Here is a 56867-nt window from a genome sequence, read left to right as displayed (position 1 = left end):
TTGGAGTGAGCAAATGAAAGTACCCACATGCCAGCAAACGTAATACTGATCGTTAAAATAACAAGCCCGACAGGTCCTTTTTGGTCAAACCATTTTCCGGCTACCGGACGTGATAATGAAGCAAGAATCGCATTGCACAGATAGAATAAGAAGATTTGATCAATCCCGCGTTCCTCGCCAAATATAACGATGAAGGTAACAATCGTTCCATATCCGAGGTTGATCAGCAATGTCAGCATCGCTGGGAACCAGCCTGACTTTTCAACAAGCGAACCAAGATAAGAGAATTTTAAATCTTCCTTGTTCGTGTTCAGAACCTGTTCAGGTGTTTGATAATGAACGGTTCCGAGCAGCACAAGGGCAATGACACCAAGTGCACCAGAAATGTAAATCAGATTTTCAAATGACGTTACTTGAAATAAGAATATCCCAAGGCTCGGCGCAATGATCATCCCGATCGTGATGGATAGGCCGTAATATCCCATCCCTTCTCCAAGCCTGGAGTTCGGAATCACATCTACCGCTGCCGTGCCGTTGACAGTCGTAGACCATCCCCAGGCTAATCCATGCAGCAGCCGGACAGCCAGGAAAATGATCACCACCTGTGACAGTGGATATAGGAATGTAATGAGCAACAGCATGACAGCTCCGATCAAAACGAGCGGCCTTCTGTGTTTATATTCAAGCATGAATCCAATGAACGGCCTGCTCAGCACGGCCCCAATTGAAAATAAGGCGGTAACCAGACCGATTTCCGTTCCATTCGCACCAATCGATTTTATATAAGGCGGCAATGTCGGTATGAGCATCTGGAAGGACATGAATACAAACAGGTTTCCGACCATCAGCTTTATGAATGAAGAGGTCCATAATGGCTCTTTTGTTTGTGACAAATTGTTTCTCCCCTTTACCTATTTCTGTGAACGGAGGCAGGCTAATTATTGAAATGCTTCTCCATTAAAAAAACAAAAAATCTTCCGCACGAGAAGATTTTTCATGTATTTCGCATTTCTAAATAGTAGCACATTCCACTACAATAATGAAGGGGGAAATTTGTTTTACAAAAGCTAAATTTTATTGTTCCTGTACTAACACAAAGTTTATCCGTAATCCTGTTGCCCTAAATGGTCTATTCGTCCAAACCTGATCAGAAAGAGCTTTTACTGAAGATATTTTGGATTGTCCTTGCTATGCGATTCATTCAATTCTTGAAAAATATCCGCCTTTGCAGGTTCCTGGTTGGCTTCCATCTTCATAACCATTGCTGGAAGGTAATCATTCAGGATTTTCCTGAACTCACCAACTGTCAATGGCTTCGCATCATCCGTGAGTTCATATCCAAGTTGGCCGTTCGGTTCAATCGTTGCGAATTTCACATCTTTCATTTTGGCAATCCCTTTATTCCTCAATCTCATCTCCAGCTGGTCGACCGTGAGTCGCATTTTTTTCATCATTTTCGTATTTAACTGGCCATTCTGGATAATGATCTTCGATTTTCCGGTGATGAATTTTTCAAAAGAATTAAACTTAAGCTCCAAATATTCAATAATGATAATAGCCGCAACAAAAATAGCTGCCCCCGCGATTGCCTTCCACATGCTTTTCTCTACTATAGGCTGGACGATGATGGTCCCAAGCGAGATCATCACTACTGTTTGTGCCAGTGTCATTTGCGAGATCGACTTCCTGCCCGCAACTCTTAACAATAAAATGCCTGAAAGGATCAAAAAAGTCGTTTTCCAAATAAAAGTGAAATCCATAAGCGCCTCCTAAATAATGTCTCCCCTTAATTTTCTCCATAGAAGGTTATATTATGAGGCGAAAAAGGCACTCCAAGGGAATGCCGTCAGGATCATTATTAAAATGCTTGTTTCACCGGTTTTTCAATGACAATATTTGTTCTTGATACATTCACTGGATTGGCAATCGTATCATCTACAGGGCAGGTTTTAGCAATGAAATCTGCAAGCGCGCTGATGTTTTCTTCTGGGGATGGTGATTTTATAAAGTAGGTATAGCGAATATCCGAATAACCGCGGCGTACATCGGATTTATTCATGAAACCATCAGTATCAAGATCACCTTCCAATTCAACGCGGAAGTCCTCGAGTTCCACCCCGAACTTGTGGCTGTATACACGCGCTACGATTGATTGACATGCCCCCAATGCACCAAGTAGCATTTCAACCGGATTCATCCCCTGGTTGGTACCGCCTAAATTTTCAGGCTCATCGATCGTGATGTGAAAGCCCCTGGCCTGGACATCAACCTTTACCCCTTCCTGCAGTGACGCTGTGGCTTTAAAAATTTCTTTTGGCATGACATTCCCTCCTTTATATTTACATCTCCATTTTCCTCTTTCTTTAGCCGGTTTCCTTCTCAAAACAGCTAAAGACACAAAAGAGTCGAGAAGCTTTGAACAAATTGTGAAAAGGTGAACATTATCAGAATCAAAAAGTTTTCCCAACCTGTTTAAGGTTTCTTGCTAACTTGGGCTGGTTAAATTTAAATGTACGAATTTTCAAAATCAAAGGAGGACCTATGAAGAAGTTTAGTGTCATTGCACTCGCACTCATGTTATTCAGTTTGGTTTTATCCCCCTCATTCTCCAGCCCAAAGGCATCCTTGCTTACAGCAGAACTGGACCCAAAGGTCGAACGCCTGCTGGCCAATCCTTTGAGCAATGAAGAAGTTGAACTCATCATTACTTATAAAGACATGCCAGTACTCTCGGATATCAAGCTTTTGAAATTATTAGGTTTCCAAGTGAATCCCTTCAGCGAACTTCCGATTGTAGCGGTTAAAGGGAAGATTGGTCTTGTCAATGAATTGCTCCTTACAGCAACCAATATTCTCTCAATTTATGCGAATGATGATCTGCAATATTTCCTTCGAGACAGCAGGGCACTCATCGGCACAGAAGCTGTTTGGAATGACCTTGGTTTTACTGGAAAAGGAGTTACTGTAGCGGTAATCGACAGTGGCATTGATGCTACCCATCCAGATTTGCAGTATGGTGAAAAGGTCGTCCAGAATGTAAAATTCGTTGTCGGAGACCTTTTTGGCAATCAGCCTCTTTACCTTGAGAACCAGCTGAACACAGACACCACCTCTGGCCATGGCACCCATGTTGCTGGAACGATTGCGGGAAGCGGGACCTCTAGCGACGGCCTGTATAAAGGAATTGCACCCGATGCAAAATTAGTCGGTCTTGGTGTTGGCGAAGCCATCAACATCCTTTGGTCACTGGAGGCTTTTGATTATGCCATCAAGAATCAAGAAAAGTACGGAATCGACATCATCAGCAACAGCTGGGGCTCAACCGGGGAATACTCTCCTGACCATCCGATCAATGTCGCTTCCAAAAAAGCGCATGACGCAGGTATGACCGTTGTGTTTGCCGCTGGGAATGAAGGTCCAGAAGATAATACGCTAAACCCATACTCTGCGGCTCCCTGGGTCATCAGTGTGGCGGCTGGAACAAAGGATAAACAACTAGCCGACTTCTCATCACGCGGTGTTGCAGGAGATGAATTCCTGCATCCTGATATCACGGCTCCAGGTGTAGATATCGTGGCAACCCGTTCTTCCACTGGACTTGTCATGAATCTATTAGGTACCGTAACCGATGTTTCATATATTGAAGCGACTCACCTGCCTTTCTATACAACTTCAAGCGGCACAAGCATGGCCGCACCCCACATATCGGGTGTCGTTGCCTTGATGAAGGAAGCAAACCCTGCTCTCGGCCCGGATCAGGCACTTGAACTGATGGTCCAAACAGCTGACCCGATGCCTGATTACCAGCCGCATGAAGCTGGCGCAGGCTATGTGAACGCTTATGAAGCAGTCCAGGCAGCTCTCATCAAGTAAAAGTTACTGCTCTAACAAGTAATGAAAAAAATAAATCCGACTCCTCCTCGATACCGGGGAGGAGTTTTTCATCTGGCGAATTCCAGTTATGCAGGCACCTCTTGTATTTCTGGCCAAGATAGGTTAGGTTTAAGGAAAACCTGAATATTCAGAAAGGGGATGCTTTGGATGCTTGATTGCCAGGATGAGGTTTTATTTTATACAAAACAGCTTGTGAACATCGGGAGCATTGTCAATACAAATGGAGAGAACGAAATTGCCCAGGCACTTTATACGATGATTTCATCGTTTCCTTATTTTATAGTGAATCCAACCCACGTCATCAAACCGCAAACTCAGAATGATGTGCTTGAACGGTATAATGTACTGGCTTTTGTAAAAGGAACAAAGGGCAGCAGCAATCGGACCGTCATTCTGATGGGACATCTGGATACGGTCGGGATTGATGATTTCACACAGCTTGCCGGCCTTGCGTTCAATCCTGATGAACTTCTTGTAGAGCTTAAAAAAGAAAAATTGCCTACTCATGTCAAGGAGCAAGCAGAATCAGGCGATTGGATGTTTGGCCGCGGGGTGCTGGATATGAAAAGCGGGGTTGCCTCCAATCTTTATCTGTTGAAGTATTATTCAGAGCATCCGGATGAACTCGAGGGAAATCTTGTCTTCTTGGCAGAATGTGATGAGGAAGACAGTTCATACGGCATCCTTTCAGCAGTAAAAGACTTGAACGCCTGGAAGGAAGAGCATGACTTTGAGTATATTGCCCTGATTAACAGTGATTTCGTTTCACCAAGGTTTCCCGGTGACAGGAATCGCTATATTTATAAGGGAACGGTCGGGAAGCTTTTGCCTTCATTTTTTATAACGGGGGCCGAAACCCATGTTGGGTCAGCGTTCGAAGGCCTGGATCCAAATCTGATCGCTGCTGAATTGACCAGGCAAATCGACTATAATCCTGAACTCTGCAATGAGGCTTTCGGGGAAACAACCATGCCGCCAGTCTCATTGAAGCAGACGGACCTTAAGCCCAACTACACCGTGCAAACGGCGCTGGCCGCTTATGTATATTACAATTTTTTCATTCATTCCTGGACACCAAAGGATGTTCTTGAAAAATTGAAGGAACAGGCCAGCATTGCTTTTGCAAATGGCTTAGAGCTGTACGAGGAACGCTACAAGCATTTCTGTAAAATGAGCGGCGAGCCTTGCAGGGAACTACAATGGCAGCCGCGGGTGATGACATTTGAAGAGATGGAAAATGAACTGATCAAGATGCATGGTTCTGAATACACAGCCCATATGGTGGAGTTCAAGGAAAACCTGCTACTGGATGCGACACTTGACCTGAGGATGTACGCTGCAAGAGTTGTTGAGGAAGCATGGAAGTGGATGCCAGATCAGAGTCCGGCAATCATCGTCTTCTACTCCTCGCTTTATTCGCCAAGAATTGAAGTCAATGGTAAGACCGAGGATGAACGAAATTTGATTGAAGCCCTGGATGCGGCTGTTAAGATTGTTCAGCCTGAATATGACGAATCCATCGTTGTCCGCAATTTCTTTCCTTATATATCCGATATGAGCTTTGTCGCCTTGAGTGATGATGACGAAGCATTGGATGCTGCATCCCGCAATAACCCAAGCTGGGGAACGAAATTTTTTGTGGACTACCAGGAAATTCGTGAACTGAATGTCCCAGTCGTTAACATCGGGCCATACGGGCTGGATGCCCATAAACGCTATGAACGGATGGAAATAGACTATTCTGTCAGAATCGTCCCTAATCTCACCAATGAGGTCATCAAGAATCTATTGGCAAAATAATTTGCAGGTGCCTTGTTCCGGCACCTTTTTTGTATAAACATAGCCGAACACCTCTTGTTTTTCAGCTTTTTTCTTATTACTATATAGTTCAGTGGAAATATATTATAGTAATCATTAAAATAAACATAAGAGACTGAACAAAGGAAAGGCTGATTTAATTGGAAGAAAACTCGAATTTTATAAAAACGATCATTAAGGAAGATTTGGAGAGCGGCAAGCGTGATACAGTCGTGACCCGATTCCCTCCAGAACCAAACGGATACCTACATATCGGTCATGCAAAATCGATCGTCATCAACTTCGGGCTCGCAGATGAGTTCGGCGGCAAGACAAACCTCCGTTTTGATGACACGAATCCGCTGAAAGAAGATCAGGAGTACGTGGATGCCATCAAGGAAGACGTCGAATGGCTTGGTTATGAATGGGAAGGCTTGTTCTTTGCATCTAACTATTTCGATGAAATGTACGACCGTGCTGTCCTTTTGATCAAAAAAGGATTGGCATATGTCGATGATTTATCGGCAGATGAAATCAGAGAATATCGCGGCACCCTGTCTGAGCCTGGCAAGGAAAGCCCCTACCGCAATCGTTCGGTTGAAGAGAACCTTGAACTGTTCGAACGCATGAAGAATGGCGAATTTGCCAATGGGGAGAAAGTATTGCGCGCAAAGATTGATATGTCTTCACCAAATATCAATCTTCGTGACCCGGTCATCTACCGAATTTCGCATGCTACACACCATAACACTGGTGATAAGTGGTGCATCTATCCGATGTACGCGTTTGCCCATCCGATTGAGGATGCAATCGAAGGCGTTACCCACAGCTTGTGCACAACCGAGTTCGAAGACCAGCGTCCTCTATACGATTGGGTTGTACGTGAAACCGAAATGGAAGCAACTCCGCAGCAAATCGAGTTTGGCCGCCTGAACCTGACAAACACAGTCATGAGCAAGCGCAAACTGAAGCAGCTTGTTGAAGAAAAGTATGTCGATGGCTGGGACGACCCACGCCTGCCAACAATCTCCGGTTTGAGAAGACGCGGCTTCACGCCAGAAGCAATCCGTGAATTCGTAAAAGCAGCTGGCGTTTCAAAAGGATATTCAACCGTTGATGCACAGATGCTTGAGCATTTTGTCCGTGAAGACCTTAAGCTGAAGGCCCCGCGTACGATGGGTGTGCTTCGTCCATTGAAAATTGTCATCACGAACTATCCTGAAGGCGAAGTCGAATGGCTTGATGCAGAAATCAATCCTGAAAACCCGGAAATGGGCACACGCAAAATTCCATTCTCCCGCGAGATTTATGTTGAGCAGGACGACTTCATGGAAAATCCTCCAGCGAAGTACTTCCGTCTCTTCCCTGGCAATGAAGTCCGTTTGAAGCACGCTTACTTCATTAAGTGCAATGACGTAGTTAAAGATGAAAATGGTGAAGTGGTTGAGCTTCACTGCACATATGATGTAGAAACAAAGAGCGGATCTGGCTTTACTGGCCGCAAAGTAAAAGGAACTCTTCACTGGGTTGACGCAACACATGCGCTTCCTGCAGAATTCCGCCTGTATGAGCCGCTGATTCTTGACGATGAAGAAGAAAGCGCAGACGAAGCCGAGAACAAATCCTTCCTGGATCAGGTAAATGAAAAATCCCTGGAAATCCTGAACGGATTTATCGAGCCAAACATGAAGGACGCCCAGCCGCAGGACAAATTCCAGTTCTTCCGCCACGGCTACTTCAACGTCGATCCGAAACACACGACAGAAGACAAGAAAGTCTTCAACCGGATTGTATCGCTTAAGAGCTCGTTTAAGCTTTAAAAATATGTAGATAATGGCCTCCCCGGGTGCGTGTTTGATTCGGGGAGGTTTTTTATGGTTAAAATTGATGGAGGATGGCGACAAGCCGGCCTAGTGGTGGATTTTCTACCGAAGATCTTAGGAAAACGGTTGGATTTTGACAACTTTAACCTGTTTGCCTTCGTACCTGTCAAAATAACGACGGGTTCTTGACAGCTTTTCTCTACTTCACCTCAGACCTGTCAAAATAACGACCGATTCTTGACAGCTTTCTCCTGCTTCTCTTCTAACCTGTCAAAATAACGGCGGGTTCTTGACAGCTTTTCTCTACTTCACCTCAAACCTGTCAAAATTACGGCTGTTTCTTGACAGCTTTACCGTACTTCCCCTCGAACCTGTCAAAATAACGACGGGTTCTTGACAGCTTTTCTCTACTTCACCTCGAACCTGTCAAAATAACGACCGATTCTTGACAGCTTTTCTCTACTTCACCTCAAACCTGTCAAAATTACGGCTGTTTCTTGACAGCTTTACCGTACTTCCCCTCAAACCTGTCAAAATTACGGCTGTTTCTTGACAGCTTTACCGTACTTCCCCTCAAACCTGTCAAAATAACGGCGGGTTCTTGACAGCTTTTCTCTACTTCACCTCAGACCTGTCAAAATAACGACCGATTCTTGACAGCTTTTCTCTACTTCACCTCAGACCTGTCAAAATAACGACTGATTCTTGACAGCTTTCTCCTGCTTCTCTTCTAACCTGTCAAAATAACGACTGATTCTTGACAGCTTTCTCCTGCTTCTCTTCTAACCTGTCAAAATAACGACTGATTCTTGACAGCTTTCATATGTTACACTTCAAACCTGTCAAGATAACAACGGATTCTTGACAGCTTTCTCCTATTACACTTTAAACCTGTCAAAATAACGGAAAATTAATACCAGGTTCTTGCTTCACCCTTCAGAGTTGATCGAGACAGCCTTTCTCTTTTTAAAGGAAATCTGCTTTTAATCTAGAATATAATTAAGCAACCAATTTTTCAGAGGTGGGTATTATGGAAATTCGACGATTAAATGGCGGGGATGCAGAGAGTTATCGAGCCCTTCGTCATGAGGCCTTGCTAAAGAATCCCGAGGCGTTCGGTTCTAGTTATGAAGATGAAAAAGGTAACGAAGCTTCACATTACAGGCAAAGGCTTGATAATAAATTAACTTATACATTTGGCGCTTTTGAGGAAGGTCAGCTGGTTGGGGTCGTTACCCTCGTTCCAGAGGGAAAAGTTAAGCTGAAGCACCGGGCCAATATTTTTGCCATGTATGTGACCTCCTCACAGAGAGGCAGAGGTATTGGCAAGGCACTTGTAAAAACAGCCATTCAACAGGCGCAAGAGTTAAACAGTGTTGAACAGATCCATTTGACAGTTACCTCAAGCAATGAACCGGCAAAAAAACTTTATGCTTTCCTTGGTTTCAAAGCATATGGAGTCGAAAAGAACGCCCTGCGGATTGATGGGACATATTATGATGAAGATTTAATGGTGTTATTTTTATAGAAGGCCAATCTTGGCCTTTTTTTCATGTTTATTTTTCGCTAAAAAAGGAAGTAGGTAAAGGATGAGGTTTTTACTGAAAGGAGAATGCTCATGTTTTTAGATGCTTATGTTAACCAGAAGGTTCAGGTTAAACTGAAAAATTTCCCCGAAAATATGATTGGCGAAATTACCGGAATCTTTCAGCCAGATGAATGGTACCTGGTAAAACTGGTCCATGCCGAGAGTATGGGGATTTGGGTTGAAAACCCTTGCTATAAACGAACGCCAGTCCAGAAGGAAGATGGCACGGTGATTCCTACCGAAGATCAGGTCGAAGAAACCTGCACCACGCATATGTTCCTTCGCTGGGAGTACATTGCATCCATAATTACCTTTCCTGATTCCGATCCCAAGGCTGACAAAAAAGCCAAGCTTATTGGGTTCCAGCCAGATATTGATTAGAAAAAACAAAAACGCTGCCGAAAATCCGGCAGCGTTTCTTCATTTTTACTTAAAGATTAACACTTTACCCACTGTGCCGTCAGCGCTTTGACCTACTACACGGAATTTCAAGCCGTAAGTAGACACGTTGCGGCCAGCGTCAACCATTCCAGGATTGCTGTAATCTGCGCTATCATCAAATAGTGGATTACGCTTCGTATAGTTGTCCTTCATTGTAAACTGACCTGGATAGTTCAAGAACATCTTTTCGGACTTTTCAAGTCCAAATGCAGCATCGTGTACTTGATATCGAGTAGAAGCTACAGCTCCATCACTCCAATAATTAGTATGCTGGTCTGCATCCACAACTCCCAGATAACCGTCTCCAGGGTGTACACCTGTCCAGTTGTTGTCATAAGATTCATCAACATACCATACGACTAAACCTGGATCGTAAGACATAATTGAAGCTCCACGACGAATATTTTTCAAGCCTTCATCGACGCCATTATGTGATCTCCACTCAAGAAGATAATAATGATCAGTGGTATACTTTCCATCATGCTTTTCAAACCCATTTAATGAAAATTCAGCTTCTCCTTCAGCACCATCAGAGAAAACTTCATTTCCATCTGCCGTTACCTTGATGTTATCAGCAAAGAATCCATCTAAATTAGATCCCCAGTCTGTCATGTAACGTAGTTGAAGCTGGATTTCCTGGCCCGCAAACTTACTTAAATCAATTGTTTCGTGTACCCAGCCATCACTTGATCCAGTATAGCCAGGAAGATTTTCTTTAATTGCTGGATATCCATTTGGATCCAATGTAGATGTAGTTCGACCGCTCGATAAAGACTCCCATGTTTCCCCACCATCAGTCGATACTTGAACCATGGCATAATCCCAATCTTTCTCTATATTGTACCAAGCATCAAAATCAAGAGTTGCAGCATTGGCACCAGTTAAATCGATCGTAGCGAACATCTTGTGATCAACTTCATCACCTTTGCCACCATAGTATTCAAATGATCCTTCTGCAGGTTTGTTCAATACGTTCACTTTATCAGGAAGGTTTACTCTTACTGCATCGTTATTAGTTCCCTTAGTAACACCTTCGTCAAGTAAAATATTTGTGCCTGCACTTGTAATATCTTCAGAGTTCAATGTTGTCCCACTTAACCAATTACCACCATGCCATTCCTGAAGTTTTTCCTTTGCATATGGGCTGAATCCTGGAGGCTCTGTCCCACCAATCTTGCCTGCCCAGCTGCCGCTTGCCATAACTGACCAGTAAGCAACAGCCTCACCGGCACCAGTGTACTGAGTATCATATTCATCCGGCAGTCCTAAATCATGGCCGAATTCGTGAATGAAGACGCCAGCTGCTCCATCTTCCGGTTCGATGGTGTAATCATACGCGCCTAATGCACCCCCAAAACGATCACTATTGGAAGATCCGCCTGGAACACCAACTAATCCACCAAGATTCCAACGATGTGACCAGATTGCATCCCCACCAAGTGAGCCGCCACCTGCTTCTTCACCGACACCTGAATGAATGACCATTAAGTGGTCAATGATACCATCTGGTTCGTTGTAAACACCGTCTCCATCATAGTCGTCGCGATCCCATACGTCATATTCACTCAAGTCAACATTAGGATCTTGGCCAGCTTTTTTAAGTGCTTCATAAACTAACGTACGTGGACGGGCATCACTGCCATCTGGAGCCGGGTAATTACCGCCATAATATGCTGCCGGATGATCAGCTGTGTACCACCCAGCCACTTCACCATCAACTGTATAGCTGCCACCTGATTGTTGTTCATAATACTGTTTCATAGAGACGAATTTCTCACCATTTGGACCTTCGTATCCATCTTTACCAAACACCATACTTTGGAAATGATCATCAGAATAATCTTTGTAGTAAAAACCTGTTTCTTCTGGTGTTATAGAATTATGTTTATAGTCTGGAAAGTCGATTTTAAGGATAAGAACCTTATCTGATCGAACTTCACCGTTGTAACCCTCTTTTTCAACACTATCCACAGTATTCTTCTTAGCCTGTCCGAGTTTATTTCCTTTGCCTTTAGTCAGGCTATCGCTATTTGGTTTTTCCGTACCTTTTTTAAGCTGTCCAAGAGATTCAGGCAATTTATCCTTGGTTTTACCAGCGTTAGCTGCCTTTTCTTTCAAATACTTCTGCAATCCCTTTTCCGCCTCAGCAGGAGTTGCATCCTTCGCAATCTTTCCTTCTTTCTTCAACATTTCTATCAATCTCTCATCGTTTGCGATGCCTAAATCGATTGGTGCTCCTCCGTTGGCCTGGTAGCCTGGTTTTTCAACCGCTTTGACTGTAGCTGGTCCAGCAGACGCGAATGACAGAGTGCTTGCAAGCATTGCAGTCATCGTAATGCTTGATAGGACCTTTAGACCTAAATTTTTCTTCAAATTCCTACCCCTCTCCTTAAATGGATTTCAGAATATTTAGTGCAATACTATTTTAGCAAGTAAACTTTCAATTTACAATATTTTAAATTATCAAATCATTCAACTTTTTTCGCGCAAACTTTCCATATAACTACTAAAATCCTCATATAATAGTCCTATAATTCGACATTATAAATTTTAGACTTACGAAACTATTTAATTTTTAAAATAATTTGTATAATGAAGAAAAAGAACTATTATTCTTGGAGGTCTCCCTATGATAAAAGTTGGAATCATTGGCCTTGGTGCAATTGGCCAGCGTTTGATAAAAGGGTTTCAGGAGCACGCTGAAACTGAAATTGCGGTGGTGTGCGACACGTTGGAAGAAAGGGCAAATGAGGTTGCGGCGGAGTTGGGCGATGTACCGGCATTCACGAACCATAAAGAAATGCTTGTAAAGACTGATTTGGACCTGGTGTATGTTGCGGTGCCTCCGAAATTTCACCATGCCGTTGCGTCAGATGTAATTCAAAAAGGGATACATATTTTGTGTGAGAAACCGCTGGCCAATTCGGCAGAGGAAGCTGAGAGTCTATTAAAACAGGCACAGGGTGCGGGTATCGTCCATGCAATGAATTTCCCGCTGAATTACAGTGCCGGCAGCAGGACTTTTGAAAAGTTAATCAAGGAAAACTACGTGGGAAAACTGAGAAGAGTTCAACTGAAGATGCACTTTCCTGAATGGCCGCGCCCGTGGCAGCAGAATGCCTGGGTTGCAAGCAAGGAGCAGGGCGGCTATGTACTTGAGGTGGGCGTCCATTTCATCCAGCAAGTGCAGAAGATTTTTGGCGCAGTCGCAGTAAAGAATGTCCAATTACAATTTCCTGAAGACCCAAAGGCTAGTGAGATTGGAATTTTAGCTATCCTGGAATTAGCTGACGGGACTCCAGTGCTGATTGATGGCATGAGCCAAATCGCCGGCAAGGAGGAAATTACCTTTACGGCTTCCGGCAGTGAAGGAACGTTATCATTGCTGAACTGGGGGCAGCTGGAGGGCGGCAAGCTTGGCGAAGAGATTCTGGCTTTGCAAGCTGATGATTCCCTGACAGATTCATTGATTGATCACCTTATAAAAGCTGTAAAAGGTGATGATGCTACGATCATTGATTTTGCTGCAGGGTATGATACACAGGTCGTATTGGAGCAACTGCGGAAAGGCTGAGAGCGCGATTGCCGCGCTCTCTTTTTTTTTAGGCTCTTTTCTCAAACTTTGTTGCTATTGACTACTAAATTGGATTGAATGACCTAGTTTTCTTTATAAAATTCAGGCTTATTATGAGAAAAGAGCTTGCACACTTAAAAACGAACTGCAAAATTGCTTATAGCACGTTAAAATCGGCTTTAAGATTTTAACAACAATCTTTACGAAAACAGCCTTTTTTTATATTCTCCTTCCCTATACTTTCCTCCATCCCTCATCCCATTGAAACGCCGTCTTCCCACTACCCGTTTCAGTAAAAATACTCTCTGGATAAGGCAGGGCCAATTCCGGCCTATTTTCCGCGCTGAAGTAACGAAGTTCGGCCGTCTCACTGTCGATGGGATTGTGTTCACCGCCTCTTACCATGCATTCAAACACAAACACCACATACTCGACTTTGTGGCCGTTAGGGTATTGGTAGCGAAAGTCTTTGCCGCCAAAGACACCCAATACTATTTCAGGGACAACATGGAGACCTGTTTCTTCCCACACTTCTCGGACTACGGCCTCCGCAGGTGCTTCGCCTGGTTCAATTGCTCCTGCCGGAAGGCTCCATTTCTCTCCATTGCCTTTATTCTGGAACAGAATCTCGCCTGCTCCGTTCCTGATGATTCCCGCCACGCTTGGCATGAAGATAAGTTCGCTTCCCACTTTCCTTCTAATCTCTTGATAATACTCTGACATTCCCATTTATATCACCACCTGAATATCCATTCGCCACCGCTCCAATTTTTCCTTCTTCTGATAAAACCTTGCACCCACGGCATTCACCTACATACTTTATAGAGAATTTATTATGAATAAAAATAAGGAGTGTGCCCGTATGAACCCTTATCAGTATTACAACTCAAAGTATTACGACCCGTATACACACTATGATTTTGGTTATCACGCACAGCAACAGAATTTTCACGACTTTGACCGACAGCCTGCACTTGAACGCCGAGTGAACCAGCTTGAACGGCAGTTCCAGGTTCAGAAAACAGAGCTTGACAGACAAAATAAAGAAATTGCCCGCCAAAACAGGGAGATTGCCAGGATCAATAAGGAAATCAGCCGTCTTAACAATGAAATTGCCCGCTTGAATCAAAATGACGAGCGCCATACCCGCCGTCTAAACCGGTTGAACCAAAGGCTCCGTGCGGTTGAGAACCGACTAAATATCCCATTCCAGGCTACGGATGGTGAATTTTAATAACATATTTTTCCTGCGGAAAGAGAAGCTCCTGGAACGTCAAACAACAGCTTGTTCAATAGCGCCTCAATAATAAAGGGTGCAAAGGAACTGAATCCATATCAGCCCTTTGCATCTTTTTCCATTTAATAGAAATACTGATATGGAAATAATATTCATTAAAATAAATAAAATTGTGCTACTATAGATGAGTAACCATTTTGAAATCACGTAAGCTTTTCCGCTTACTTTAGGAGTTAGATATGAAGAAAAAGCAATATGTCCTTATCTTTTTCATTCTGAGCATTGTCTGGATTTTTGGGACAAACTATGTGCTGAGTTTATACGCACCTTCAAACTTTGTTGCGGTGATCGAACACTCGAAGGAAGTCCTTTATGTTTTGCTGGCAGGAGGGTTCTTCTATTATTTCATCTCTAAAATGGAAGAACTGAGTGCTGCAAAAGAAGAAGAAAAGCGACTCTCCACACTGATCAATTCGATGGTGGATTTCGTCAACTTCAAGGATGGAGAAGGCCGGTGGATACAGGCCAATGACTTTGGTTTGAAACTATTTGACATTGAGAACGTTGACTATAGAGGAAAAAAGGATACAGAACTGGCAGAGTATAGCAACTATTTCAGCGATGCGCTGAATTATTGCGAGATTTCTGATGAAGAAGCCTGGAAAGCAGGCGGGATCATTCGTGTCGAGGAAGTTTTGCCCCAGCCAGATGGATCTGTCAAGACATTTGATACGATCAAAGTCCCCCTTTTCAATGATGATGGCAGCCGCCAGGGTCTTGTGATCATTGGCCGGGATATATCGGAACGAAAAAATGTCGAAAACCTTCTTGAAGAAAGCCGCCAACAATACCGGTCCCTGTTTGAATACAGTCTGGATATTGTTTCAATGCTTGACTTGAATGGGACAATCACCAACCTGAATCCACAATTCGAAAAAATAACTGGATTCAGGCGTGATGAATATATCGGAAAAAACCTTGCTGACTTGATTCCCGAATCCTATAGGCAGAAAGTTTTGGAAAAGGTAGCGAGTGTCGTGGAAAACTGCAGTCCGCAAATGTTCGAGCTGCAGTTAATGCATAAGAACGGGAAACCGCTCATTTTCCAAAGCACCACTTTACCGATTATAGTGAACGAAAAAATTGCGGGCATCATCTGTAATTCCCGTGATGTGACAGAGCTCCGCGAGACAGAGGAGCGCTTGCGCCGTACGGATAAGCTGTCTGTCGTCGGCGAATTATCCGCAAGCGTCGCGCATGAAATCCGGAACCCGCTCACTTCCTTAAAAGGACTCGTCCAATTGCTTCAAATGGAGGATGAAAAGCACCAGCTTTACTATCAGATCATGATTGATGAACTGAACCGGATCAATCACATTGTCAGCGAGCTGCTCTTGTTGGCCAAGCCGCAGCAGATCAAATACACGGAAGCAGATTTGCAGATGATCCTGCATGATGTGATTTCCCTGTTAAAGACAGAAGCGAGCCTCCATAATATTCAAATTGAGTTCGAGGTCAAAGATCATCCAGTTATAATTGAATGTGAACCGAACCAGCTGAAGCAGCTGTTCATCAACATTGTCAAAAATGCGATTGAGGCTTCTTCTGGTGGAGATGCCGTCTTCATCACTCTGGAGAGTTTTGATAATAATGCCTCAATCAGAGTCAAGGACGAGGGCATCGGAATCTCAAAAGAATTACTGGAAAGAATCGGGGAACCTTTTTATTCTTCCAAGGAAAAAGGAACCGGACTTGGAATGACCGTCAGCTTCAAAATAGTCCAATCCCATAACGGCACCATCAAGTTCAACAGCGAGCCTGAAAAAGGGACAGAAGTCATTGTCCAATTGCCAATCAAACATGAAGAAAAAATGAAAAACCTTGAGAAATCAACCAAGTAAAAACGCGAAAGGACTTGTCCTCTCGCGTTTTTTTAATCTTCATCTTTAATGTCGATGTCCTCAGGCACTGGTTCATTCATGATTTCTTCTACCAGCTTTTTGTACTTCTCAACCTGTTTCAGATGGGTATTGAATTGGTCTTTATAAATCAAATATTGCTCACCATCATGAATGGTCCTGATTTTCCGCTGAAGGACAAGGTTCTCGACCTGTGCAGCTGGGATTGACAGATATTCTGCTGCTTCTTTTATTGTCATATACAAAATAGTTCAGTCCTTTTTTTCTTTTTTGGCCGCAAGCTGGTCGACAAGCTTCTCAGCTGTCTTTCTGTAAAAATTGCTGATATTGATCAACGATGCAATCAATAACACTGTTTCCAGTTCTTCAGGCTCATCTGCCTCAAGCGTCTTCACTTCCAGTTTGACATCCTGTTCCGTTTTAAGGACGTCCTCATTAAAAATCTCAATATTCTTCTCGTGGAGTTTTAAATAGCTCTGATAAAACTTATTCAATTGAAATTGACCAGACTCTGTCCTCTCGTTGATGCCTTCCAGAGTCTGCTTGATATCCTGGATCGACAAGCCGCCTTTCAGCTGGTAAATCAAGCTGATCAAGATCAGCTGCTCCTTTGAATACTTTTTATTTTTGACAGGAAAGAATAACTTTCCCTTTGCATAATTGTTAATCATGGTTTTCGTCAGGACTTTTTCATCTTCATTCCTTGTCGAGCTGCCGAAATTTTTTTCAAACAACTGGATTACCTGATCCATATATAAGTCGATTTCAGGAATGTCCTCAAGTGCAATATTATTTTCAAGGTTAAGCTCGGCAAGCAAGCTCGCTAAATTTTTCAATATGAATCCCTCATGTTTTTTATTTTCATTATAAGGTAAAAAAAGCAAACCGTAAACATTGACTACCTGATGTAATAGTAATATTATTGTAAGTAGTTATTGAAACCACATACAAAGACATGGAGGTTATATCATGAACAGCTACATCCGTGAACCCATTAATGGCCTTACTCATCTGGCTGGTGCTATATTATCCTTTGCAGGGCTGCTCGCGCTCGTCATCAAGGCTTCAATCACAACCGGTTCACCAATTGTGATCACATCCGTGACCATTTTTGGACTCAGCATGATCTTGCTTTACACGGCATCGGCCACTTACCATATGGTCATCAGCAGGGACAGCATCATCGCCTTCCTTCGAAAAATTGACCATTCGATGATTTTTGTACTGATCGCTGGAACTTATGCTCCTTTTTGCCTGATCAGTCTCAATGGCGCAACAGGCTGGACGCTTTTTGGCATCATCACTTTTGCAGCTGTGTGCGGAATTCTGTTTAAAATGATTTGGTTCAGGAGTCCAAGATGGCTGTCGACTTCCATCTATATCCTTATGGGCTGGATGGTGATTTTCGTGGTTTCTCCCCTCTCCTCCATATTGAATCCTGGAGGGATCTTCTGGCTTGTTTCCGGTGGCATCCTCTACACAATCGGAGGCGTCATTTACGCGTTAAAACCTGATTTCCTCCGCTCAAAGTACCTTGGTTTCCATGAAATTTTTCATATCTTCATCATGCTCGGAAGCCTTGCCCATTTTTTCAGTGTATATTTTTACGTCTTATAATTAAAAATGCGCCTGCTCTTCAACAAGGAAGATCAGGCGCATTTAATTTACCCTGCATTTGAAATGTTCGTTTGATGATCTTTTTTATGGAAACCTTTAGCAAAGTAAAAGCCTGTTAGAAGCGCCAGCCACAGAGGCCCTATGAAAAGTGCGATTCTTGTGTCAGGGCTGAAGGCCATCAGTACGACTACAAAAGCCAGGAACGCCAATGATAAATAGGAAGTGAACGGAAACAATGGCAGCTTATATTTTAGCTTGTCCACTTCATTTTTGCCCAGGCTTTTGCGGTAACGAATCTGTGACAGGAGAATGATCGCCCAGGTCCAGATTGCCCCAAACGTCGCAATACTTGTCACCCAGGCAAATACTTTTGCCGGGACAATGTAATTCAATGCGACCCCAATCAGCAATGCGCCAGCCGAGGCGAGAATGGCAAATCCCGGAACCCCGTTCTTAGTCAATTTGCTGAACTTCTGTGGCGCTTCTCCATGGTTGGCAAGATTGAACAGCATTCGTCCTGTGCTGAAGATTCCGCTATTGCAGGATGATAGTGCAGCAGTCAATACTACGAAATTGATGATGCCCGCTGCAGCAGGAATTCCTAATTGTTCGAAAGTGATAACAAACGGACTTCCCTTTTCCCCAATCTCATTCCATGGGAAGATAGACATAATAACAAACAATGCCCCGACATAGAAAATCAGGATGCGCCAGAATACTGAATCAATCGCTCTGGAAAGTGATTTCTCAGGATTCTTGACTTCACCAGCAGTAATACCGATCATCTCAATTCCAAGGTAGGCAAACATGACCATTTGCAGCGATAACAGGACGCCTTTAATCCCGTTAGGAAATAAGCCGCCATTCTCCCATAGATTTTGGATCCCTGTTGGAATGCCTCCATTGCCGATTCCCCATATGATCATGCCGGCCCCTGAGACAATCATCGCTAAAATCGTGACAATTTTAATCAACGCAAACCAGAATTCAAGTTCCCCATACGCTTTTACAGCCAGGAAATTGACTGATGCCATAATCACCAGGGCAGCTAGCGCCCATATCCAGCGTGGAGTTTCTGGAAACCAGAATTCCATATAAATGCCGACGGCTGTGATTTCCGCCATGCCAGTTACAATCCATAGAAACCAATAGTTCCAGCCAGTAATATACCCTGCCAGCGGACCAAGGTAATCCCTGGCATATTTGCTGAATGATCCGGCAACCGGCTTTTGGATTGCCATTTCCCCCAGCGCTCTCATAATAAAGAACATGATCATTCCGCTGAAAGCATAACCCAGCAGGATTCCCGGACCTGCCAGCTTTATTGCAGATGCAGATCCCAGGAACAGTCCTACCCCGATTGCTGCCCCTAAAGACATCAGTGTTATGTGCCTCTGCTCCAACCCCCGCTGCAGTTCGTTCTCTTGTGTTTTTTTCATGGTGTCTTCCCTCGTTTCTAAATCTCGATTGTAATATTTTGTATAATAATTCCCTCCGTTGCCGCCAACGCCTTCGGTAGTTGAAATCGGCATCTTAACCTACTTGTTATTAACAAATAAAAAGAAACTCAAACCTCTTTTATTTGAAAATTACTATTCTTAAAAAATTTCCTTGTGCCATTTTACCATGAAAAGGACTCTATAAAAATATGTAAATTTTCTTAAAATGAAAAATGCCCTTTCAACCAGCACATGGTCGAAAAGGCAGATGATCATTATCTTATTTTCAAAACAAAACCTAATAAAACATCCGGCGTCTCTGTTTGGCTGCAGGCTGGTACTTTCGCATCGGGCCGTAATCAAGCACTTCTTTTAAATAATAGTCGCCGTTTGGATTTTGCTGCTTCAAAAGTTCAGTCAAATATGTAATATCATCCATCGCCCTGTGGGTCTGGAATTTCGAGATGTTGTGCGCCTGCAGCAGCGTCAGCAGTTTGCTGTTCGGAAATCCGTGGTTTTTCCATTGCACATTCTTCATCGTGCAATACCACTGCATCTCATTGACTTCAGGATACATCCTAAAAAGGAAGCTTCTGTCAAAGGAAGCATTATGGGCAAAAATTGCATCAGTGCGATTGAAGTATTCCATGATTTTTTCATCGTAAAATGTTTTGCCGCGTACCATATCATAATGAATTCCATGAATCCGATAGGCCCTGTCATAATTTCTTTGTGCGGTTGTCGACAGGGGTTCCCTTAAATAAGAATCTTCTTCAAGAATATCGATTATTTCTCCTGATTCCTCATCAAAGGAAAAAAGCTTCAAAGCCAATTCTATGATTTCATCCGAATCCGGGCCCAGTCCGGTTGTCTCTACGTCCACTACCAATCCAAGCTTGTTCTCTTTGTTCAAAAATGTCACCCTTTTCAGCTGGAGTATATGATTCTATTTAACATCATATAGCAGAACTTCCCCCATTTCCAGCTAAAGGCAGCAGGTTGAAATCATTTCCAGACTAGGTTCTATTGCTCATCTCCAGTCTTCCCGCAGCATTCTTCATAAAGATTTTCAGAATCACGAAGCCTATAGCTGCACCCGCCAATGAACTCGCGAAAAATGCCGGAACCATACCAAACAACGCGGCTTCTTTTCCAAGGAACAATGTTGCAATTGGATAACTGGCAACCGCACCAATGATTCCTGTGCCTACAACTTCCCCTGCAAAGGCAAATTCCATTCTCTTCGTCTTTTTATACAGATATGCAGCCAGAAGAGCGCCGATCATGCTGCCAGGAAACGCAAAGACCGATCCGGTGCCCATTAAATTCCTGAGCAAAGAAATGCCAAATGCCTGAGCAACGGCGTAATAGGGTCCCAGCAGCACAGCTGACAAAACATTGATGAAATGCTGCACTGGAAACGCCTTCACGATTCCAAGCGGGATAAACAGCATTTGGCTCGTCAATGTACCAATCGCCATCATCATAGCGGTGAGGGTAAGCTTTTGTGTGTATCTCATATTTTACCTCCTTGGATCTTATCTCTTAACCTTGCTGCAGCTTCCTTGACGTCTTCTGCCTGGCTGATCGCTGTAATCACAGATACACCATCAGCCCCGGCAGTCATGACAAGCTCTGCATTATCCGCATTGATCCCGCCGATTCCAACAATCGGTACGCCAAAGTCTTTTAATTCTTCAATCATGGCTGCTCCCTGGACAGCTCTTGTATCTGTCTTTGTCGCCGTTGGAAAAACCGGACCGACACCGAAATAATCAGCCCCAGCTTGCTTTGCTTTTTCCGCTTCTTCCAGGTTGTGTACAGAAACTCCAAGAATCCTATCGCCAATTTTTCTGCGGACCTGTGCGGCATCCTCATCTTCCTGGCCGATATGGACACCATCTGCATCAAGCTCCAACGCCAATTCAATATCATCATTCACAATGAACGGGATGTCGTTCTCCTTGCAAATCTTTCGCAGTCTTTTGCCAAGCTTCTGCTCTTCCAAATCACAAAGACTTCCTTCTCCTTTTTCACGGTATTGAAAAATCGTGATCCCTCCGCGAATCGCTGCTTCAAGCACAGTAACGGGATCCTGTAAACAATTCGTGCTGCCGGCGATAAAATATACCTTCAGCAAGCTTCTCATCTTTTCAGGACTGATTCTTGACATGAGGAGGCCCCGCTTTCTCTTTTCATATTGTAGGCCCAGTGATTAGTCGGCCCATGTCCATGTCCATTTCCGATCATCAGCGGGTTGGCAATGGCTGCCTGGATGAACTCCTTAGCCACCGAAACCGCTTGATGGACCGAAGAACCTTTTGCAAGCTGTGCTGTGATAGCTGCAGAAAAAGTACAGCCTGTTCCATGGGTGTTATTCGTTTCAATCCTTGAAGTGGAGAAGTAAGCAAATTCCTTTCCGTCAAAGAGGACATCAATAGATTCGTTTGTTTCCTCATCATGGCCGCCTTTTATCACTACATTTTTCGCTCCAAGGGCATGGATTCGTTTGGCCGCTTCCTTTTTTTCATCCGTACCGCGAATCGACATGCCTGTCAGCACTTCGGCTTCGGGGATATTCGGGGTGATGATGTGACAGAGCGGAAGCAAATGTTTTTTCAGGGCCGATACAGCCTCCTGCTGGAGCAATGAGGCTCCTCCCTTCGCAATCATGACAGGATCGACAACAACCTTATCCCAGCCGAACTGCTTTATTTTTTCCGAGACCGCTTGTATGATTTCCGCGTTAAAAAGCATTCCTGTTTTCAGGGCATCCGCTCCAATGTCCTCACCGACTGATTGGATCTGTTCGCCTACCGCCTCAGGGCTCATCGGAAAAACTCCCTGGACACCAAGCGTATTTTGCGCGGTAACAGCAGTCAGGGCAGATGTGCCAAATACCTTCAGTTCCTGGAATGTCTTCAGGTCAGCCTGGATTCCGGCTCCGCCGCCGCTGTCAGATCCTGCGATTGTCAGTGCTTTTTTCATATTCATTACCTCCATTTTTCGAAAGAACTTTTATTGTAGATTTCCTCAGCATCCAAATGGTAGAGCTGGTTCAGGAACTCCACTTGAAAACTCCCTGGTCCCTGCAAGGCACTTTTGTCAGCGGCAACTTCGGCTGCCACTCCGTAAATGCTCAATGCAGCAGTTGCTGCTTTCAAAAAATCCTTTTCCACTGCTGTGAATGCCCCGATTACTGAGGTCAGCAGACATCCAGCACCGGTTACCTTCGTAAGGATTGGGTGTCCATTTCTGACGACAAACGTAGATTTCCCATCTGTAATAACGTCTTCTTTCCCTGTCAGTGCCACAATTGTGTTCAATTTTTGGGCAGCGGATTCTGCCAGCTCGATCACATCCCCATCTGAATCCCCTGCGTCAACACCCCGTATGTTCCAGACTTCCCCTGCTACATTGGCAATTTCCGCGGCATTTCCTCTGATGACCGAAATCTCCAGTTCGTCCATCAGCCTTATTGCAGTTTCCGTGCGATAAGCAGTCGCCCCGGCACCAACCGGATCAAGAATGACTGGAACTCCATGCTCATTTGCCGCTTTACCGGCAATCGACATGGATTCGACGACTTGTGGCCTCAACGTACCAATATTCAGCACAAGGCTGCCCGCTATGCTTGCCATTTCGGCAACTTCCTCTTGTGCATAGGCCATCACTGGAGATGCACCAAGAGCCAGCAGCCCATTGGCCGTAAAATTCGTGACCACAACATTCGTGATGTTATGTACAAGTGGATTCTCTCTGCGGACCTTCTCCAGCAAACCAGCAATCTCTCGTTTTTCCATTCCAATTCCTCCTTCATCCATCCTCAGACCGCCATCTGCGACCTCAATTCCTTCTCCTTAATCCATCACCAGGCCGCCGTCTACGACCATATTTTGTCCGGTAACTGCACGCGCCCATGGTGAGGCGAAGAACAAAATTGAGTCTGCAACTTCTGCGGGATCGGTGACTTTTCTAAGAGGTGTGGACGATTCGATTAGCTGGAATACTTCCTCAGAAGTAGCTGAGCTTGCGTCGGTCATTTTTAGCAGTCCTCCCGAAACCATATTGACGGTAATGCCATACTTTCCAAGATCAATCGCCATATTCCTTGTGAATCCCAGCAGCGCAGCCTTGCTTGTTGTGTAGTCATGGTAGGCGACAACCGGATTCTGGAAGAGGTTCGTGCCAATATTGATGATTCTGCCAAACTTCTTTTCTTTCATATTTGGCAATCCCGCCTGGATGGTATTCAATGAACCGCGGACAGCTCCTTCAAGCTGCTGTTGGTAATCCTCCCAGCCTACTGCAAAAGCATCCTTATTCGCCACAGGATCAAACTTGAAATTGACCAGTGCATTATTGACGATGGTCGTAATCGGTGTCCCAAAATGTTCTTTTGCCAACCTGAACATGCTTTTGACCTGTGCAGGATCACGCACATCCGCCCTGAGAGCAAGGGCATTTTCGCCAATGGTCTCTGTCAGAGCCTTTGCCTTTTCTTCATTCTGAAAATAGTTGATGACAACTTTTGCACCTTCCCTTGCAAAAGCTTTGACCGTTTCTGCACCAAGGCCACGGCTTCCTCCAGTTATTAAAACTACTTGATCTTTTAACTCCATTTGTGTCAACCTCCTTAAAATATAAAAAGCCAGATCCATATATAATGGACCTGGCTTAAAAGCAAAGTAAGAAAATTTCTCTCACACTACTTTCCTACGCTGGTATTACCCAGATCAGGTCCGAAGGGTTAAAAGACTTAGCGTCTTCCTCTCAGCCCGCAGCAGGGCACCCCTAGTAGTAAATCGAATATTCAATTGTCTTTATCCTAGCCTTATCTCCTATATATGTAAAGTAAAAAGTTCATATTCTGCTATTTTTCAGTTCTTCTTTGATTTCTTCCAGTAGACTAAGCTGCTGGTCCTGCTTTTGGATGATACTTGCAGTTAATTTTTGCAGTGTAATCGTTATCGACCAGAGTGACAGCAGCAAAACAATGATGACGCCAAGATCAATCATCTTTCTTTTTCCCTTCGGTTAAATCGTCAAATGGAGTGTAATGATTGCTTGGCAAATTACCGGAGCGGATTATCTTGAAAATCAGATAAAACACGACAAACAGCACTATGAACGTGAAAAAATACCCCATACTGTCCAGCCTCCTTTACTTTCATTATACAATAAACATGATACAAAAAATGGAATTTTCATTCTTTTTAAAATGGTCTTCTTGATCATCTATGCTAATATGAAAATATACATATGAATGGGAGATGAAAGCAATGAAAAACGAGATAATCGAAAGATTCACCTCTTATGTCAAAATCGACACACAGTCCAATGAAAACAGCGAGAAAACTCCATCGACCGAAGGCCAGCTCACCCTTGCCAATATGCTTGTCGAGGAACTAAAATCGATTGGCATGGAGGAAGTCACGATTGATGAAAACGGTTATGTGATGGCAACACTTCCTGCAAATACCGATAAGGAAGTCCCAACGATCGGGTTCCTTGCCCACGTCGATACGGCAACTGATTTTACAGGCAAAAATGTCAACCCGCAGGTTGTCGAAGACTTCGATGGCAATCAGATCATCCTGAATAAGGAGCAGAATATCATCCTGTCGCCAGCGGATTTCCCTGAACTGCCTCAATATAAAGGCCATACATTGATTACGACCGATGGAACGACTCTTCTCGGTGCTGACAACAAAGCAGGGATTGCCGAAATCATGACGGCGATGGCTTATTTGATCAAGCACCCTGAAATCAGGCATGGTAAAATCCGTGTTGCTTTCACCCCGGATGAAGAGATTGGCAGAGGCCCTCATAAGTTTGATGTAAAAGCATTCAATGCAAAATTCGCCTACACCGTTGATGGCGGCCCGCTTGGCGAGCTGGAGTATGAAAGCTTTAACGCAGCCGGCGCCAAGGTGACTTTTAAAGGAAAGAACGTCCACCCCGGAACAGCAAAGGGCAAAATGGTGAACTCCGCCAAAATCGCGATGGAATTTAACAGCAAGCTTCCTGCCGAAGAAGCGCCTGAGCATACAGAAGGATATGAAGGCTTCTTCCACCTGAGCTCGATTAATGGGGATGTCGAGGAGACGACGCTGAGCTACATCATCCGTGATTTTGACCGTGACAGCTTCCAGGCACGCAAGGAATTGATGCAGAAAATCACCAATGAACTAAGGCTTACATACGGCGAAACCCGGGTTGAACTTGAAATGAACGACCAGTACTACAACATGAAGGATAAAATCGAGCCAGTAAAAGAAATTGTCGACATCGCCTATGAAGCAATGGAAAACCTCGGCATCAAGCCAATCGTCAAACCAATCCGCGGCGGCACTGACGGCTCTCAGCTAAGCTATATGGGATTGCCGACACCGAATATTTTTACCGGCGGAGAGAATTTCCACGGAAGATTCGAATATGTCTCTGTGGATAACATGCTTAAATCTGTTGAAACCATCGTAGAAATCGTAAAGCTTTTTGAAGCAAAAGCTTAATCACTAACATCATGAAGCCAGATTCCCAAATCAAAAGGAATCTGGCTTTTTTCATGAACTATCTACACCGAAATCAGTCTCAGGTCCCATCTGGATTTAAATCCGTGGTGCATTGGGAAGAGGAATGATTTACCTTATTCTGAATATAGAAAGAGTTGGAAGGGAGATTTTATAAATGAAGCGGATTTTAGTTATTTTCCTTGTGATTACCGGGGCTTATATCGGGTGGAATTATCTGTTTGACGGGGATGGACTGAACTTTGCCAGAGCAAAAGACTCAGTGAAGGTGAGCAATGGTACGGAAAAGATCTCGATTGATGTTTCCAGTGTCGCGACGAAGATTGTGCCAGAGGACCGTGATGATGTGCACGCTGAACTTGAAGGCAAAGGCTCGGTAAAAGTCAAGCGCCATGGGGATGAAATACAGGTATGTGTTAAGCGAAGAGGATTCTTCTGGTTCAATTGGTTTGAGATGGACAGGACATCACTCACCGTCTATATCCCGGATCATTTTGACAAGGATATGGACATTGAGCTCGGCTCCGGAAAAATCGATTTCATAGGTAAATCAGCCGACCAGCCTGTGAAACTGAGAAACCTGGCAATCAATATTGGTTCAGGCAGCATGAACCTGGAAAATTTCGTTGTTGGAAATTTGGAGCATCAGAGTTCATCAGGTGAGGTTAACATGAATTCGATTGATGCCAGTAAAAGTTCATTTGATGTCAGTTCCGGAAGCGTCCAGGTCAAAAATTTTACCGGCAAGCTTGACGGGAATGTCTCATCGGGAGAGTTGGAAATCCAGATGAACAAGTTAATCGATGATGTTGACTTGAACGTCAGTTCTGGTTATATCGAATTGGATTTGCCTGATGAAGCAGATTTTACTCTGAATGGAAAAATAAGCAGCGGCAACCTATCAAGCGATTTTCCGCTAAAAAATAAAGAGGCATCCAAAAACCGAATTTACGGGAAATACGGAAGCGGGAAATACCAAATCAACGCCGATGTTTCAAGCGGGAATCTCAAAATAAAGTAACCATTGGCGAACTGGAAAAAAACCTTCAAAATTACCAGTTCGCCAATAAATTTTCATTTTAGCCAATAATTCAGGTGATTTCGCCAATAAAAATATATTTTCGCCAATAAAATTGTGAACTCCGCCAATAAAATAGCTTTTTCGCCAATAAAAATTACCTGCTCTGATAATATCCAGATTGATATTGGTTCCTCCCCCGCGACTTTTCAAGTTTTCCCCTAACTATTTACAAAACTCCCATATGGAACATTTTTTGTAATAAAAGGGGCAATATAATCAAAACTACCTATTTTTCAAGGAGTATTATGGAAACCATTTTAACTACCATATTGAGAACCCTTTTAGGCTTTGGTGTATTATTCCTTCTTACTCGTGTACTTGGCAAAAAGCAGCTCAGCCAAATGACCTTTTTTACTTATATCACCGGAATTGCTCTGGGAAATATAGCTGGTGATATGGTTGTACATAGAGACATTAAACTAATTGATGGTGTTACCGGTTTAGCGCTCTGGGCTTTATTAACGCTTACTATCGAATACATCGCCCTAAAATCCCCTAAGGCAAGAATTTTGCTGGACGGGGAACCGACCATCATTATCAAACAGGGAAAAATAAATGAAAAAGCAATGAAGTCCAATAAGCTAAATATGGATGATCTAACGATGCTGCTAAGAATTAAAAATGTATTTTCAATAAAAGAAGTCGATTATGCAATCCTTGAACCAAATGGACAAATCAGTGTTTTAAAGAAAGTGGAATATGAAAATGTCATAAATAAAGATTCTGGCATCCCCCTTACACCAAGAAAATACCTGCCTTCTGAACTGGTTGTTGATGGCCGTATCGTTAAAAAGAATCTAAAGGAATTAAGCTTGAGTGAAGACTGGCTGACAAATGAATTAAAAAAGAAAGGGTTCAATCGGCTGGAGGAAGTATTTTATGCTGAGCTCGAGAGTGATGGAACAGTCGTTGCAGAACAACGCTCTAAATAACCATCCCATCACGTGATGGGAGTTTTTTTATTTTTACTATGCCTTTGTTCCGCGTAAGCTCATACCCTTTTACTTTACTTCTCTTTCTATTAAAATGAGTTCAGATATCATATTAACTTTTCAAGGAGAGCGGATATGTTTGAATTACTCATCACAATGCTCGAGCGTCTGGGCATCATTGTGACAATTGCCTTCATTTTAACGAGGTTCCGCTTTTTCCGCGGGTTGATTTACCATGATTCGCTGAACCGCCGACAGCAATATTTTGCGATTATCTTCTTTGGGTTTTTCGGGATCATTGGTACATATTCCGGGATGAGCTTTTCTACTGATAACCTGCAGTTCAACCCATGGGCTTCTGATCTTGCTTCAGATGAGGCGATTGCCAATTCGCGTGTCATCGGCATTGTCATCGCCGGACTGCTTGGAGGATACAAGGTTGGGATTGGCGCAGGGCTTATTGCAGGACTGCATCGTTTTACGCTCGGCGGCTTTACTGCTTTTGCCTGCGGACTTGCGGCAATCGTTGCCGGCGTCATTTCCGGACGTTTTCAAAAAAAGAAAAATAATATCAACCTGAGAACAGCCTTTCTTGTCGGGGCAATTGCCGAGACGGTGCAAATGATGATCATCCTCTTGATCGCGAAGCCTTATCATCAGGCGCAAACTCTCGTTGAAATCATCGGTGTCCCCATGATTCTCGCGAACGGCCTTGGCTCTGCACTATTTTTGATGGTCATAAAAAATGTTGTTTCCGAAGAAGAAAAGACTGGAGCGCTGCTTGCCCAGAAAACGCTGCGGATTGCCGATCAGACACTTGCATACTTGCGCAAAGGAATCAACGCGGATTCTGCGCAGGCAGTCTGTCAGATATTACATAATGAAGTCCAGACAAGCGCGGTTGCGATGACGAATAAGAAGGAAATTCTGGCCCATATCGGCCTGGCTGATGACCATCACCGTTCAACCAGCCCGATCCAGACACAGATTACCAGGGATGTGCTGAAAACCGGCAAACTGGTCGTCGCCAATGATGAGACAATTCATTGCCGGGACAAGAGCTGCCCGCTCGGCGCCGCGGTGATTGCTCCGTTAAAGCACCGTGATGAAACAATTGGCACCCTTAAGTTCTATTTTAAATCGGAAAAAGAAATCACCAATGTCGTCATTGAATTGATCTCCGGACTGAGCAACTTGCTCAGCAACCAGCTCGAATCCGCCGAAGCCGAAAAAGCTTATCAGCTTGCCAAGGAAGCCGAGGTAAAGGCCCTTCAGGCCCAAATCAGCCCCCACTTCCTTTTCAACTCAATGAATGTCATAACCTCGCTGATCAGGATTGACCCAAATAAAGCGAGGACGCTTCTGGTTTCGCTTTCCCATTTCCTGCGGCAAAACCTGAATGCCACGACAGTGACGACTACCACACTTGAACAGGAATTGCGTCATGTGAAGGCCTATCTTTCAATCGAAGAGGCTCGTTTTGTCGAGAAACTGAAGGTTACTTATGATATTGAGGATGACGCCCTGCTTGTCAAAATTCCGCCGCTGACATTGCAGCCGATCGTCGAAAACGCAGTGAAGCACGGCATCAAGAATATGGACCAGGATTGCCATATCCGTATTTCCATCCAAAAAGAGCAAAATGGCACAATCGTTTCAGTTGAAGATAATGGACAAGGAATGAGCAAAGAACGGATGAATCAACTTGGAAAGCAAATGATTGAATCTGAAACGGGAAGCGGGATTGCCCTTTTCAACGTCAATAGGAGGCTTGCGATGAACTTCGGCGAAGAATCGTGTCTGAAGATTGACAGCGAACCGGGAAAAGGTACAAAGATTTCTTTTATGATTCCACAATCGGAGGAACGATAGATGGACAATAGTATTCGGGTATTGATAGCAGATGATGAAATGTACAGCCGGGATGAACTGAAACATTTATTGAAAGCTTTCTCTTCCATCCAGGTCGTCGGCGAAGCAGAGACCGGTGAGGCCGCAATCGTCAAAGCCCTGCAGCTCCATCCAGATGTGGTTTTCCTCGATGTCGAAATGCCAAAGATGAACGGTATGGAAGCTGCTAAATCACTCATGTCTTTAAAAAAAGCCCCATTGATCGTTTTCGCCACCGCCTATCCGCAATTTGCGGCTGAGGCATTTCGGTATGAAGCGGTTGATTACTTGCTGAAGCCATATGACGAAAATCAGCTGAGCGAAACCATCCTCAGAATTGAAAAGCATTTCCTCCAGCCGTCCGCGCAAGAGGCAGGAAAACCATCTGGCAAGCTTGCAGTTGAAGGAGATGGCGAAATCTTTTATCTCGAGCCAAAAGATATCCTTTATATTTCCCGGGAAGAGAAATTTTCAAAAATCGTAACTGAAGCAAAAGAGTATGAAACAAAAACTCCATTAAAAGAACTTGAAAGCCGGCTCCTTCCTTATTCCTTTTTCCGGATCCATAAAAGCTATCTTGTGAACCTGGAATATGTCACCCGGCTCACTCCATGGTTCAACGGTGCTTATCAGCTTGAAATCAAGGGCCGGGATGAAATGCTGTCAGTGAGCCGCAATTATGTAAAGGCATTAAGGACCCAGCTTGAACTATAATCACACACTGTCCTAAAAGCATCTGATCAGGTGCTTTTTTTGCATTTCAATAGAATCATAATGCATCTAAATCGACAAATTCTGCACTTCAAGCCCACATTCGTGCATCTTGTTCACAAAACCGCCACATGTAATCGTTTTCTTTTATAATAATTGCAAACGCATACATTAAAACTCAAGGAGGTTTCCTATGTATACCTTTCTAGCTGGTATTGCACTTTTAATCGTTGGTTATTTTACTTATGGAAAGTTTGTAGAAAAGGTTTTCGGCGTGAACGAGGGTCGTTCCACTCCGGCTTATACACATAAGGATGACGTTGACTATGTGCCAATGTCGACAAGCAAGAACTCACTGATCCAGCTGCTTAACATCGCTGGTGTCGGCCCGATTTTCGGACCGATCATGGGTGCTTTATATGGACCGGTCGCTTTCCTATGGATCGTTCTTGGCGCTATTTTCGCCGGTGCTGTCCATGACTACCTCACAGGGATGATTTCCATCCGCAACCGAGGTGCCCACCTTCCTGAACTTGCAGGAAAATTCCTTGGTAAGGTCATGAAACACGTTGTCAATGCTTTCGCGGTCCTTCTTTTGCTTTTGGTTGGTACCGTGTTCGTCACTGCTCCGGCTGGTTTGCTTCATACTTTGATGGACGGAAAGGTAACAATGGGTATCATCGTTGCCGCAATTTTTGTTTACTATATTTTAGCGACTTTGCTTCCTGTAGATAAAATCATTGGCCGCTTGTATCCAATCTTCGGTGCATTGCTTTTGATCAGTGCGGTTGGAGTAGGCGCAATGCTGGTGATTACAGGTGCACCGATTCCTGAATTATCATTAACGAATTTCCATCCTGATAATGCAGCGATTTTCCCGCTGTTGTTCTTAACAATCTCTTGCGGAGCGCTGTCAGGTTTCCATGCAACACAAACACCAATCATTTCACGTACTACACAAAATGAAAAACAAGGACGCAAGATTTTCTACGGCATGATGATCGCTGAAGGTGTGATTGCGATGATCTGGGCTGCTGCTGCAATGAGCTTGTTCGATGGCTACAATGGCCTGAACGATATGTTGGCAAACGGCGGACCAGCTGCAATCGTAAGCGAAGCTTCCACATTGATGCTTGGCGCAATCGGCGGAACACTTGCTGTACTAGGTGTAATTGTACTGCCAATCACTTCTGGTGATACTGCATTCCGAAGCGCACGTATGATCATTGCTGACTACTTTAACTTTTCTCAAAAGAAATTCACTAGCCGTCTTTGGATCGCTGTTCCGTTATTCGTTATCTCTTTCGCACTGACAAAAGTAGATTTCACAATTTTATGGAGATACTTCTCCTGGGCAAACCAGTCAACTGCGGTCATCGCGCTGTGGGTTGGTGCCATGTACCTGTTCATCGCCAAGAAGAACTACTGGATCGCAATGATTCCTGGCATGTTCATGACAGCTGCCGTCACATCTTATATCCTTAATGCACAAATCGGTTTCGGTATGTCTCTGACAGTTTCCAATATTGGAGCGCTAATCGTCACAGCTGTCATCACGGTCATGTTCTTCAACGCTGCTAAAAAAGCACGTGCTAAAAACATCCCGCTTGATGAAGACATCTCCAACTACAACAAGGTGGCGTAACGATGAGCGGATGCTGCAGTCCTGGATACCGCAAGACAGTCAATGAGAAGGAAGAACAAGTCAACAAAAAAGGGAAAGAGCAGCTTCCCTTTATTGCCAAAATCATTATTGTCCTTATTACTGCAGGAGGTCTGCTGGCAGCCATTCTTGCAAATTAAGTAAGAAAAGTGCACGCTTAATTCAAGCGTGCACTTTTACATATTTAGGAGGTTAAAAATATGAAAATATTAATCGTTGGTGCCGGTGCGATTGGCGGTTATTTCGGCGGAAGGCTTTTGGAAAAAGGAGCGGATGTAACATTTCTTGTGCGTGAGAAACGGCATAAGCAGCTCAAGGAAAACGGACTGGCTGTTTCCAGCATTCACGGCGATCTGCATTTTCCTGACCCGCAGACAATTGGAGCGGAGTCGCAAGCTGAGCTGTTTGATGTCATTCTCGTTTCCACCAAATCCTATCATTTGGATGGCGCGATTGAAAGCATTCGTCCATTCGTTGGCGACAGTACGATGATTCTCCCTTTGCTGAACGGAATTGCTCATCTTGATGCTTTAACCGAAGCTTTCGGGGCGGAAAAGGTGATTGGCGGGCTATGTTTTATCGAAACGACCCTTGATGAAAGCGGAAAGGTGATCCAAACCAGTCCGATTCAGGATTTGGTATTTGGAGAACTGAACGATAAACGTTCAGAAAGAATCCTAAAACTGCAAGCTGCTTTTGACGATACGAAGGCTAACTTCCGTCTTTCAGAGAAAATTGAACAGGAAATGTGGCAAAAATACTTATTCATCACATCATTAAGCGGCATCACCTCACTTTTCAGATCCCCTATCGGTCCCATTCGGGATCAAACGCAGGGAGCGGAAACGATTAAACGCCTGCTGTATGAGACGGTCGAGATCATGACGGCGATTGGTGCCCCGCTTTCCGAGGGGGCTAAGGATGCGACATGGAACAGGCTGAACGAAATTGGCCACGGCATGAAGTCCTCCCTCCAGCGTGATATGGAAAAATCACTCCCGACAGAAGGAGACCACCTATTTGGCTATTTGCTGAAGAAGGCAGCCGAGCTTAGGATAGACGCACCTACTCTGTCTGCTGTTTATGCGAATGTTGATATTTACGATAGTTTGCTCTCCTCTTGAAAAAAAGCCTGAGTCTATGAGGTTAACTTCATAGACTCAGGCTTTTTTGCTAATATATTTTTGCTTTTTCGTGCCCTGTCAGCACTCTCAAGGCACCCAATGCCAGAGCTTCCATTTCTGCTTCACCAGGGATGACAAATACTTCTCCTATGAAACTCACTTTCTCGCGGATCCAATCTGTGATCATTTCTGATTGAGAGATGCCCCCCGTAAGAATGATGCCGTCTGCCTTTCCATCCAGAACGGTTGCCATTGCCCCGATTTCTTTTCCTATCTGATGAACCATTGCCTTCAATATAAGAGATGCTTCAGGGTCCCCAGTCTGAACACGTTGCTCAACTTCAATGACACTTTTTGTACCCAGATAGGAATAAATCCCGCCCTTCTTTGTCATCCTCTGGAGCAATTCCTTTTCACTGTATTTCCCTGAAAAACAAAGCTGGACAAGCTGCTTTGCCGGCAGTCCGCCTGCCCTCTCTGGAGAGAATGGACCCTCGTTATCGGCATTGTTCACATCGATCATCCTGCCGCCCTTTAACGCCGCAACCGAAATGCCTCCGCCGAGATGCGCGACAACAAAACTTGTTTCAGCTAATTTCTTCCCAGTCTCAGCTGCAATCTTACGGGATACCGCCTTGATGTTGAGCGCATGGGCATGGCTCTTCCTCTCAATATCCGCTAAACCGGAAATCCTCGCTTCATCAATCAATTCATCGATACCGACAGGATCGACGATAAAGGCAGGCAGCTGATATTCTTCGGCTATTTCCACAGCGATGATGGAACCGAGATTGGATGCATGATTGCCATATTTGCCTGAACGGGCGTCTTCCAGCAGGTAATCATCAACAGTATAGGTCCCGCTGGTCATCGGCTTTAGCATTCCTCCCCGGCCAACAATAGCGTCCAGTGAAGAAAGCTTGAAATCCCGTATCCTCATGACCCCCATTATGGCATCAAGCCGATATGGAAGCTGGGCTGTCAAATCCCCCAGCTTCATGAGTTCATCATCATCATGCCGGATTGTCTCTTCAAACAGCAATTTTTCATTTTCGTAAACAGCCAGCTTCGTAGAGGTTGATCCGGGGTTAATCGCTAAAATATTCATTGATCTTCACCTATCCTTCATACGCTGACCGTTGAGTTTGAAGCAGAAACGACAGCAAGGGCAATGGAGGCTAATTTTGCCTCAGCTGAATCTGACCGTGAGTTCAAAATCAATGGCACCCTGGCTCCAAGTACGATTCCCGCCATCGTTCCTCTGGCGAAATATGTTATAGCTTTGCCAAGGAAATTGCCTGCCTCAATGGTTGGGACAATCAGCAAGTCTGCCATCCCGCCAAGTTCGCTGTCAAGCCCTTTGTGTAAAAGCGATTCCCTGCTGATCGCCAGGTCTAATGGAAGCGGACCTTCGATCAACAACGGCTGGCTGGATTCCTTTTTTACCTGGATAGCCAGTTCGTCTGCTTCGACAGTTACAGGCATTTTCTCGCTGACACGTTCATTTGCTGCCAGAATCGCAACCCGCGGCTGGTCCACTCCAATCCCAATGAGAAACTCGACTGCATTCAGAATGATCTGCTTTTTCCCCTGAAAATCCGGTGCTATATTGAGGCCACCATCTGTCATGCAAATAAGCTGCTCACTTCCTGGTATATCGAATACGGAAAGGTGGCTGATCACGCGGCCTGTTTTTAAATAAAGGTCCTTATCCAGCACCCCTTTTAAAAATGGCGTGCTGTTCACAAATCCTTTCATGATTGCCTGAACATGTCCATCACTTGCCAGCTTGGCAGCGATGTGGGCATTCTCCTTCTCTGTATAGGCAGGATAGACAGGAAATCCCTCTATTGAAAAACCCAGTTCATTTGCCAGCTCAAAGATTCTTTGCAGATCCCCGACGAGGCATGGTTCAATGATTCCCAGCTCGAAAGCCGCCTTTACAGCGACGAGCACATCGAGGTCATGGGCAGCCGCGATGCTCATTTTTACCGGCGGCCTTGTCTGTGCTTCTGCAATGACCTCCCTAAAGTTTCGATAGCGCATCTTCTCACCCCCTGTTGCTTTATCATCTGTACTTGCTCTGGATCCTGCTGATTTTTTCAATCTTCTCTTCTACTAATATATTTGCAGCTTTATACGTTGGTATATCGTGATTTTTGGCGATTTTGTAGATTTTTCCGAGGATGTCATAGATCATGTTTGCATTCTTGAATGCCCGTTCCTTGCTGTACTCATGCAATTCATCCGCTACCTGGATCAGCCCGCCTGCATTGGCGACATAGTCAGGTGCGTAAAGGATTCCTTTCTGATGCAGCATGTCGCCGTGGCGTTCTTCTGCCAGAACATTGTTGGCAGCACCGGCCACCGCCAGGCATTTCAGTTTTGGAACCGTGATGTCATTGATTACAGCGCCAAGAGCATTCGGTGAAAAAATATCGCATTCTAAGGTGTATATGTCCAAAGGTTCAACTGTCTCAATATCCGGATATTGTTCTAGAACTTCTTTAACATTTTCCTCAAAAATATCTGTGACGACCAGGTTTGCTCCTTCATCATGAAGATGTCCCACCAGGAAGCGACCAACTTTGCCAAGCCCCTGCACAGCAATTTTGCGCCCCGCCAGTGAATCCGTACCGAATATCTCTTTTGCTGTCGCTTTAATCGCTTTCCACACGCCATAGGCCGTGATGATTGCAGAGTTGCCGCTGCCTCCATATTCTTCCGGCAGCCCGACCAGATAGGAGGTTTGCTTTGCTGCGGACACGAAATCCATGCCGACAGTTCCTACATCTGTCCCTGTGTAAAAGCGCCCTTTCAATGTTTCGATAAAAGAGCCAAAAGCCTGGAAAAGTTCATCCGATTTTTCAGACTTGGGATCGCCGATGATGACAGCCTTACCGCCCCCGTATGTCACTCCTGAAACTCCGCATTTATAGGTCATCCCTTTGGAAAGGCGCAATACATCCCGCAGTGCTTCACCGGTCGACTCATAATCCCACATCCGGCAGCCGCCCAGTGCAGGACCAAGAGTTGTATCGTGGATCGCAACAATCGATTTCAGACCGGTGGCTTTGTCATAATTGAAAATCACCTGTTCATGGCCGTGTTCCTTCATTTCTTCAAAAAGATCGAGCATCATTTTCTGTTCTTCCGTTAGCAACACAAACATCCCCTCCCGTAATCGGACCTGGCAAAGCTCTGCCTATCTGCTGGATGTATCCAGATCATTAAAATGTAAGCCCTTACACTGATACATTATAAAGAGTTTCGCTGCCGCCAACGGTGATATATCTTACACTTTTATGGCAAAGCAACTGAAAAAAATCATTGGAAATTTCCAGTTCGCCAATAAAGTTGTGAACATCGCCAATAAAATGTTTTTTTCGCCAAAATACTTGTTGAAATCGCCAATAAACCTAAATTTTCGCCAATAAAATTGTGAACTCCGCCAATAAAACAAAATTCACTCAAAAAAAGAACCAAAGCACAGCAGCTTTGGTTCTTTTAAGAGCAATTTATTATTGTACACCTGGAAACCAGCCTGGTGTATTGACGATTGCCTGCCATAATGGATCCGGTACGACGAGGCGTGACTGCGCACCTGTATCAAGCTTCGTTTCAATTTCATTTTCACGGCCGGTTTCGACCTTCTCTACCCAATCCGGATCAATGATCAGTTCACGGCCAAGCGCGAGCAGCGGTACTCCTGTTTCGAATGCCTTAATCACATCCTCAGCACTGTATAGTGATCCCACACCAATGACAGGTACTTTATTACCGACTCGTTCGTGAATGATTTCCATCCGTGAACGGTCATCATCCACACCTCTCCTCGGTTTGGACCAGAAATCATTCAATGATACGTGCAGGTAATCGAGATTTTTTGCTGCGAGTGCATCGATCAACTCAAGGGTGTCTGCCATTGTGATACCAGGCTCCTCCGGCTCTTCCGGCGAGAATCTGTATCCGACGATGAACGGTTCCCTGGCATGCTCAGCTGTTACTTTTTTCACCTCATCAATAACCGCCAGCGGAAAGGCCATCCTTTTTTCCAGTGAGCCACCCCATTGATCTTCACGCCTGTTCGAATGGGGAGAGAAGAATTGCTGGATCAAATACCCATTGGCTCCATGGATTTCGACTCCATCAAAGCCTGCCTCGATTGCCCGGCGGGTGGTCTCTCCGAAGGCAGAAATGATCTTCTCAACTTCTTCTCCTGTCAACTCACGCGGTGCTTTCGCGCTGTTCCGCTCTGACTGAACGGCACTTGCGCTGACGATATCTCCATCCGGCACCAGTTCTGGCGGACATTCGCGGCCACCATGGAAAATTTGCAGAACCGCTTTTGCGCCTTCCGCCTTTATGGCTGAAGCCAGCTTGCGCAGACTTGGAATCATCTCATCTGTATCTGCGCCAAACTCACCTTTGAAGCCTTTCCCATCCCTGGTCACGTATGTACATGCCGTCACGACCATGCTGACTCCTTTTGAGCGTCGGGCATAATACTTTACCTCTGCGTCTGTCACGGTTCCATCCTCATTGGATGAGAAATTTGTCATCGGCGCCATGACAAGTCTATTCTTCAAGCTGACTCCATTTGGAAATGAAAACGAATCGAATAACGGTTTATAATTTTCATCCATGTATTATGTACCTCCTTTTTCGATATACGAAAGATTTTACCTAATATGCTAATTGCTAAACATCCTAGTTATTATTTGTATCTTCCCGAAAAAAAACAGCGGAAAATTACTTTTCCGCTGTCATCTATTACCTGCTTGTTTTTTCGATTGCTGCCTTGATGGCCGCCGCCTGCTGGTCCATATCGCCCATTCCCTGAAAATGAAGATACATGATTCTCGGTTTCTCAAAGAGCATATGGTTGTGCAAAGCTGAGATTTCAAGCTTGCCATTTGTCAATTCATCGAGAACCGGGTTTACTTCATCCTGGAGCAAAGCAAGTTCTCCCATCACGGCTGTTTGCCCATCAACATTTTCAAAACTGAAATGGAAGGCAAGTTCCATCATTTCCATAGACAATTTTTTATCCATAAACGTCGCTTTTTTAATATTTTTACGGATGATTTCCACCTTGCAAACGCCATCTACTGTTTCAACGTCTGTATTGAAAACTTTTTTCAGCTTTTCACAATCTGCACTTCCCTGGGCTTGTGCTGCAGCGGGTAAAAATAATGAAAAAACCAACACGGCTGCCATCGTCATTCTATTCACTTCAGGCACTCCTTTTTTCATTAGCATCCCTGTTTAAAGCTTCGTTATTCCTGGCCTTTTATAAAAAGACACACTGCCGCAACAGAAATTCTTGCTGTTCCATTTGAAAAAGCCTGCTTCCATCCTAAAGCGCTATACCCAATACAGTTGAAAGTTCTTGTTTCTTCTCATTTAAATAAAGTTGGTCCAATCCCTTGAGTTCGTCTTTATTGAATTTTTCCATATTGTAAATATAAAGCTCCCAGATGCTTTTCTTCAATGAATCATCAGCTGATCTTCCGATTAACAGATAAGCTTCGATCAGAGCTATTAGAATTGAAAAATCCTCGCTGCCATAATGGATGATTTGATAAAAGGATAAATATAAGATGTCCATCGTCCTTTTTTGTTTGCCAATGATTCTTGGCTGCATCTCTTCGTCATAATAGGCGATATAACGGCCATTCGAACGAATCCGGCAAAGATGGGACAACGCCATTCCCAGATACGAGATACAGACTCTTGCTGTATTAGGGTCATTGACCGCAGGTGATATAGCCCTTAATGCCACCTCGACAATTTTCTGCAGGGCGAATTCCGGGTCCTGAATCGATGAACGTTCCTTCCCAAGCTTCAAGTACTGATTCAGCACTCCATTTATATCCTCATCCAGTTCACCACTATGATGGACCCGGAACGCAATACTGTCATCGGTAAGAAAATCCCCATTCAAAAAATTTGCCTCAACCCCGATCTTATGCTGGGATGCATATTTCAAAAGCCCGTTATAGTCTGTCAGCTGTACATAGCCATATCCCCTGCACTTTACATCCCTGACGCATTCATAGGTGAAATTCGCATCTTTCCTGTCATCAATCACGTTCGTAAACTTGCTTTCTAAAATCTCTTCCTGCCTTTTGATGACCTTCATACTTCCCTCGGTGATTTCACGGATCAGTGTACTTACCTGGATGGACGTAGCCACATTATGAATGAAATAGGCGAAAACACCAAGGCAGATAAATGCGATTACCACTCCAATCGATGCGGAAATTACTTCACTTTCATACCAGTTTTCACTCATGAAGAGCAAAGATAGGACCGAGTACACAAATCCTCCCATGAAGATTCCAAGTACCCGCATTGTCAACGGATCCTCAACGAAATTATTCAGCGTTCGCGGAGAAAATTGTGATGAGTATGTAGTCAATACAACCATGATTGTTGAAAACGTAATCGTCGTCATCGTTAAAAGTGCCCCGGAAAGCGTACCCAAAATCGTTTGGGCAAGGTCGACACTAGTAAGCATGAATGATGGAACAACTTCCTGAGACAGTCCGTTGTGGTCAACATAGATCACAATCAATGCGAGCAGAAATGCGAGCACACTATAAATGACTGGTCTCAGCCACATACTTTCCCTTATCCTTAAAGCCATTTTTCTCAACAAACTCTCCAACTCCTTAGCTGCCGACTTCTTCCTTACTTATTTAGACCAATTAAGTCGTGTTTAATCAATTACCTTTACAGTTAGGTAGTAACATATTTAAAATGCCAGGGCTAGACAAGGCTTGAAATTAAACACACAGTGGCATATTCTTAATTGTATACTTCAAATATTTAAGGGTGGGATTAACCTGCGTATCAATAAATTCATCAGCGAATCAGGAAAAACGTCAAGACGCGGCGCTGACCGCCTCATTGAGGAAGGACGCGTGACAATCAACGGCAAGGTTGCAAAAATCGGCAGCCAGGTTGAGCCTGGCGATGTCATCAAGCTCAATGGCGAAGAAATCAGGATGTCGCAGAACTATGTTTATATTGCATTGAATAAACCAGTCGGCATCACAAGTACGACGGAAAAACAAGTAAAGGGGAATATCATCGATCTTGTCAATCATCCGCTAAGGATTTTTAACATCGGGCGGCTTGATAAGGATTCAGAAGGCCTGATCCTGCTCACGAACGACGGAGATATCGTCAATGAAATTCTCAGGGCTGAGAACAAGCATGAGAAAGAGTATATCGTATCCGTGGACAAGCCAATCACTCCCGAATTTATCAAGGCGATGTCTGAAGGCGTCAGGATTCTTGGGACGAAAACATTGCCTGCAAAGGTCGTCCAGCTTTCGAAATACGAATTCAATATCATCCTTACACAAGGATTGAACAGGCAGATTCGCCGCATGTGTGAAACTCTTGGCTACGAAGTCCTCAGACTCCAGCGCATCCGGATCATGAATATCCATCTCGGCAGCCTGCAGATCGGGCAATGGCGCGACTTGACCAAAAAGGAGAAACAGCAGCTTTTCAGCGATTTGAATTACGAACCAAAGCAATGGTAAAAGGATGAGCTCATATCGCTCATCCTATTTTTTATCGGCTGTTATTAAATAGATGCTGTACCTGCCTTGTCTTCTTCCCTCAGAAGCTTGAGGAACATTTTTTCACGGTAAAGGTAAAAGACCACTGCAAACAGGCTGAATCCACACACGGCCAGCAGCAGCCATACGGGCAATTTTTCTAGCAGGAACCCAAACAGGATAAATCCTGCAGGAGTCATCGCGCTTGAACCAGTTTCCAGAAGGGCCATGACCCTCCCGCGGTACTCGTCTGGTGTGTTCTTTTGCAGAAGGACGCTTACTGGCGTATTGATGAACATAATCGACGCGGACAGGACAAGGACCATGCTTACAAGATATCCGAAGATCAATGGATTTGACAGTCCCACGAAGCCCGGAACTGCCGGAAGACCAATCAGTATCAATACAGCTGATAAAATAAGCATGCCTCCTATGATGGAGAATTCCTTTTTTCTGATTTCTTTTCGTCCCGACAGGATGAGCGCCATGATCATCATCCCGACTGAAAATGCACTTTCAATGAAGCCAAGTTGGACCGATGACATTCCTCTGACTGTTAAAACCAAATACGGCATGGCCACCGGAAAGATGGCGAACCAAAAATTCAGCCAAACACTCAGGATCACCAGGTGGAGCAGAAACGGCTGGGCTTTAATATAAGAAATCCCCTGTTTCAGGTCTTCTGCCATGCGGGTTGTTTTTTTATCCTGTGTTTTCTTTGAAAATAGATTGTATTCTATGAGGATGCTAGCGAAAGCTGCGATGAGATAGGTAAGTATATTCAATGCCATGAAGAGGTGAATTTGGATGATGCCAAAGAATACTCCGCCAAGGACCGGTCCCAAAATAGCAGAAAGGGAAATGGCTGCCTGGTTCAGAGACATTGCTTTCTGCAGGTGGTCAGGTCCCACCATGTTGTAGATCGAAGAAGTAACGGCTATGGAATAAAAGGTGCTGATGATGCTCAATCCAGTGGTTGCCACATATAAAATCCAAATTTCCTGACTGAAAAACAGGAAGGACATCAATATGATGGCAAGCCAGAAAGAACTCGCAAAGTTCGAGAAAATGATGATTTTCTTTCGGTCCATGCGGTCGCTTAATGTACCCGCAACCGGGGCGAGCAGGATTCGCGGCAGCATGCTGAGCACGAGCGTGACAGCAAAATTGAGGCTGGAACCTGTTTCAGCAAGGATATACAATCCAATGGCAAAAGCATAGATTGATGATCCAAGCACAGAGGTCACCTTCCCGATCAGAAATAGCACAAGATTTTTCTTGATTGCACCTTCCAATTAATTCTCCTCCTCAAGCGTCCTTTTTAAAGAGATATTGATTTCATACGAAATTTTATTCTGCTCACTTTTCTTTGCTGATTTTTTCACGTATTTTAAAAATAATTGATCGATATCAGCCTGAAGCTCCTTCATGTCTTCCTCCGTTAAAGAGATATATGTCCCTTGTCTTACAACCTTTTCAGTTTCCGGCTGGCCTTGATCGTCGTTCAGGTTGAAATGGGTTGCTTTTGACCGGTAGTATTTCTCTATGATCCCTCTGTTTTCTTTCGTCTCTTCCAGTTCTAAAATGCCGCCATTGTATAGCTGCTGGATATGGTAATGTATACTGCCTGCAGTTTTACCAAGTTCATCGGCAACCTGCTTTGCCGTCATTGCCTTCGTCGCAAGCAAATAAATGATTTTAACTCGTAACGGACTCGAGATTAATTTTTGCTGTTCTAAATTCACATCCATCGTTTTCTTAATATAATCCATTCGATTCACCTTCCATAATATTCATATGTTCTAACTTTATTTTACGTTCTAAAATTTTAGAATGCAATAAATAATTAGAATGATGCGTACTGGCGTGGATTCCTTATGTGTGTTGTAATAACTTATATCAACGTTTTATAAGTTAGGAGCTATTTATAGTCATGAATACGACAAACCCGGTAAGCCAGGACGAACTGAAGATTATTTTGCTCGCTGCAAACGAAATTATTATGTACGGAGGGAAAGGCCTGCTGGGCAAGATCCTCGCAGGATCAAAAGATAGAAGGATCTATACAGCAGACCTCCATCTCTCGACTTTTTACGGAGCCTTTGCAGACATAAAACAAAAGCAGATCATGGAAAAGGTAGAATGGGTGATGTCAAACGGCTACCTTTCAGCTGATGAAAAGCTCTCCCTTCTTATTTACACAGACAAAGGCTGGGGCCTTATTAAGGATGAACTTACGGAAGTTCTTTATACGGATCTTGCCCTCGCTGCTGAGTACGGAAAATATGAGTATGTTCAGGTCATCCTCAATCAGGATCCAGAACTGAAGATGGACCTACTCGATCTCATTTTGGAGAGAAAGGACAAGGAATTGATCGAAATTCTGATTGAATGGCTGGAGCTGGAGACCTATAAACCGGTACCTGAAAGAATCCAGGAGGTGATCCAGGGACTGGTTAAAGGAGATGCCAGCAGTCCACAGCCAACAAACGGGACACTCTCTTTTTCAGCCAATAAAAAATGGCTGGCTATCCCTCAGGAAAGCCGGCAGATGCTTGTCAGGAATGTTTTTTGCGGAAATTGCCGGGGTCCTGTTCAAATCGAGAAATATGTGATCAAGGATTTCAACAATACAGTTATACTCGAAGGAAAATGCAAAAACTGCGGCAATGATGTGGCAAGAGTTATTGATTGAATCAAGGCACCTGGCTTAATTGCCAGGTTTTTTTTACACAAATATAGTTTGTATACAAATTATATTTACACAAAATATTTATCGTGCTAAAATGATATAAGGTAATTGAGGAGGTCACGCTCATGAACATGACTTTGGATAAAGCAATCGGCTCAGCTTCGGTTCGGTTAAGCAAGAAGCTGACACGAATCATCAATCATCATCTGAAGGCTTACCATATTACGACTGAACAGTGGAGTGTCCTGCGCACACTGAATGAGTCTGATAAGATTTCACAAAAAGAATTATCGATCAGGTCAGACAAGGACCAGGCAACCCTGACGAAAATCCTTGATCTCCTTGTAAAACAGGAAAATGTTGAAAGGGTCCCTAATCCCCAGGACCGGCGTTCGTTTCTGGTGGAAATCACTCCAAAGGGCACAAAGCTTGTGGAGGAAGTGACTCCTTATATTGAGGAAATCTACGTGAAAATCACCCATGGTATTGATGCAGCCAATCTTGATATTTTCAAGGAAGTTTTATCCGAACTGGAAGACAATATTGCGGGACTTCTGGAGGAAAACAATCAGAAAGAAGGAATATGATGAACACTACATCCAAGTTGTGGACAGCACAGTTTATGGCCATTCTTTTGATGGCTTTTTTATTTTTTATATGCCTGCAGCTTTTGACTGCGGGCTTCCCTGCTTTCATTACCGACATTAAAAACAATCCGGCGCAGGGTGGTTTGATGACAACGGTATTCATGGTCGCCGCCATCGTCACCCGTTTTTTTGTCGCTTCCTTGATGCAGAAGATGGATTATAAGAAGTTGAGCCTTATTTCTCTCGGGCTGACAGCCGTTACTGTTGCCCTGAGCTTCGGCCAGGATTCAGTCGCATTATTGCTTCTTTTAAGAGTTTTCCATGGAGTTGGTTTTGGGATCATTACGACGATCTTTTCGACTATGGCAACCAATATCATCCCTGCCCACCGGCTCGGTGAAGGAATCGGCTATTACGGGATGGCAACAAGTGTAGGGACAAGCCTTGGGCCTATGTTGGCACTTGCCCTTCTCCAGGTATTTTCTTTTAATATGCTGATTGCGATTTCAGTCGGATTGACACTGCTGATCATGTTCTTGAATATCTTTGTAAAAAGCCCTCGAAAACCTGTACCAGCTAAGCCACAGAAAATCAATTTCCGTGAGCATGCCTTTGACAAAGACGCCTTTACGCCGGCGATCCTGACAGCTTTCTTCTCGATTACGCTTGGCGGAGTCGTAAGCTTCCTGCGGGAATTAGGAAAAGAGGCTAACCTCGGGGCAACCATCTCCCTGTTCTTCCTTGTCCTGACGATTGTGATGGTTATCATCAGGCCGGTATCAGGAAGAATGTACGATAAATACGGGCATAAATTCATCATCTTCCCTGCAGTCGCTTCAGGGATCATCGGATTGACACTTTTAGCGGTCACTCAAAATACTTTTACCTTTTTAGTCGCGGCCGTTTTTTACGGTACTGCATACGGGACGGTAGCACCTACACTTCAGGCAATTGCGGTAAGCGCAGTAACAAAGGAGAAACAGGGCACCGCAAATGCGATGTACTTTTCCTCGATGGATCTGGGAATGGCTCTCGGGTCGGCCGGGCTTGGCCTGCTTGCTTCCTACACGAGCTACCACTTCATATACGGATTCTCGGTTATCTTTCTCGTTGGGCTCATGCTTGCCTATACCTTGATTTTCGTTAAGAAAAAGAAACCTAAGGAACAATTTGTTGAAACGACAGAAGAAATTGGAATCTAAAAACACGGTGGATCCTTTCCACCGTGTTTTTGTCTACCTGATTTCCTTTTTGCGGGCTTTGGGCAATCACTTTATTCATGCTGTTTATTCCCTATCCCCATTCCTGACCTCATGCCTGCGGATATAAATCCACATGGAGATATAGGTCAAAAAGAGTAAAAGGAGAAATACCGGTACAGACAATACATTCTGGATCAACAAACTCATCCACCTCTTTTACTTTAGGCTGTCCAGCGGGAACGGAAATAATAAGTAGAAGATCACGGCAATTGGTATGGAAAGAATCCATGCGATTACTGGTTTTCGGTAATGAACCCATATGAAAACAAATAAAATCAGGTTGAGCCAAATATTATGCCAGCTGTTCCAGCCATTGTCGTACACGAACATCCCTTTATGGGCGAATAATGCTTCTATAATGGAGTAAAAGACCACCCAGGTTCCCAAATAGATGAACTGGTTTCTTCTTGTTGACGGAAATCTCTGAAGATAGATCATCAATCCGACCGGACAGATGAAAAACGTGAAAGCCATATTGATAATCGAATGGTTCAGCCACTCAGCGGTGATTCCGCGGAAAGCCCATAAAGTGTGATTATAATAAAGTGTATTGTAGAGCAGATTGATCATCATGAAAAAAAGAATGGTCGAATACTGCTTCTTCCATTGGGACCAATCAATAAATTTATAAGCGAAAAAAATCCAGACTGCTATGACCAATAATAGATACATATTGCTTCTCTCCCCGTGAATCCTGATTTTATCAGTTATTTCCGGTGGAGAATTTTTTTATACTAAAAAAGACCTGCGTCCAAAAGGAGCAAGGTCATGCGATTGGATATTCAATTAGTAAATAAAAACTTAAACAGTCTTTTCTGCTTCTGGTATTCTTTTTGCGCTTCTTCAATCGTGATTTCTTTGAAGCGGATTTTTGTCCTCGGCAATGACTGGGCGAGAAGCGGAATATCAACAGAAATAACAGTGGCAATCCGGGCATAGCCCCCGGTCGTCTGCCGTTCTGATAGAAGGATAATTGGCTGTCCGTTAGACGGCACCTGTATGCCTCCGAGCGGGATGGCATCGGAAATAATATCGGAGCCGGCCATTGTCTCCAGCCTCGCCCCCTCAAGCCGGTATCCCATCCTATTGGATTGGCTTGAAATTGTATACTCGCTGTCTAAAAATTGATTCAGGGTTTTTTGAGGAAATTTATCAAGATGGGGCCCAAGAATCACTCGTATTTCCAGTTGTTTTCGATATGAAGGAATTAAATCTTTATGTAAAAACCGATTTCGCCTGACAAATGGAGTTCCATATAATAGATCTCCTGCTTCCAGGGCGCGGCCTTGAAATCCGCCGAGCCGGCCATTGATAAAAGTTGACTTGCTGCCCAGCACGAGCGGTACATCTATTCCTCCAGCTACACCAATATATGCCCTCGCACCGCTCTTCACATTTCCAAATGTCAACGTTTCTCCTTTTTTAAGAACGAAATTTTTCCACATCGGTACTTCTTTGTTTTCCACCTTAGGCTGCAAGTCACCGCCACAAATGGCGATCGACACATCACCCAGAGCTTCAAGACCGGGACCGAGCATCGTTGCCTCCAGCCCTGCCTCACCTGGCGGGTTCCCGACAAGCAAATTGGCCATTCTTAAAGAGTAAGTGTCCATCGCTCCTGATGGACTGATGCCATATTGTTGATAACCTGTCCTTCCCAGGTCCTGGACTGTTGTCTGCAAACCTGGTTTGATTATTTTAAAAAGAGGTACTGTCATTTTGCATCCCAGCTCCTGCCGACTTCGATGCCTTCGGATAACAATGTTTCTCTCAATTTCACTGCAAAGTCAAGGGCCTGCGGCTCGTCTCCATGGATGCAGATGGTGTCGGCCTGGATGTCAATGTCTGAACCATCAACTGCCGCGACTTTACCTTCCTTCACCATTCGAATGACCCTTTCCATCACCAGCCTAGCGTCATCAATCATGGCATTAGCCTGCGAACGCGGTGTCAACTTCCCATCAGGCTGATATGTACGGTCCGCAAACACCTCTTGGGCCACCTGCAGTCCTGTCTCCTTGCCCGCCTTAACAAGGAAGCTCCCGGCAAGACCGAATAATACCAAATTGGAATCAACATCTGCCACAGCACGGGCAATCGCTTCGGCAGCTGCAAGATCCTTTGCAGCCAGATTGTAAAGGGCTCCATGCGGTTTCACATGGACGATGCTTGTATCGCAAGCCTTTGCAGCGGCTGTGAGCGCGCCAATTTGATAGATGGTCAGATTGTATATTTCCCTGGCGCTCATCTTGATTTCTCTTCGGCCGAACCCATGCAGGTCCGGAAAGCCAGGATGGGCACCGATTTTCACTCCGTGTGCTTTTGCCATTTTTACCGTATCCATCATGACATTATGGTCTCCTGCATGGTAGCCGCAGGCGATGTTCGCCGAAGTGATATGCTTCAGCACTTCGCTGTCATTGCCAATTTTAAATACACCGTAGCTTTCCCCTAAGTCACAATTAAGGTCAACCGATACCACTTTCCTCACCTCTTTTCATACGTCTTGACCCGGTAGCCGTCACCCATTCTTTTTATACTTATAAATTGCTCCACATTAATTGGCACAAATTTTATGTAATGTCCTGAACTCAACAAGAACGGCTCTTTCTTTTTCGGCGAAAATAAATTAACAGGTGTTGTGCCGATAATCCTCCAACCGGAAGGAACGTTTGCAGGGTAAATCCCCGTCTGGTTCCCGCCAATTCCGACAGCTCCCGGTTTCACACTTTGCCTCGGCTTTTCCAGTCTCGGGACAGCCAGGTTTTCCGGAAGCCCTCCAAGATAAGGGAACCCAGGCATGAACCCCATCATATAGATGAGATATTCTCTATTAGCATGAAGATCGATGACTTCCTGCTCCCCTAAACCATGATACTCTGCGACATATCCTAAATCCTCACCATATTCTCCCCCGTAAAAGACCGGTATTTCATAGACCAGCTGCTTGTTTTGCCGGGATGTTCCCGGAATATGATTGAGGGTTTTAAGTTGATTGATTAGAGTCTCGTAGGGAATGACATCGGGTTCATAATAAATCGTTAATGTCGTGTAGGCAGGAACGCATTCAATAATGCCCTTGACCCTCGCCTGTTCCAGCTTGTTTAAAAAAACAGTTATCTCTTTGTTTATCTTTTCATCTATTGTATCTCCAAAAGAAATACGGACCGCCGAGTCACCCAGCGGCGAGATCTCAAAACGCATCTTTTCCTCCTTAAAATTCATGATTTGTTATGATGAAGCACATGTATCGATAATCACCTTCAATGCCTGAGTCATCACTTCCTGGGGCAAGGAGGGCAAAGAAGGATTGCGGGCAGACATTTCTGTCGATGCAGGAAAATGGATAAAACCTGCCTTGATAGCCAGGTTATTTTTACGGATATGGTTCAAAACCGCATACAATGTGTTATTGCAGATGAATGTACCCGCACTGTTTGAAATTGACGCCGGGATATGCAGCTCCTTCAGGTTCTTTTCGATTAAACGGTTAGGCAATGTAGAGAATAAGCCATCCGGCCCTTGCTCATCAATCGCCTCGTCCGTTGGGATATTGCCTCTATTATCCGGATAAGGATCTCCTGAACCGGTATCCTTAATATTGATTCCAATCCGCTCAGGAGTTATTGCCGTCCTGCCTGCAGCCAGTCCGCAGGAAATTACTACATCCGGCTGGATTTCTTCAATTTTATTGATCAGTTCTTCCGCACACTCGTCATAATTGACCGGCAGCAAAATCGTTTCGATTTCCACATTCCCTATCGAAAACTTCTCAGCTTCCGAAAGTAATTTTTCAGTAGGATTGATATTCATCTTTCCAAAAGGCTCAAAGCCCGAGATTAAAATTTTCATGAATGGTCACTACCTTCTTTAGGAATTTTCGATTTTAACAAACACTTTTATATTATTCTACCAGAATATTAAGACTTTAACGGAATCTTAAATATTTATATAAGTGTAGGCTACAATAAATTCACAGTATTTTACAAAAATATATGATAACATTAAAATATTAAGTAAGCGCTTTCTTTATTATATTAAGGAGGATAATGTATGGATAATTTCATTGAACAAATTAAGACTCTATCTAATCGGGTAACAAAATTACAAACCACTGTAGTAACTGAAGAAGCTACTAAAACTTCAATTATCATGCCCTTTTTTCAAATATTAGGGTACGATATCTTTAATCCAGAAGAATTTACGCCTGAGTTCGTTGCGGACGTAGGAATAAAAAAAGGGGAAAAAGTGGATTATGCCATCATGAATGAAGGCAAGCCTGTAATTTTAATAGAAGCCAAGTCGATAAATGAAAAACTCCAAAAACACGATTCTCAATTATTTAGGTATTTCGGTACTACTTCTGCAAAATTTGCTATTTTAACAAATGGAATTATTTATAGATTCTATACAGATTTAGAAGAACAGAATAAAATGGACACTTCCCCATTTTTCGAATTCAATATTTTGGATTTAAAAGATAGTGCACTTATAGAATTAGCTAAATTTAAGAAAAACAGCTTTGACCTAGAAAATATTTTTACAACAGCTTCTGAATTAAAATATCTCAATAAACTTAAAGGTTACTTAAACGACCAAGTAGAAACTCCAACTGAAGAATTTGTTAAATTTATGATCAGTCAAATTTATGAGGGGGTTAAAACCAAAAATACTCTTGAGAAATTTGAACCAATCATTAAAAAGGCATTTAAACAATTTATAAATGAACTTGTTAACGACAAGCTGAATGCAGCATTAAAAACGACTAATTCAGAAGTGGATGCTCAAAAGGAAGCATCAGCGACCTCTGAAACGATAAAAATTAAGGATGAGCCCCAAGTAGCCACTACTGAAGAAGAAATTGAAGGTTTTGCTATTGTAAAGATACTAATTAAAGATACAATAGCTGAAGAAAGGATATCATATAGAGATAATCTGAGCTATTTTAATATTTTACTGGATAACAGTATAAGAAAATGGGTATGTAGGCTGGGATTTAATTCTGCTAACAAATATATTCAATTCAATGATGATGAAAGAACTACTGTTAATATTGATAAAGTTTCTGACATCACAAAATATAAGGATAAGCTTATAGAAATATCAAGCAAATATAATTAAAGCGAACAGCCAATATTCACATTTAAAGTGAATATTGGCTGTTGCACATCTCCTATTCCTATAAAAGATATGTTTAATCCTTCTGCAAATAACGATTGTAAACAAACCTGAGAAAATGTTCCTAAAAATTTTCATAATTCCATTACTCTCTTTAAACAGTCTTGAAATAGGGTCTTAATACTTCTCCGTTAATCTGACATTGTTACATAAAACATGCTGAGGAGATGGAGAAATGAAGAAAACATTAATCGGAACCGGATTTGCCTTAACCCTCATGCTGAGTCCTTTTCAACAGGCCTTTGCTGCGGAACCTACCACAGGAGAGCTCAGACAGTTTGATACTGTCGCCCACCGCGGGGCTGCAGGTTATGCCCCCGAGAATACAATCGCTGCATTTGACAAAGGGCTTGAAATGAAAGCAGATTACATCGAGCTTGATGTCCAGCGCAGTAAGGATGGGGAATTGGTCGTGATCCACGACACCACTGTTGATCGGACAACAGATGGTTCTGGGAAAGTTGGTCAACTAACTTTAGAAGAGCTGCGCAGCCTTGATGCAGGAAGCTTCAAAGGCGAGCAATTCGCCGGTGAAAAAATCCCTACCTTTGAAGAAGTGCTTGACCGCTATCATGGGAAAATCGGTATTTTGATAGAGTTGAAGTCACCTGAGCTATATCCGGAAATCGAAGAGGCTGTAGCACAGGAATTGAAGGAAAGAAATTTGGACAAGCCGCAGAATGACAAAATCATTGTCCAATCCTTCAACTTTGAATCAATGAAAAAGATGGACGCACTGCTTCCAAAAGTTCCGATTGGTGTCTTAACCTCTTCAAAACTTCATGCAACTGACGCTGCCCTTGAGGAATTCGCAACTTACGCTGATTTCTTCAATCCAAGCTATGGCCTGGTTTCTAAAGAGCTTGTCGAAAAGGTGCATAGTCTCGGGATGGAAATTCAATCCTGGACGGTACGAAGCCCTGAAGCGGCACAGTTCCTGATTGATATGAAGGTAGATGGCATTATTACTGATTATCCAGATTATATAGATCCGCGAAACTAACCTAAAAAACCTGTCCTACATGGATGGGTTTTTTGTTTTTCTTTAAATTTTTAATTTTTAACTTAAAATATTTAATTATTTTTTAAATAAATATTTACATTTTTAATTTCAATACATAAAATATACTTAAATACCGATGGAAGGAGGCAGTCATGGCATATCCTGTCTTAACAAATTGTCCGGTTTGCAGCCAAACTCTTAAAATTACCAAGCTGCAATGCAATCATTGTGATACGACGATTGAAAATGAATTCGAACTTTCGAAGCTTGCTTCTTTAACAAAGGAACAGCTTCAGTTCATCGAGATCTTCCTTGTATCCCGCGGAAATATTAAAGAAGTGGAAAAAGAACTTGGAATCTCTTATCCGACTGTCCGGGGAAAGCTTAACGATATTATCACTGCCCTTGGACATGACACGCAAAAGAAAAATGAGCTGGATGAAAAGAAAATTGTAGCAATGCTGGAGAAGGGTGAAATTTCACCTGAGGATGCAATCAAACTTTTAAAAGGTGAATAGGGGGAATTTTTGATGAGTGAAGAAATTTCAAAAATTTTAACGATGGTCCAAGATGGAAAAATTGATTCAGAAAAAGGTGCCCAGCTGATTGCCGTACTAAAGGAGAAGGAAACTTCTGTCTTACCTCAGAAACAAAGTAAATACTTAGACAAAACGCTAAAAATCCGTATTGTGTCCAAGGAGAATGACAATGTGAACGTCAATGTACCGATCAAGTTGGTAAAGGCGCTTCTCAAAACCGGGTACAGCATCGCTGCGGGAATCCCTCAATCCCAGCAATACGTGAAAGACCTTGACATCAATATGCTGATCGATGCCATTGAAAATGAACTGGATGGGAACATCGTCGACATCCAATCGGCAAATGGCGATACAGTTAAAGTCGTCATTGAGTAAAACATATGATGAAAATCAAAATCAAAACAGATAAAATCGCATTTTCCCTCCCTGTCCCGTACACAATCTTAAAAGCTGCCAGTTCGATTCTTGCATCTAAAAGATTCCAAAGCCAGATGCATAAATGGGCAAATCAGGATCTTCAACATAACCAAGTTCCCGCCGTACTATTCACTACTTTACTAAACAGACAGCTGATGAATGAACTTATCCGCGAACTGGGCAAGCATAAAGGAACTTTGCTAGTTGATGCAAGGTTGCATGATGGCACTGAGGTCATGGTAAAATTATAAAAAAGAAAGAAACCCAGGCTTCTTTTTTCCCAAGGCAGGGTTTCTATTATTATCAAAACAGCTTTTCAAAACAAACATATAGTTCATGCCCCTCCGGCTTGCCTTCCATCTTGACGGTACCAGTCTGCTTATAGTTTCTTTTATCATAAAATCCGATTGCCCCCTTGTTACCGGAGTACGTATCCAGCCGGAGTGCAGCATATCCATGGTCTCTGGCAAAATCCTCGGCAAATTGGAGCATCCTGCTTCCAAATCCTCCGCCCTGTGCGGCAGGGTCGATACAAAACGAATGTATAACAAGAGGCTTCCCATCTGTATCTGTCCAGTCGGCGTTCTCCCATTCAGGAGCCTGCCACTCGTCGAGCACCATCACTCCAATGGTGGCCTCCCCTTTTTTCATAACGAACAGCTCTTCCCCCTCCATCGCATTCTCAAAATACTCATGGTTTGGGTATTTCTCATCCCATTGCAAAATGCCTCTTGATTCAAGATATTCCTTGCAATCGGCAAACATTTCGCCAATTACATGCAAATCTTCTTCTGTAGCGGTTTCGATCTGTTCTTCTTCCATCTCACTGCTCCTTTTGACTTCTATTCGCTGTCTGGTGTTACGTTAAAGAAGTTGGCACTCTTGTCATTTTTCTTTGCTTCATTTTTCTTTTTTTCCATTTTCCCGTCTGATTCATAGCTTTGTTTGAACTGAACTTCCTTTTTGGTCATGGCGGTACCTCCTAGTTTGATACTAGAACAGCACGATTTGCTGTCCATTCCTAACATAGTTTCTCAGAAGCTAGTTTGTGCCTTTTTTTACCGCTAGATGCATAAAAGCACCGGTTTTTCAATAAACCGGTGCTTTCAGTTCAGTATGCGAAGTTGTGATTGCCAATCTGTTTTGTGACTGTTCTTGTAAAAATCCATTGATCTGTGGCCAAGCTTGGATTGTAGTAATATACAGAGCCATAGGAAGGGTCCCAGCCAAGCAATGCGTCCTTTACGGCATGGTAAGCTATGTAATTCGGCTGAAGCTGATACTGTCCATCATACACTGCGGTAAACGCATTCCTCTGGAAGATGACGTCATAAACTGTATTCGGGAAATCCTTCGATTCCACCCTGTTTAAAATGACTGCTGCAACTGCTACCTGCCCCTGGTAGCTCTCTCCTCTTGACTCACCGTTCACGACATGTGCCATCATATCAATATCATTGATCAATTGGGTTGTCCGCGGTCCCATCCCTCCGGTTGCTTCCAGCCCAAAATCCCTCTGAAACGCCTTGACTGCTTCAGTAGTAATGGGACCAAAATAACCGGTTGTTTGGTCATTAAAATATCCTAGCTTCTTTAAAACGGATTGAACATATGTAACCTCTGATCCTGCCGATCCCATTTTGATTCCAGCAGCCTTTGTTTCAGGCTGTCCGAAAACCAGGACCGCTAAAATGACTGCTGCCGCTGCCAAGCTCTTTATGTACTTCTTCAAATTCTCCACTCCCGTTCTGTATTATAGGCAATATGCCTGCCGATGCAGTTTCCCACTCACCTCCCCATTTTCTATTCCTTATAAAAGTTCCCTATTTCCGGAATGGAAAACTCGTCCAAAAGAATGGAAAACATTAAATGAGGTGGTATAAATTTCTTATTTCCGTATCTTTTTGGTCCAGTCAATCGTTTAAAAGCATATATAAAAATATTTAGCTTTACGAAGTTTTACAAATACCCGATAATTGGGTATATAAAAATTCCTGAGAAACCGAGAGGCACAAAGTATATGTGGAGAAATAAGAATGTTTGGATTTTATTGACTGGTGAGTTTATTGCCGGATTAGGGCTGTGGCTTGGCATTATTGGAAATCTTGAGTTTATGCAGGAAAGGATTCCTTCTGACTTTTTAAAATCGCTGCTGCTGGCAGCCGGTTTGCTTGCAGGCATTGCTGTAGGTCCCCTGGCCGGAAGGTTTACGGATCAATACAGCAAAAAGACAGTCATGCTGATTTCAGGGTTCGTTCGGGTGATCAGCGTCGCTTTCATGCTGATAGCCATTCAAACTGGATCAGTATGGTGGATGCTCGTCTTCCTTGTATTGCTGCAAGTATCCGCTGCATTTTACTTTCCTGCACTCCAGGCGGCGATTCCCCTTGTTGTCGATGAAAAGGACTTACTTCAGTTGAACGGTGTCCATATGAATGTTTCTACATTATCACGCATCATCGGGACTGCAGCGGCTGGAATCCTGCTGGTGGCCATTCCATTGAATGCCGTTTATCTCCTGTCGATGGCTGCCTATCTTGTCCTGTTTGGTCTCACATGGTTTTTACAATTCGAAGAAAAGAAGACAATCATTGCTGCTACAGGTAACCATAAACAGGGATTCAAGGATGTCTTCCCTGTTATCTTAAAATTGCCGATCGTCATGATGACCTTGATCCTTACCTTGATTCCGCTCATATTTCTCGGAGGCTTCAACCTGGTCGTCATCAATATTAGTGAACTTCAGGAGAGCTCGGCAATCAAAGGCTGGATCTATACGGCAGAAGGTCTCGCCTTCATGACCGGAGCATTTCTGATCAAACGGATCAGCCACAAGTTCTCACCTTATAAAATCCTGTTTTCCAGCTCGATGCTGATAGGCTTATCCCAGTTGATGCTGTATTTTGCTTATCAGCCAGTACTGACGATCGTCGCCTTCCTGATGTTTGGTTTTTCCGTTGGCTGCTTCTTCCCGACTGCAGCGACGATCTTCCAGACAAGGGTACCGAAAGATTTCCATGGCCGCTTCTTCTCGTTCCGGAACATGATGGACCGGGTCTTCTTCCAGGTCGTCCTGCTCTTAACAGGATTCCTGCTTGACGCAGTCGGGCTTCAAAAAATGAGCGTGATTTTTGGCATATTAGCCATATTCATGACGGCAGCCTTCTTCATAAGGTCACGTAATTTAAGAGCCGTCGCCGATCATGAACAGAGTATACGCTAGTCAACTTTTATCCAAAGCTGCCTGCAGAAGTCAGGCAGCTTCCTTTTCATTTTGGATTCTTTTAATATATTAGGAAGTTTTAATTTGTCATTTTTATTATGATGGACAATTTTCTCTTCCAAAACCGCATTTCTGTCCATCAGCGGGGTTATGATGGACAATTTTCTCTTCCAAAACCGCATTTCTGTCCGTCATCGGGGTTATGACGGACAATTTTCTCTTTCAAAATCGCATTTCTGTCCGTCATCGAGGGTATGACGGACAATTTTCTCTTTCAGAACCGTGTTTCTGTCCGTCATCGAGCCTATGACGGACAATTTTCACCTCTGACCTCGCTTTTCTGTCCATCATCGGGATGATGATGGACAATTCCCACTTCCAATCTCGTATTTCTGTCCGTCATGACCACAATAAAAAAACAGGCATCAACCGTGCGAGGTTGATGCCTGTTTATGAACTATTATGCCTTCACGAATTTGATAAAAGCTGATCCACGAGCTTAATCGCTTTTCGCAATCTTTTTTCATAGCTCCCTCTGATTGTCTCATAAGCTACCCCACGCTCATCCAGCATCTTTTTCAAAGCTTCGTTATTGGCTTCCCTGACAGCTTGTTCACCGAAGCTTCTGGTTCCATCATCAACCCACTCAACATCAGGTTCGAGGAACAGCCATAAATCATAGTTTTGGATGCTGGCAAGCGTGTCCAATACAGGCTGATGCTCGTTTACATACAGCAGGGAAAAATATTGGGTGACCACGGCTTCTGTATCAATAAATAATACTTTATTCGCACTTTCCAGCTGCTGCTTTTCATGGTATTTATGTTCAATGGCGATTTCGGGAAAATCTGCTGGCTGGGTAATTGTTTCGCAATCTCCAAGTCTTTCGTAGTACGTACGGCCTGTTTCCTCAACAAACGCTGTATTGTACAGGGCAGCAAGATTCCGGACAAGTGTGGATTTTCCACAGCTCTCTGTTCCGACAATGACTACCTTTTTTACAAAGAAAGTCCTGACCGGCTGAGGAAGCAACTCCCAGTGCTTCAGGGCCCCATCCTGTCTGATCGCTGTCGCCGAAACCGGATACTTCTCGCGGGCGGCATCAATCACAATATGCTCTGCTTTT

Annotated in this window: 62 protein-coding genes and 1 riboswitch (2 of these 63 running past the window's edge); of the genes, 28 read left to right on the top strand and 34 right to left on the bottom strand. The window is 43.8% G+C overall.

All coding sequences use genetic code 11. From position 1 onward, the window contains the following. The 3 genes from QNH36_RS05545 to QNH36_RS05535 all read right to left on the bottom strand — a co-directional run. A protein-coding gene (locus QNH36_RS05545) for an MFS transporter (RefSeq protein ID WP_283905378.1) crosses the window boundary here: on the bottom strand, positions 1 to 845 show its 5' portion. 307 nt of this gene lie to the left of the window's left edge; only the first 845 of its 1152 coding nucleotides appear in the window; the start codon lies at positions 843 to 845; its stop codon lies off the left edge, out of view. Positions 846 to 1160: 315 nt separating this feature from the next. Then, positions 1161 to 1760, bottom strand: coding sequence for a DUF421 domain-containing protein (locus tag QNH36_RS05540; RefSeq protein ID WP_251543860.1), 600 nt, complete (start codon positions 1758 to 1760; stop codon positions 1161 to 1163). 98 nt (positions 1761 to 1858) lie between these two features. Next, on the bottom strand, positions 1859 to 2320 hold the full coding sequence (locus QNH36_RS05535; RefSeq protein ID WP_251543862.1) for an OsmC family protein: 462 nt from the start codon (positions 2318 to 2320) through the stop codon (positions 1859 to 1861). Between the two features lie 221 nt (positions 2321 to 2541). On the opposite strand from QNH36_RS05535, the gene QNH36_RS05530 reads away from it, so the two are divergent. The 6 genes from QNH36_RS05530 to QNH36_RS05505 all read left to right on the top strand — a co-directional run bounded on the left by QNH36_RS05530 (position 2542) and on the right by QNH36_RS05505 (position 9483). After that, complete coding sequence (locus tag QNH36_RS05530) at positions 2542 to 3873, top strand: S8 family serine peptidase (protein ID WP_251543863.1); 1332 nt, start codon at positions 2542 to 2544, stop codon at positions 3871 to 3873. A 168-nt stretch (positions 3874 to 4041) separates the two neighbouring features. Beyond that, on the top strand, positions 4042 to 5694 hold the full coding sequence (locus QNH36_RS05525) for a M20/M25/M40 family metallo-hydrolase (protein ID WP_144475097.1): 1653 nt from the start codon (positions 4042 to 4044) through the stop codon (positions 5692 to 5694). A gap of 158 nt (positions 5695 to 5852) precedes the next feature. After that, positions 5853 to 7511, top strand: coding sequence for a glutamine--tRNA ligase/YqeY domain fusion protein (locus QNH36_RS05520; RefSeq protein ID WP_144475098.1), 1659 nt, complete (start codon positions 5853 to 5855; stop codon positions 7509 to 7511). A gap of 54 nt (positions 7512 to 7565) precedes the next feature. Beyond that, positions 7566 to 7703: a hypothetical protein gene (locus QNH36_RS05515; RefSeq protein ID WP_186326649.1), complete on the top strand. Its 138-nt coding sequence runs from the start codon at positions 7566 to 7568 to the stop codon at positions 7701 to 7703. Positions 7704 to 8544: 841 nt separating this feature from the next. Beyond that, positions 8545 to 9042, top strand: a complete 498-nt coding sequence (locus QNH36_RS05510; RefSeq protein ID WP_144475099.1) for a GNAT family N-acetyltransferase — start codon at positions 8545 to 8547, stop codon at positions 9040 to 9042. Positions 9043 to 9132: 90 nt separating this feature from the next. After that, positions 9133 to 9483 (top strand): hypothetical protein, encoded by a 351-nt coding sequence (locus QNH36_RS05505; RefSeq protein WP_144475100.1) that lies wholly within the window; start codon positions 9133 to 9135, stop codon positions 9481 to 9483. Between the two features lie 45 nt (positions 9484 to 9528). Here the strand turns inward: QNH36_RS05505 and QNH36_RS05500 are convergent, their stop codons facing one another. Next, positions 9529 to 11874, bottom strand: coding sequence for an immune inhibitor A domain-containing protein (locus QNH36_RS05500; protein ID WP_144475527.1), 2346 nt, complete (start codon positions 11872 to 11874; stop codon positions 9529 to 9531). A 298-nt stretch (positions 11875 to 12172) separates the two neighbouring features. Here QNH36_RS05500 and QNH36_RS05495 point away from each other — a divergent pair, with 298 nt between their 5' ends. Next, positions 12173 to 13117, top strand: coding sequence for a Gfo/Idh/MocA family protein (locus QNH36_RS05495; RefSeq protein ID WP_144475101.1), 945 nt, complete (start codon positions 12173 to 12175; stop codon positions 13115 to 13117). A gap of 234 nt (positions 13118 to 13351) precedes the next feature. Here QNH36_RS05495 and QNH36_RS05490 read toward each other — a convergent pair whose 3' ends face one another. Then, positions 13352 to 13846 carry an NUDIX hydrolase gene (locus tag QNH36_RS05490; RefSeq protein ID WP_283904905.1) on the bottom strand — a complete coding sequence of 165 codons (495 nt, stop codon included), beginning with the start codon at positions 13844 to 13846 and terminating at the stop codon, positions 13352 to 13354. 133 nt (positions 13847 to 13979) lie between these two features. Between QNH36_RS05490 and QNH36_RS05485 the strand changes: the two genes are divergently transcribed. Further along, positions 13980 to 14351, top strand: coding sequence for a hypothetical protein (locus QNH36_RS05485; RefSeq protein WP_283904904.1), 372 nt, complete (start codon positions 13980 to 13982; stop codon positions 14349 to 14351). Positions 14352 to 14593: 242 nt separating this feature from the next. Beyond that, positions 14594 to 16255, top strand: a complete 1662-nt coding sequence (locus QNH36_RS05480) for a PAS domain S-box protein (RefSeq protein ID WP_283904903.1) — start codon at positions 14594 to 14596, stop codon at positions 16253 to 16255. A gap of 32 nt (positions 16256 to 16287) precedes the next feature. On the opposite strand, the gene QNH36_RS05475 is transcribed toward QNH36_RS05480, so the two are convergent. Both QNH36_RS05475 and QNH36_RS05470 read right to left on the bottom strand, forming a co-directional pair. Then, on the bottom strand, positions 16288 to 16518 hold the full coding sequence (locus QNH36_RS05475; RefSeq protein ID WP_283904902.1) for an excisionase family DNA-binding protein: 231 nt from the start codon (positions 16516 to 16518) through the stop codon (positions 16288 to 16290). Between the two features lie 6 nt (positions 16519 to 16524). Further along, positions 16525 to 17109 carry a DUF1836 domain-containing protein gene (locus QNH36_RS05470; protein ID WP_144475106.1) on the bottom strand — a complete coding sequence of 195 codons (585 nt, stop codon included), beginning with the start codon at positions 17107 to 17109 and terminating at the stop codon, positions 16525 to 16527. Between the two features lie 133 nt (positions 17110 to 17242). On the opposite strand from QNH36_RS05470, the gene trhA reads away from it, so the two are divergent. After that, positions 17243 to 17890, top strand: coding sequence for a PAQR family membrane homeostasis protein TrhA (gene trhA / locus QNH36_RS05465; RefSeq protein WP_283904901.1), 648 nt, complete (start codon positions 17243 to 17245; stop codon positions 17888 to 17890). Between the two features lie 47 nt (positions 17891 to 17937). On the opposite strand, the gene alaP is transcribed toward trhA, so the two are convergent. From alaP to QNH36_RS05420, 9 genes are all read right to left on the bottom strand, one after another. After that, complete coding sequence (gene alaP / locus QNH36_RS05460) at positions 17938 to 19329, bottom strand: alanine permease AlaP (protein WP_283904900.1); 1392 nt, start codon at positions 19327 to 19329, stop codon at positions 17938 to 17940. A 298-nt stretch (positions 19330 to 19627) separates the two neighbouring features. Next, a complete protein-coding gene (locus QNH36_RS05455) occupies positions 19628 to 20242 on the bottom strand; it encodes an exonuclease domain-containing protein (RefSeq protein WP_283904899.1) in 615 nt (204 codons plus the stop codon). Positions 20243 to 20345: 103 nt separating this feature from the next. Beyond that, the gene (gene thiW, locus QNH36_RS05450) at positions 20346 to 20849 is read right to left on the bottom strand and encodes an energy coupling factor transporter S component ThiW (RefSeq protein WP_283904898.1); all 504 of its coding nucleotides are present in this window, start codon (positions 20847 to 20849) and stop codon (positions 20346 to 20348) included. Continuing rightward, positions 20846 to 21502, bottom strand: coding sequence for a thiamine phosphate synthase (thiE, locus tag QNH36_RS05445; protein ID WP_283904897.1), 657 nt, complete (start codon positions 21500 to 21502; stop codon positions 20846 to 20848). The genes thiW and thiE overlap by 4 nt, the downstream gene beginning before the upstream one ends. Continuing rightward, positions 21475 to 22323 (bottom strand): bifunctional hydroxymethylpyrimidine kinase/phosphomethylpyrimidine kinase, encoded by an 849-nt coding sequence (gene thiD, locus QNH36_RS05440; protein WP_144475112.1) that lies wholly within the window; start codon positions 22321 to 22323, stop codon positions 21475 to 21477. The genes thiE and thiD overlap by 28 nt, the downstream gene beginning before the upstream one ends. Continuing rightward, the gene (gene thiM, locus QNH36_RS05435; RefSeq protein ID WP_144475113.1) at positions 22323 to 23132 is read right to left on the bottom strand and encodes a hydroxyethylthiazole kinase; all 810 of its coding nucleotides are present in this window, start codon (positions 23130 to 23132) and stop codon (positions 22323 to 22325) included. Before thiM ends, thiD begins: the two co-directional genes overlap by 1 nt. 57 nt (positions 23133 to 23189) lie before the next feature. Next, positions 23190 to 23951 carry a 3-oxoacyl-ACP reductase gene (locus QNH36_RS05430; protein ID WP_144475114.1) on the bottom strand — a complete coding sequence of 254 codons (762 nt, stop codon included), beginning with the start codon at positions 23949 to 23951 and terminating at the stop codon, positions 23190 to 23192. A 74-nt stretch (positions 23952 to 24025) separates the two neighbouring features. Continuing rightward, positions 24026 to 24135, bottom strand: a riboswitch (TPP riboswitch). Positions 24136 to 24192: 57 nt separating this feature from the next. Continuing rightward, positions 24193 to 24348, bottom strand: coding sequence for a hypothetical protein (locus tag QNH36_RS05425; RefSeq protein ID WP_186326650.1), 156 nt, complete (start codon positions 24346 to 24348; stop codon positions 24193 to 24195). After that, the gene (locus QNH36_RS05420) at positions 24341 to 24478 is read right to left on the bottom strand and encodes a DUF3951 domain-containing protein (RefSeq protein WP_186326651.1); all 138 of its coding nucleotides are present in this window, start codon (positions 24476 to 24478) and stop codon (positions 24341 to 24343) included. The genes QNH36_RS05425 and QNH36_RS05420 overlap by 8 nt, the downstream gene beginning before the upstream one ends. Positions 24479 to 24611: 133 nt before the next feature. Here QNH36_RS05420 and pepT point away from each other — a divergent pair, with 133 nt between their 5' ends. Both pepT and liaG read left to right on the top strand, forming a co-directional pair. Further along, complete coding sequence (gene pepT / locus QNH36_RS05415) at positions 24612 to 25844, top strand: peptidase T (protein ID WP_144475115.1); 1233 nt, start codon at positions 24612 to 24614, stop codon at positions 25842 to 25844. A gap of 175 nt (positions 25845 to 26019) precedes the next feature. Further along, complete coding sequence (gene liaG, locus QNH36_RS05410) at positions 26020 to 26883, top strand: LiaG family protein (RefSeq protein ID WP_283904896.1); 864 nt, start codon at positions 26020 to 26022, stop codon at positions 26881 to 26883. Here liaG and QNH36_RS05405 read toward each other — a convergent pair. Then, positions 26857 to 27093, bottom strand: coding sequence for a hypothetical protein (locus QNH36_RS05405; RefSeq protein WP_144475117.1), 237 nt, complete (start codon positions 27091 to 27093; stop codon positions 26857 to 26859). The two genes, liaG and QNH36_RS05405, sit on opposite strands and share 27 nt — an antisense overlap. 95 nt (positions 27094 to 27188) lie before the next feature. On the opposite strand from QNH36_RS05405, the gene QNH36_RS05400 reads away from it, so the two are divergent. The 6 genes from QNH36_RS05400 (at position 27189) to QNH36_RS05375 (ending at position 33263) form a co-directional block, all read left to right on the top strand. Then, positions 27189 to 27875, top strand: a complete 687-nt coding sequence (locus tag QNH36_RS05400; RefSeq protein ID WP_144475118.1) for a YetF domain-containing protein — start codon at positions 27189 to 27191, stop codon at positions 27873 to 27875. A 135-nt stretch (positions 27876 to 28010) separates the two neighbouring features. Continuing rightward, positions 28011 to 29747, top strand: a complete 1737-nt coding sequence (locus QNH36_RS05395; RefSeq protein WP_283904895.1) for a sensor histidine kinase — start codon at positions 28011 to 28013, stop codon at positions 29745 to 29747. After that, entirely contained in the window at positions 29748 to 30479 is a 732-nt protein-coding gene (locus QNH36_RS05390) for a LytR/AlgR family response regulator transcription factor (RefSeq protein ID WP_144475120.1), read from the top strand. 190 nt (positions 30480 to 30669) lie between these two features. Continuing rightward, the gene (locus tag QNH36_RS05385; protein WP_144475121.1) at positions 30670 to 32121 is read left to right on the top strand and encodes a carbon starvation CstA family protein; all 1452 of its coding nucleotides are present in this window, start codon (positions 30670 to 30672) and stop codon (positions 32119 to 32121) included. A 2-nt stretch (positions 32122 to 32123) separates the two neighbouring features. Continuing rightward, complete coding sequence (locus QNH36_RS05380) at positions 32124 to 32279, top strand: hypothetical protein (protein ID WP_186326652.1); 156 nt, start codon at positions 32124 to 32126, stop codon at positions 32277 to 32279. A gap of 60 nt (positions 32280 to 32339) precedes the next feature. Continuing rightward, positions 32340 to 33263, top strand: coding sequence for a ketopantoate reductase family protein (locus QNH36_RS05375; protein ID WP_144475122.1), 924 nt, complete (start codon positions 32340 to 32342; stop codon positions 33261 to 33263). 49 nt (positions 33264 to 33312) lie between these two features. Here the strand turns inward: QNH36_RS05375 and buk are convergent, their stop codons facing one another. The 6 genes from buk to QNH36_RS05345 all read right to left on the bottom strand — a co-directional run bounded on the left by buk (position 33313) and on the right by QNH36_RS05345 (position 39927). Continuing rightward, positions 33313 to 34371 (bottom strand): butyrate kinase, encoded by a 1059-nt coding sequence (gene buk, locus QNH36_RS05370; protein ID WP_144475123.1) that lies wholly within the window; start codon positions 34369 to 34371, stop codon positions 33313 to 33315. A gap of 17 nt (positions 34372 to 34388) precedes the next feature. Beyond that, on the bottom strand, positions 34389 to 35309 hold the full coding sequence (locus QNH36_RS05365) for a phosphate acyltransferase (protein ID WP_144475124.1): 921 nt from the start codon (positions 35307 to 35309) through the stop codon (positions 34389 to 34391). Between the two features lie 22 nt (positions 35310 to 35331). After that, complete coding sequence (locus QNH36_RS05360) at positions 35332 to 36402, bottom strand: Glu/Leu/Phe/Val family dehydrogenase (protein ID WP_222125057.1); 1071 nt, start codon at positions 36400 to 36402, stop codon at positions 35332 to 35334. A 382-nt stretch (positions 36403 to 36784) separates the two neighbouring features. After that, entirely contained in the window at positions 36785 to 37909 is a 1125-nt protein-coding gene (locus QNH36_RS05355) for an NADH-dependent flavin oxidoreductase (protein WP_144475125.1), read from the bottom strand. Positions 37910 to 38036: 127 nt separating this feature from the next. Further along, positions 38037 to 38489: a DUF1259 domain-containing protein gene (locus QNH36_RS05350; protein ID WP_260983540.1), complete on the bottom strand. Its 453-nt coding sequence runs from the start codon at positions 38487 to 38489 to the stop codon at positions 38037 to 38039. Between the two features lie 133 nt (positions 38490 to 38622). Further along, positions 38623 to 39927: a DUF2254 domain-containing protein gene (locus QNH36_RS05345; protein ID WP_144475127.1), complete on the bottom strand. Its 1305-nt coding sequence runs from the start codon at positions 39925 to 39927 to the stop codon at positions 38623 to 38625. Positions 39928 to 40108: 181 nt separating this feature from the next. Between QNH36_RS05345 and rluF the strand changes: the two genes are divergently transcribed. Next, the gene (gene rluF, locus QNH36_RS05340; protein ID WP_251544012.1) at positions 40109 to 40822 is read left to right on the top strand and encodes a 23S rRNA pseudouridine(2604) synthase RluF; all 714 of its coding nucleotides are present in this window, start codon (positions 40109 to 40111) and stop codon (positions 40820 to 40822) included. 44 nt (positions 40823 to 40866) lie between these two features. Here the strand turns inward: rluF and QNH36_RS05335 are convergent, their stop codons facing one another. Continuing rightward, the gene (locus QNH36_RS05335; protein ID WP_283904894.1) at positions 40867 to 42135 is read right to left on the bottom strand and encodes an MFS transporter; all 1269 of its coding nucleotides are present in this window, start codon (positions 42133 to 42135) and stop codon (positions 40867 to 40869) included. After that, positions 42136 to 42612 (bottom strand): ArsR/SmtB family transcription factor, encoded by a 477-nt coding sequence (locus QNH36_RS05330; protein WP_251543914.1) that lies wholly within the window; start codon positions 42610 to 42612, stop codon positions 42136 to 42138. A gap of 161 nt (positions 42613 to 42773) precedes the next feature. Here QNH36_RS05330 and QNH36_RS05325 point away from each other — a divergent pair, with 161 nt between their 5' ends. From QNH36_RS05325 to QNH36_RS05315, 3 genes are all read left to right on the top strand, one after another. After that, positions 42774 to 43535: an RQC-minor-1 family DNA-binding protein gene (locus QNH36_RS05325; RefSeq protein ID WP_144475129.1), complete on the top strand. Its 762-nt coding sequence runs from the start codon at positions 42774 to 42776 to the stop codon at positions 43533 to 43535. Between the two features lie 122 nt (positions 43536 to 43657). Beyond that, entirely contained in the window at positions 43658 to 44119 is a 462-nt protein-coding gene (locus QNH36_RS05320; RefSeq protein WP_251543916.1) for a MarR family winged helix-turn-helix transcriptional regulator, read from the top strand. After that, complete coding sequence (locus QNH36_RS05315) at positions 44116 to 45321, top strand: MFS transporter (RefSeq protein WP_260983517.1); 1206 nt, start codon at positions 44116 to 44118, stop codon at positions 45319 to 45321. The genes QNH36_RS05320 and QNH36_RS05315 overlap by 4 nt, the downstream gene beginning before the upstream one ends. Before the next feature lie 216 nt (positions 45322 to 45537). Here the strand turns inward: QNH36_RS05315 and QNH36_RS05310 are convergent, their stop codons facing one another. The 5 genes from QNH36_RS05310 to QNH36_RS05290 form a co-directional block, all read right to left on the bottom strand. Further along, complete coding sequence (locus QNH36_RS05310) at positions 45538 to 46053, bottom strand: CBO0543 family protein (RefSeq protein WP_144475130.1); 516 nt, start codon at positions 46051 to 46053, stop codon at positions 45538 to 45540. A gap of 110 nt (positions 46054 to 46163) precedes the next feature. After that, positions 46164 to 47099 (bottom strand): 5-oxoprolinase subunit C family protein, encoded by a 936-nt coding sequence (locus QNH36_RS05305; protein ID WP_144475131.1) that lies wholly within the window; start codon positions 47097 to 47099, stop codon positions 46164 to 46166. Continuing rightward, complete coding sequence (locus tag QNH36_RS05300; protein WP_144475132.1) at positions 47096 to 47863, bottom strand: LamB/YcsF family protein; 768 nt, start codon at positions 47861 to 47863, stop codon at positions 47096 to 47098. Before QNH36_RS05300 ends, QNH36_RS05305 begins: the two co-directional genes overlap by 4 nt. 5 nt (positions 47864 to 47868) lie before the next feature. Then, positions 47869 to 48585 (bottom strand): 5-oxoprolinase subunit PxpB, encoded by a 717-nt coding sequence (gene pxpB, locus QNH36_RS05295; RefSeq protein ID WP_144475133.1) that lies wholly within the window; start codon positions 48583 to 48585, stop codon positions 47869 to 47871. A gap of 27 nt (positions 48586 to 48612) precedes the next feature. Next, positions 48613 to 49233: a pyroglutamyl-peptidase I gene (locus tag QNH36_RS05290; RefSeq protein ID WP_144475134.1), complete on the bottom strand. Its 621-nt coding sequence runs from the start codon at positions 49231 to 49233 to the stop codon at positions 48613 to 48615. Between the two features lie 201 nt (positions 49234 to 49434). Here QNH36_RS05290 and QNH36_RS05285 point away from each other — a divergent pair, with 201 nt between their 5' ends. The 5 genes from QNH36_RS05285 to QNH36_RS05265 all read left to right on the top strand — a co-directional run bounded on the left by QNH36_RS05285 (position 49435) and on the right by QNH36_RS05265 (position 52769). Then, positions 49435 to 50502, top strand: a complete 1068-nt coding sequence (locus QNH36_RS05285; RefSeq protein ID WP_144475135.1) for a type I restriction endonuclease — start codon at positions 49435 to 49437, stop codon at positions 50500 to 50502. A gap of 232 nt (positions 50503 to 50734) precedes the next feature. Next, positions 50735 to 51562 (top strand): glycerophosphodiester phosphodiesterase, encoded by an 828-nt coding sequence (locus QNH36_RS05280; RefSeq protein WP_144475136.1) that lies wholly within the window; start codon positions 50735 to 50737, stop codon positions 51560 to 51562. A gap of 152 nt (positions 51563 to 51714) precedes the next feature. Further along, the gene (locus tag QNH36_RS05275) at positions 51715 to 52080 is read left to right on the top strand and encodes a DUF2089 domain-containing protein (RefSeq protein WP_144475137.1); all 366 of its coding nucleotides are present in this window, start codon (positions 51715 to 51717) and stop codon (positions 52078 to 52080) included. Between the two features lie 12 nt (positions 52081 to 52092). Next, positions 52093 to 52476 carry an SHOCT-like domain-containing protein gene (locus QNH36_RS05270; protein WP_144475138.1) on the top strand — a complete coding sequence of 128 codons (384 nt, stop codon included), beginning with the start codon at positions 52093 to 52095 and terminating at the stop codon, positions 52474 to 52476. 5 nt (positions 52477 to 52481) lie between these two features. Then, positions 52482 to 52769, top strand: coding sequence for a hypothetical protein (locus tag QNH36_RS05265; protein WP_144475139.1), 288 nt, complete (start codon positions 52482 to 52484; stop codon positions 52767 to 52769). Between the two features lie 52 nt (positions 52770 to 52821). Here QNH36_RS05265 and QNH36_RS05260 read toward each other — a convergent pair whose 3' ends face one another. The 3 genes from QNH36_RS05260 to QNH36_RS05250 form a co-directional block, all read right to left on the bottom strand. Next, the gene (locus QNH36_RS05260; protein WP_144475140.1) at positions 52822 to 53340 is read right to left on the bottom strand and encodes a GNAT family N-acetyltransferase; all 519 of its coding nucleotides are present in this window, start codon (positions 53338 to 53340) and stop codon (positions 52822 to 52824) included. Positions 53341 to 53360: 20 nt separating this feature from the next. After that, positions 53361 to 53489, bottom strand: a complete 129-nt coding sequence (locus tag QNH36_RS05255; RefSeq protein ID WP_260983518.1) for a hypothetical protein — start codon at positions 53487 to 53489, stop codon at positions 53361 to 53363. 140 nt (positions 53490 to 53629) lie between these two features. Beyond that, positions 53630 to 54259: a cell wall hydrolase gene (locus tag QNH36_RS05250; RefSeq protein ID WP_395883496.1), complete on the bottom strand. Its 630-nt coding sequence runs from the start codon at positions 54257 to 54259 to the stop codon at positions 53630 to 53632. A gap of 279 nt (positions 54260 to 54538) precedes the next feature. Here QNH36_RS05250 and QNH36_RS05245 point away from each other — a divergent pair, with 279 nt between their 5' ends. Next, the gene (locus QNH36_RS05245) at positions 54539 to 55741 is read left to right on the top strand and encodes an MFS transporter (RefSeq protein WP_144475141.1); all 1203 of its coding nucleotides are present in this window, start codon (positions 54539 to 54541) and stop codon (positions 55739 to 55741) included. A gap of 468 nt (positions 55742 to 56209) precedes the next feature. Here QNH36_RS05245 and nadR read toward each other — a convergent pair whose 3' ends face one another. Then, positions 56210 to 56867, bottom strand: the 3' portion of a protein-coding gene (gene nadR / locus QNH36_RS05240) for a multifunctional transcriptional regulator/nicotinamide-nucleotide adenylyltransferase/ribosylnicotinamide kinase NadR (RefSeq protein ID WP_313959699.1). Its footprint extends 380 nt past the window's final position; the window shows 658 of its 1038 coding nt (coding positions 381-1038); the start codon falls outside the window, past its right edge; the stop codon is at positions 56210 to 56212.

Origin of the sequence: Mesobacillus sp. AQ2 (assembly GCF_030122805.1) — a bacterium.
GTDB classification, from domain to species: domain Bacteria; phylum Bacillota; class Bacilli; order Bacillales; family Cytobacillaceae; genus Mesobacillus; species Mesobacillus oceanisediminis_A.
Note: the sequence above shows the minus strand (reverse complement) of the source record. Positions and strands in the feature narration are given on the sequence as shown.

What these genes read in the sequence shown, in the direction of transcription:
- QNH36_RS05540 (WP_251543860.1), bottom strand. Translation starts at nt 1,760, where the DNA reads ATGGATTTCACTTTTATTTGGAAAACGACTTTTTTGATCCTTTCAGGC.
- QNH36_RS05535 (WP_251543862.1), bottom strand. Translation starts at nt 2,320, where the DNA reads ATGCCAAAAGAAATTTTTAAAGCCACAGCGTCACTGCAGGAAGGGGTA.
- QNH36_RS05530 (WP_251543863.1), top strand. Translation starts at nt 2,542, where the DNA reads ATGAAGAAGTTTAGTGTCATTGCACTCGCACTCATGTTATTCAGTTTG.
- QNH36_RS05525 (WP_144475097.1), top strand. Translation starts at nt 4,042, where the DNA reads ATGCTTGATTGCCAGGATGAGGTTTTATTTTATACAAAACAGCTTGTG.
- QNH36_RS05515 (WP_186326649.1), top strand. Translation starts at nt 7,566, where the DNA reads ATGGTTAAAATTGATGGAGGATGGCGACAAGCCGGCCTAGTGGTGGAT.
- QNH36_RS05510 (WP_144475099.1), top strand. Translation starts at nt 8,545, where the DNA reads ATGGAAATTCGACGATTAAATGGCGGGGATGCAGAGAGTTATCGAGCC.
- QNH36_RS05505 (WP_144475100.1), top strand. Translation starts at nt 9,133, where the DNA reads ATGTTTTTAGATGCTTATGTTAACCAGAAGGTTCAGGTTAAACTGAAA.
- QNH36_RS05500 (WP_144475527.1), bottom strand. Translation starts at nt 11,874, where the DNA reads ATGACTGCAATGCTTGCAAGCACTCTGTCATTCGCGTCTGCTGGACCA.
- QNH36_RS05495 (WP_144475101.1), top strand. Translation starts at nt 12,173, where the DNA reads ATGATAAAAGTTGGAATCATTGGCCTTGGTGCAATTGGCCAGCGTTTG.
- QNH36_RS05490 (WP_283904905.1), bottom strand. Translation starts at nt 13,846, where the DNA reads ATGGGAATGTCAGAGTATTATCAAGAGATTAGAAGGAAAGTGGGAAGC.
- QNH36_RS05485 (WP_283904904.1), top strand. Translation starts at nt 13,980, where the DNA reads ATGAACCCTTATCAGTATTACAACTCAAAGTATTACGACCCGTATACA.
- QNH36_RS05480 (WP_283904903.1), top strand. Translation starts at nt 14,594, where the DNA reads ATGAAGAAAAAGCAATATGTCCTTATCTTTTTCATTCTGAGCATTGTC.
- trhA (WP_283904901.1), top strand. Translation starts at nt 17,243, where the DNA reads ATGAACAGCTACATCCGTGAACCCATTAATGGCCTTACTCATCTGGCT.
- alaP (WP_283904900.1), bottom strand. Translation starts at nt 19,329, where the DNA reads ATGAAAAAAACACAAGAGAACGAACTGCAGCGGGGGTTGGAGCAGAGG.
- thiW (WP_283904898.1), bottom strand. Translation starts at nt 20,849, where the DNA reads ATGAGATACACACAAAAGCTTACCCTCACCGCTATGATGATGGCGATT.
- thiE (WP_283904897.1), bottom strand. Translation starts at nt 21,502, where the DNA reads ATGTCAAGAATCAGTCCTGAAAAGATGAGAAGCTTGCTGAAGGTATAT.
- thiD (WP_144475112.1), bottom strand. Translation starts at nt 22,323, where the DNA reads ATGAATATGAAAAAAGCACTGACAATCGCAGGATCTGACAGCGGCGGC.
- thiM (WP_144475113.1), bottom strand. Translation starts at nt 23,132, where the DNA reads ATGGAAAAACGAGAGATTGCTGGTTTGCTGGAGAAGGTCCGCAGAGAG.
- QNH36_RS05430 (WP_144475114.1), bottom strand. Translation starts at nt 23,951, where the DNA reads ATGGAGTTAAAAGATCAAGTAGTTTTAATAACTGGAGGAAGCCGTGGC.
- QNH36_RS05425 (WP_186326650.1), bottom strand. Translation starts at nt 24,348, where the DNA reads ATGATTGATCTTGGCGTCATCATTGTTTTGCTGCTGTCACTCTGGTCG.
- QNH36_RS05420 (WP_186326651.1), bottom strand. Translation starts at nt 24,478, where the DNA reads ATGGGGTATTTTTTCACGTTCATAGTGCTGTTTGTCGTGTTTTATCTG.
- pepT (WP_144475115.1), top strand. Translation starts at nt 24,612, where the DNA reads ATGAAAAACGAGATAATCGAAAGATTCACCTCTTATGTCAAAATCGAC.
- liaG (WP_283904896.1), top strand. Translation starts at nt 26,020, where the DNA reads ATGAAGCGGATTTTAGTTATTTTCCTTGTGATTACCGGGGCTTATATC.
- QNH36_RS05400 (WP_144475118.1), top strand. Translation starts at nt 27,189, where the DNA reads ATGGAAACCATTTTAACTACCATATTGAGAACCCTTTTAGGCTTTGGT.
- QNH36_RS05395 (WP_283904895.1), top strand. Translation starts at nt 28,011, where the DNA reads ATGTTTGAATTACTCATCACAATGCTCGAGCGTCTGGGCATCATTGTG.
- QNH36_RS05390 (WP_144475120.1), top strand. Translation starts at nt 29,748, where the DNA reads ATGGACAATAGTATTCGGGTATTGATAGCAGATGATGAAATGTACAGC.
- QNH36_RS05385 (WP_144475121.1), top strand. Translation starts at nt 30,670, where the DNA reads ATGTATACCTTTCTAGCTGGTATTGCACTTTTAATCGTTGGTTATTTT.
- QNH36_RS05380 (WP_186326652.1), top strand. Translation starts at nt 32,124, where the DNA reads ATGAGCGGATGCTGCAGTCCTGGATACCGCAAGACAGTCAATGAGAAG.
- QNH36_RS05375 (WP_144475122.1), top strand. Translation starts at nt 32,340, where the DNA reads ATGAAAATATTAATCGTTGGTGCCGGTGCGATTGGCGGTTATTTCGGC.
- buk (WP_144475123.1), bottom strand. Translation starts at nt 34,371, where the DNA reads ATGAATATTTTAGCGATTAACCCCGGATCAACCTCTACGAAGCTGGCT.
- QNH36_RS05365 (WP_144475124.1), bottom strand. Translation starts at nt 35,309, where the DNA reads ATGCGCTATCGAAACTTTAGGGAGGTCATTGCAGAAGCACAGACAAGG.
- QNH36_RS05360 (WP_222125057.1), bottom strand. Translation starts at nt 36,402, where the DNA reads ATGCTCGATCTTTTTGAAGAAATGAAGGAACACGGCCATGAACAGGTG.
- QNH36_RS05355 (WP_144475125.1), bottom strand. Translation starts at nt 37,909, where the DNA reads ATGGATGAAAATTATAAACCGTTATTCGATTCGTTTTCATTTCCAAAT.
- QNH36_RS05350 (WP_260983540.1), bottom strand. Translation starts at nt 38,489, where the DNA reads ATGACGATGGCAGCCGTGTTGGTTTTTTCATTATTTTTACCCGCTGCA.
- QNH36_RS05330 (WP_251543914.1), bottom strand. Translation starts at nt 42,612, where the DNA reads ATGGATTATATTAAGAAAACGATGGATGTGAATTTAGAACAGCAAAAA.
- QNH36_RS05325 (WP_144475129.1), top strand. Translation starts at nt 42,774, where the DNA reads ATGAATACGACAAACCCGGTAAGCCAGGACGAACTGAAGATTATTTTG.
- QNH36_RS05320 (WP_251543916.1), top strand. Translation starts at nt 43,658, where the DNA reads ATGAACATGACTTTGGATAAAGCAATCGGCTCAGCTTCGGTTCGGTTA.
- QNH36_RS05315 (WP_260983517.1), top strand. Translation starts at nt 44,116, where the DNA reads ATGATGAACACTACATCCAAGTTGTGGACAGCACAGTTTATGGCCATT.
- QNH36_RS05310 (WP_144475130.1), bottom strand. Translation starts at nt 46,053, where the DNA reads ATGTATCTATTATTGGTCATAGCAGTCTGGATTTTTTTCGCTTATAAA.
- QNH36_RS05305 (WP_144475131.1), bottom strand. Translation starts at nt 47,099, where the DNA reads ATGACAGTACCTCTTTTTAAAATAATCAAACCAGGTTTGCAGACAACA.
- pxpB (WP_144475133.1), bottom strand. Translation starts at nt 48,585, where the DNA reads ATGCGTTTTGAGATCTCGCCGCTGGGTGACTCGGCGGTCCGTATTTCT.
- QNH36_RS05290 (WP_144475134.1), bottom strand. Translation starts at nt 49,233, where the DNA reads ATGAAAATTTTAATCTCGGGCTTTGAGCCTTTTGGAAAGATGAATATC.
- QNH36_RS05285 (WP_144475135.1), top strand. Translation starts at nt 49,435, where the DNA reads ATGGATAATTTCATTGAACAAATTAAGACTCTATCTAATCGGGTAACA.
- QNH36_RS05280 (WP_144475136.1), top strand. Translation starts at nt 50,735, where the DNA reads ATGAAGAAAACATTAATCGGAACCGGATTTGCCTTAACCCTCATGCTG.
- QNH36_RS05275 (WP_144475137.1), top strand. Translation starts at nt 51,715, where the DNA reads ATGGCATATCCTGTCTTAACAAATTGTCCGGTTTGCAGCCAAACTCTT.
- QNH36_RS05270 (WP_144475138.1), top strand. Translation starts at nt 52,093, where the DNA reads ATGAGTGAAGAAATTTCAAAAATTTTAACGATGGTCCAAGATGGAAAA.
- QNH36_RS05265 (WP_144475139.1), top strand. Translation starts at nt 52,482, where the DNA reads ATGATGAAAATCAAAATCAAAACAGATAAAATCGCATTTTCCCTCCCT.
- QNH36_RS05260 (WP_144475140.1), bottom strand. Translation starts at nt 53,340, where the DNA reads ATGGAAGAAGAACAGATCGAAACCGCTACAGAAGAAGATTTGCATGTA.
- QNH36_RS05255 (WP_260983518.1), bottom strand. Translation starts at nt 53,489, where the DNA reads ATGACCAAAAAGGAAGTTCAGTTCAAACAAAGCTATGAATCAGACGGG.
- QNH36_RS05245 (WP_144475141.1), top strand. Translation starts at nt 54,539, where the DNA reads ATGTGGAGAAATAAGAATGTTTGGATTTTATTGACTGGTGAGTTTATT.